Annotated in this window: 58 protein-coding genes, 1 tRNA gene, 2 pseudogenes, 1 CRISPR repeat array and 1 riboswitch (1 of these 63 only partly in view); of the genes and pseudogenes, 26 read left to right on the top strand and 35 right to left on the bottom strand. The window is 67.2% G+C overall.

Features of this window, described 5'->3' with window-relative positions; translation table 11 throughout:
* The 3 genes in view from N0A24_09980 to N0A24_09970 are tightly spaced (at most 34 nt apart) and all read right to left on the bottom strand, a layout consistent with a single transcriptional unit that may run on beyond the window.
* Positions 1–156: the beginning of a 50S ribosomal protein L25 gene (locus tag N0A24_09980; protein ID MCS7173679.1), read on the bottom strand. It extends 483 nt beyond the left edge of the window; only the first 156 of its 639 coding nucleotides appear in the window; its start codon is at positions 154–156; its stop codon lies beyond the left edge, outside the window.
* A 34-nt stretch (positions 157–190) separates the two neighbouring features.
* Entirely contained in the window at positions 191–862 is a 672-nt protein-coding gene (gene phoU / locus N0A24_09975; protein ID MCS7173678.1) for a phosphate signaling complex protein PhoU, read from the bottom strand.
* A gap of 24 nt (positions 863–886) precedes the next feature.
* Complete coding sequence (locus tag N0A24_09970) at positions 887–1,102, bottom strand: zinc ribbon domain-containing protein (protein MCS7173677.1); 216 nt, start codon at positions 1,100–1,102, stop codon at positions 887–889.
* A gap of 73 nt (positions 1,103–1,175) precedes the next feature.
* On the opposite strand from N0A24_09970, the gene N0A24_09965 reads away from it, so the two are divergent.
* Together N0A24_09965 and N0A24_09960 are read left to right on the top strand one after the other, a co-directional pair.
* Positions 1,176–1,361: a hypothetical protein gene (locus tag N0A24_09965; GenBank protein MCS7173676.1), complete on the top strand. Its 186-nt coding sequence runs from the start codon at positions 1,176–1,178 to the stop codon at positions 1,359–1,361.
* The gene (locus N0A24_09960; protein MCS7173675.1) at positions 1,273–1,857 is read left to right on the top strand and encodes a class I SAM-dependent methyltransferase; all 585 of its coding nucleotides are present in this window, start codon (positions 1,273–1,275) and stop codon (positions 1,855–1,857) included. The genes N0A24_09965 and N0A24_09960 overlap by 89 nt, the downstream gene beginning before the upstream one ends.
* Before the next feature lie 277 nt (positions 1,858–2,134).
* Here the strand turns inward: N0A24_09960 and N0A24_09955 are convergent.
* A pseudogene (locus tag N0A24_09955) lies at positions 2,135–2,239 on the bottom strand (chitin-binding protein).
* On the opposite strand from N0A24_09955, the gene N0A24_09950 reads away from it, so the two are divergent.
* The 3 genes from N0A24_09950 (at position 2,236) to N0A24_09940 (ending at position 4,858) form a co-directional block, all read left to right on the top strand.
* A complete protein-coding gene (locus N0A24_09950; GenBank protein MCS7173674.1) occupies positions 2,236–3,585 on the top strand; it encodes an FAD-dependent oxidoreductase in 1,350 nt (449 codons plus the stop codon). The pseudogene N0A24_09955 and the gene N0A24_09950 sit on opposite strands and share 4 nt — an antisense overlap.
* 6 nt (positions 3,586–3,591) lie before the next feature.
* A complete protein-coding gene (locus N0A24_09945; GenBank protein MCS7173673.1) occupies positions 3,592–4,230 on the top strand; it encodes a hypothetical protein in 639 nt (212 codons plus the stop codon).
* 109 nt (positions 4,231–4,339) lie between these two features.
* On the top strand, positions 4,340–4,858 hold the full coding sequence (locus tag N0A24_09940; protein MCS7173672.1) for a hypothetical protein: 519 nt from the start codon (positions 4,340–4,342) through the stop codon (positions 4,856–4,858).
* On the opposite strand, the gene N0A24_09935 is transcribed toward N0A24_09940, so the two are convergent.
* The 3 genes and pseudogenes from N0A24_09935 to N0A24_09925 all read right to left on the bottom strand — a co-directional run bounded on the left by N0A24_09935 (position 4,859) and on the right by N0A24_09925 (position 8,863).
* A complete protein-coding gene (locus tag N0A24_09935) occupies positions 4,859–6,703 on the bottom strand; it encodes a hypothetical protein (protein ID MCS7173671.1) in 1,845 nt (614 codons plus the stop codon).
* Positions 6,700–7,338 (bottom strand): hypothetical protein, encoded by a 639-nt coding sequence (locus tag N0A24_09930; GenBank protein ID MCS7173670.1) that lies wholly within the window; start codon positions 7,336–7,338, stop codon positions 6,700–6,702. Before N0A24_09930 ends, N0A24_09935 begins: the two co-directional genes overlap by 4 nt.
* A gap of 1,390 nt (positions 7,339–8,728) precedes the next feature.
* A pseudogene (locus N0A24_09925) lies at positions 8,729–8,863 on the bottom strand (response regulator).
* A 1,055-nt stretch (positions 8,864–9,918) separates the two neighbouring features.
* On the opposite strand from N0A24_09925, the gene N0A24_09920 reads away from it, so the two are divergent.
* From N0A24_09920 to N0A24_09880, 9 genes are all read left to right on the top strand, one after another.
* Entirely contained in the window at positions 9,919–10,410 is a 492-nt protein-coding gene (locus tag N0A24_09920; protein ID MCS7173669.1) for a bacterial transcriptional activator domain-containing protein, read from the top strand.
* 26 nt (positions 10,411–10,436) lie between these two features.
* Positions 10,437–10,865, top strand: coding sequence for a hypothetical protein (locus N0A24_09915; GenBank protein MCS7173668.1), 429 nt, complete (start codon positions 10,437–10,439; stop codon positions 10,863–10,865).
* 58 nt (positions 10,866–10,923) lie between these two features.
* A complete protein-coding gene (locus tag N0A24_09910) occupies positions 10,924–11,871 on the top strand; it encodes a PrsW family intramembrane metalloprotease (protein ID MCS7173667.1) in 948 nt (315 codons plus the stop codon).
* Between the two features lie 347 nt (positions 11,872–12,218).
* Positions 12,219–12,500: a hypothetical protein gene (locus N0A24_09905; protein ID MCS7173666.1), complete on the top strand. Its 282-nt coding sequence runs from the start codon at positions 12,219–12,221 to the stop codon at positions 12,498–12,500.
* Positions 12,501–12,511: 11 nt separating this feature from the next.
* Positions 12,512–13,672, top strand: coding sequence for a PrsW family intramembrane metalloprotease (locus N0A24_09900; protein MCS7173665.1), 1,161 nt, complete (start codon positions 12,512–12,514; stop codon positions 13,670–13,672).
* An 812-nt stretch (positions 13,673–14,484) separates the two neighbouring features.
* Positions 14,485–15,618, top strand: coding sequence for a PrsW family intramembrane metalloprotease (locus tag N0A24_09895; GenBank protein ID MCS7173664.1), 1,134 nt, complete (start codon positions 14,485–14,487; stop codon positions 15,616–15,618).
* Between the two features lie 962 nt (positions 15,619–16,580).
* Positions 16,581–17,570 carry a hypothetical protein gene (locus N0A24_09890; protein MCS7173663.1) on the top strand — a complete coding sequence of 330 codons (990 nt, stop codon included), beginning with the start codon at positions 16,581–16,583 and terminating at the stop codon, positions 17,568–17,570.
* Positions 17,552–18,394 (top strand): hypothetical protein, encoded by an 843-nt coding sequence (locus tag N0A24_09885; protein MCS7173662.1) that lies wholly within the window; start codon positions 17,552–17,554, stop codon positions 18,392–18,394. The genes N0A24_09890 and N0A24_09885 overlap by 19 nt, the downstream gene beginning before the upstream one ends.
* 581 nt (positions 18,395–18,975) lie before the next feature.
* Positions 18,976–20,250, top strand: coding sequence for a hypothetical protein (locus N0A24_09880; protein ID MCS7173661.1), 1,275 nt, complete (start codon positions 18,976–18,978; stop codon positions 20,248–20,250).
* A 6-nt stretch (positions 20,251–20,256) separates the two neighbouring features.
* On the opposite strand, the gene N0A24_09875 is transcribed toward N0A24_09880, so the two are convergent.
* Complete coding sequence (locus N0A24_09875; protein ID MCS7173660.1) at positions 20,257–20,826, bottom strand: hypothetical protein; 570 nt, start codon at positions 20,824–20,826, stop codon at positions 20,257–20,259.
* 68 nt (positions 20,827–20,894) lie between these two features.
* Here N0A24_09875 and N0A24_09870 point away from each other — a divergent pair, with 68 nt between their 5' ends.
* A complete protein-coding gene (locus N0A24_09870) occupies positions 20,895–21,560 on the top strand; it encodes a dienelactone hydrolase family protein (protein ID MCS7173659.1) in 666 nt (221 codons plus the stop codon).
* Here N0A24_09870 and N0A24_09865 read toward each other — a convergent pair.
* From N0A24_09865 to N0A24_09850, 4 genes are read right to left on the bottom strand one after another with little or no spacing between them, the layout of a single operon-like run.
* Positions 21,557–21,928, bottom strand: coding sequence for a DUF3054 domain-containing protein (locus N0A24_09865; GenBank protein ID MCS7173658.1), 372 nt, complete (start codon positions 21,926–21,928; stop codon positions 21,557–21,559). The two genes, N0A24_09870 and N0A24_09865, sit on opposite strands and share 4 nt — an antisense overlap.
* Positions 21,925–22,626, bottom strand: a complete 702-nt coding sequence (locus N0A24_09860; protein ID MCS7173657.1) for a gamma-glutamyl-gamma-aminobutyrate hydrolase family protein — start codon at positions 22,624–22,626, stop codon at positions 21,925–21,927. Before N0A24_09860 ends, N0A24_09865 begins: the two co-directional genes overlap by 4 nt.
* 2 nt (positions 22,627–22,628) lie before the next feature.
* Positions 22,629–23,528 carry an amidohydrolase family protein gene (locus N0A24_09855; protein MCS7173656.1) on the bottom strand — a complete coding sequence of 300 codons (900 nt, stop codon included), beginning with the start codon at positions 23,526–23,528 and terminating at the stop codon, positions 22,629–22,631.
* A gap of 22 nt (positions 23,529–23,550) precedes the next feature.
* Positions 23,551–24,036, bottom strand: coding sequence for an adenosine-specific kinase (locus N0A24_09850; GenBank protein MCS7173655.1), 486 nt, complete (start codon positions 24,034–24,036; stop codon positions 23,551–23,553).
* Between the two features lie 181 nt (positions 24,037–24,217).
* On the opposite strand from N0A24_09850, the gene N0A24_09845 reads away from it, so the two are divergent.
* The 8 genes from N0A24_09845 to N0A24_09810 all read left to right on the top strand — a co-directional run bounded on the left by N0A24_09845 (position 24,218) and on the right by N0A24_09810 (position 31,145).
* The gene (locus tag N0A24_09845) at positions 24,218–24,619 is read left to right on the top strand and encodes a hypothetical protein (protein MCS7173654.1); all 402 of its coding nucleotides are present in this window, start codon (positions 24,218–24,220) and stop codon (positions 24,617–24,619) included.
* Positions 24,616–25,059 carry a hypothetical protein gene (locus N0A24_09840; protein ID MCS7173653.1) on the top strand — a complete coding sequence of 148 codons (444 nt, stop codon included), beginning with the start codon at positions 24,616–24,618 and terminating at the stop codon, positions 25,057–25,059. The genes N0A24_09845 and N0A24_09840 overlap by 4 nt, the downstream gene beginning before the upstream one ends.
* Positions 25,056–26,240, top strand: coding sequence for an MFS transporter (locus N0A24_09835; protein MCS7173652.1), 1,185 nt, complete (start codon positions 25,056–25,058; stop codon positions 26,238–26,240). Before N0A24_09840 ends, N0A24_09835 begins: the two co-directional genes overlap by 4 nt.
* 25 nt (positions 26,241–26,265) lie before the next feature.
* A riboswitch (Fluoride riboswitch) is annotated at positions 26,266–26,330 on the top strand.
* A 197-nt stretch (positions 26,331–26,527) separates the two neighbouring features.
* Positions 26,528–27,961 (top strand): DNA mismatch repair protein MutS, encoded by a 1,434-nt coding sequence (locus N0A24_09830; GenBank protein ID MCS7173651.1) that lies wholly within the window; start codon positions 26,528–26,530, stop codon positions 27,959–27,961.
* Positions 27,958–29,127, top strand: a complete 1,170-nt coding sequence (locus N0A24_09825) for a hypothetical protein (GenBank protein MCS7173650.1) — start codon at positions 27,958–27,960, stop codon at positions 29,125–29,127. Before N0A24_09830 ends, N0A24_09825 begins: the two co-directional genes overlap by 4 nt.
* Before the next feature lie 6 nt (positions 29,128–29,133).
* Positions 29,134–29,568, top strand: coding sequence for a hypothetical protein (locus tag N0A24_09820; protein MCS7173649.1), 435 nt, complete (start codon positions 29,134–29,136; stop codon positions 29,566–29,568).
* Positions 29,569–29,694: 126 nt separating this feature from the next.
* Positions 29,695–30,348, top strand: coding sequence for an MBL fold metallo-hydrolase (locus N0A24_09815; protein ID MCS7173648.1), 654 nt, complete (start codon positions 29,695–29,697; stop codon positions 30,346–30,348).
* A 41-nt stretch (positions 30,349–30,389) separates the two neighbouring features.
* On the top strand, positions 30,390–31,145 hold the full coding sequence (locus N0A24_09810) for an MBL fold metallo-hydrolase (protein ID MCS7173647.1): 756 nt from the start codon (positions 30,390–30,392) through the stop codon (positions 31,143–31,145).
* A gap of 31 nt (positions 31,146–31,176) precedes the next feature.
* On the opposite strand, the gene N0A24_09805 is transcribed toward N0A24_09810, so the two are convergent.
* A complete protein-coding gene (locus N0A24_09805; protein MCS7173646.1) occupies positions 31,177–32,523 on the bottom strand; it encodes an aspartate aminotransferase family protein in 1,347 nt (448 codons plus the stop codon).
* A 2-nt stretch (positions 32,524–32,525) separates the two neighbouring features.
* Positions 32,526–32,729: a hypothetical protein gene (locus tag N0A24_09800; GenBank protein ID MCS7173645.1), complete on the bottom strand. Its 204-nt coding sequence runs from the start codon at positions 32,727–32,729 to the stop codon at positions 32,526–32,528.
* 110 nt (positions 32,730–32,839) lie between these two features.
* Here N0A24_09800 and N0A24_09795 point away from each other — a divergent pair, with 110 nt between their 5' ends.
* Positions 32,840–34,075, top strand: coding sequence for a damage-control phosphatase ARMT1 family protein (locus tag N0A24_09795; protein ID MCS7173644.1), 1,236 nt, complete (start codon positions 32,840–32,842; stop codon positions 34,073–34,075).
* 186 nt (positions 34,076–34,261) lie between these two features.
* Here the strand turns inward: N0A24_09795 and N0A24_09790 are convergent.
* The 12 genes from N0A24_09790 to N0A24_09735 all read right to left on the bottom strand — a co-directional run bounded on the left by N0A24_09790 (position 34,262) and on the right by N0A24_09735 (position 42,928).
* Positions 34,262–34,338 (bottom strand) — tRNA-Met (locus N0A24_09790).
* 222 nt (positions 34,339–34,560) lie between these two features.
* Positions 34,561–35,769, bottom strand: coding sequence for an ABC transporter permease (locus tag N0A24_09785; GenBank protein ID MCS7173643.1), 1,209 nt, complete (start codon positions 35,767–35,769; stop codon positions 34,561–34,563).
* Positions 35,770–35,775: 6 nt separating this feature from the next.
* Complete coding sequence (locus N0A24_09780) at positions 35,776–36,483, bottom strand: ABC transporter ATP-binding protein (GenBank protein ID MCS7173642.1); 708 nt, start codon at positions 36,481–36,483, stop codon at positions 35,776–35,778.
* 5 nt (positions 36,484–36,488) lie between these two features.
* Positions 36,489–38,054: an efflux RND transporter periplasmic adaptor subunit gene (locus N0A24_09775; protein MCS7173641.1), complete on the bottom strand. Its 1,566-nt coding sequence runs from the start codon at positions 38,052–38,054 to the stop codon at positions 36,489–36,491.
* Between the two features lie 10 nt (positions 38,055–38,064).
* A complete protein-coding gene (locus tag N0A24_09770) occupies positions 38,065–38,961 on the bottom strand; it encodes a Ppx/GppA family phosphatase (GenBank protein MCS7173640.1) in 897 nt (298 codons plus the stop codon).
* A gap of 37 nt (positions 38,962–38,998) precedes the next feature.
* Positions 38,999–39,250 (bottom strand): mycothiol system anti-sigma-R factor, encoded by a 252-nt coding sequence (gene rsrA, locus N0A24_09765; protein MCS7173639.1) that lies wholly within the window; start codon positions 39,248–39,250, stop codon positions 38,999–39,001.
* Positions 39,250–39,801 carry a sigma-70 family RNA polymerase sigma factor gene (locus tag N0A24_09760; GenBank protein ID MCS7173638.1) on the bottom strand — a complete coding sequence of 184 codons (552 nt, stop codon included), beginning with the start codon at positions 39,799–39,801 and terminating at the stop codon, positions 39,250–39,252. Before N0A24_09760 ends, rsrA begins: the two co-directional genes overlap by 1 nt.
* Positions 39,802–39,992: 191 nt before the next feature.
* Positions 39,993–40,451 (bottom strand): Rrf2 family transcriptional regulator, encoded by a 459-nt coding sequence (locus tag N0A24_09755; protein ID MCS7173637.1) that lies wholly within the window; start codon positions 40,449–40,451, stop codon positions 39,993–39,995.
* Positions 40,448–40,843 carry a M67 family metallopeptidase gene (locus tag N0A24_09750; GenBank protein ID MCS7173636.1) on the bottom strand — a complete coding sequence of 132 codons (396 nt, stop codon included), beginning with the start codon at positions 40,841–40,843 and terminating at the stop codon, positions 40,448–40,450. The genes N0A24_09755 and N0A24_09750 overlap by 4 nt, the downstream gene beginning before the upstream one ends.
* A gap of 15 nt (positions 40,844–40,858) precedes the next feature.
* On the bottom strand, positions 40,859–41,797 hold the full coding sequence (locus tag N0A24_09745; GenBank protein MCS7173635.1) for a cysteine synthase: 939 nt from the start codon (positions 41,795–41,797) through the stop codon (positions 40,859–40,861).
* Between the two features lie 4 nt (positions 41,798–41,801).
* Positions 41,802–42,653 (bottom strand): hypothetical protein, encoded by an 852-nt coding sequence (locus tag N0A24_09740; protein MCS7173634.1) that lies wholly within the window; start codon positions 42,651–42,653, stop codon positions 41,802–41,804.
* Positions 42,650–42,928, bottom strand: a complete 279-nt coding sequence (locus N0A24_09735; protein MCS7173633.1) for a MoaD/ThiS family protein — start codon at positions 42,926–42,928, stop codon at positions 42,650–42,652. Before N0A24_09735 ends, N0A24_09740 begins: the two co-directional genes overlap by 4 nt.
* A 297-nt stretch (positions 42,929–43,225) precedes the next feature.
* Here N0A24_09735 and N0A24_09730 point away from each other — a divergent pair, with 297 nt between their 5' ends.
* Positions 43,226–43,372 (top strand): hypothetical protein, encoded by a 147-nt coding sequence (locus N0A24_09730; protein MCS7173632.1) that lies wholly within the window; start codon positions 43,226–43,228, stop codon positions 43,370–43,372.
* Positions 43,373–43,751: 379 nt separating this feature from the next.
* On the opposite strand, the gene lipB is transcribed toward N0A24_09730, so the two are convergent.
* The 9 genes from lipB to N0A24_09685 form a co-directional block, all read right to left on the bottom strand.
* Positions 43,752–44,483 (bottom strand): lipoyl(octanoyl) transferase LipB, encoded by a 732-nt coding sequence (gene lipB / locus N0A24_09725; GenBank protein MCS7173631.1) that lies wholly within the window; start codon positions 44,481–44,483, stop codon positions 43,752–43,754.
* 66 nt (positions 44,484–44,549) lie between these two features.
* The gene (locus N0A24_09720) at positions 44,550–45,581 is read right to left on the bottom strand and encodes an ABC transporter ATP-binding protein (GenBank protein MCS7173630.1); all 1,032 of its coding nucleotides are present in this window, start codon (positions 45,579–45,581) and stop codon (positions 44,550–44,552) included.
* Between the two features lie 92 nt (positions 45,582–45,673).
* On the bottom strand, positions 45,674–47,245 hold the full coding sequence (locus tag N0A24_09715; GenBank protein MCS7173629.1) for an iron ABC transporter permease: 1,572 nt from the start codon (positions 47,243–47,245) through the stop codon (positions 45,674–45,676).
* 6 nt (positions 47,246–47,251) lie between these two features.
* Complete coding sequence (locus N0A24_09710) at positions 47,252–48,223, bottom strand: iron ABC transporter substrate-binding protein (protein ID MCS7173628.1); 972 nt, start codon at positions 48,221–48,223, stop codon at positions 47,252–47,254.
* A gap of 125 nt (positions 48,224–48,348) precedes the next feature.
* On the bottom strand, positions 48,349–49,017 hold the full coding sequence (locus tag N0A24_09705; GenBank protein MCS7173627.1) for a metal-dependent transcriptional regulator: 669 nt from the start codon (positions 49,015–49,017) through the stop codon (positions 48,349–48,351).
* A 52-nt stretch (positions 49,018–49,069) separates the two neighbouring features.
* The gene (locus tag N0A24_09700) at positions 49,070–50,431 is read right to left on the bottom strand and encodes a TrpB-like pyridoxal phosphate-dependent enzyme (GenBank protein MCS7173626.1); all 1,362 of its coding nucleotides are present in this window, start codon (positions 50,429–50,431) and stop codon (positions 49,070–49,072) included.
* On the bottom strand, positions 50,428–51,066 hold the full coding sequence (locus tag N0A24_09695; protein MCS7173625.1) for a CYTH domain-containing protein: 639 nt from the start codon (positions 51,064–51,066) through the stop codon (positions 50,428–50,430). Before N0A24_09695 ends, N0A24_09700 begins: the two co-directional genes overlap by 4 nt.
* Before the next feature lie 10 nt (positions 51,067–51,076).
* Positions 51,077–52,405, bottom strand: coding sequence for a S41 family peptidase (locus N0A24_09690; GenBank protein MCS7173624.1), 1,329 nt, complete (start codon positions 52,403–52,405; stop codon positions 51,077–51,079).
* Positions 52,406–52,421: 16 nt separating this feature from the next.
* Complete coding sequence (locus N0A24_09685) at positions 52,422–53,279, bottom strand: SAM-dependent chlorinase/fluorinase (protein MCS7173623.1); 858 nt, start codon at positions 53,277–53,279, stop codon at positions 52,422–52,424.
* Positions 53,280–53,451: 172 nt separating this feature from the next.
* On the opposite strand from N0A24_09685, the gene N0A24_09680 reads away from it, so the two are divergent.
* Entirely contained in the window at positions 53,452–54,987 is a 1,536-nt protein-coding gene (locus tag N0A24_09680) for an ABC transporter substrate-binding protein (GenBank protein MCS7173622.1), read from the top strand.
* 200 nt (positions 54,988–55,187) lie between these two features.
* A CRISPR array of direct repeats spans positions 55,188–56,154; the repeat unit is 30 nt; unit sequence GTTTCAATCCCTCATAGGTAGGCTCTGAAC.
* Positions 56,155–56,193 lie beyond the last annotated feature (39 nt).

The raw sequence follows: 56,193 nt of genomic DNA, 5'->3' as shown, positions 1-56,193 counted from the left end.
AACCGCCTCCAGGGCCTTCGCATCCACGGCCAGGGGGATCGGTTCAATCCCCCGGCCATAGAGGATGGCGGGTACCTTGCCCGCAGCCCGTAGCTTGCGGGCCGCCTCCTTTCCGAGCTTGCGACGGACCTCCGCCACAAGGTGAACCCGCTCCATCCGTTTCCCTCCCGCTTGACCGGACTCGGCTTGCTTAGACGTTCAGCTCCCGGAGCTCGCCCGTGACCATGTAGATGACCCGCTCCGCGATGTTCGTGACGTGGTCCGCAGCCCGCTCCAGATGCTGGGCCACCAGCAGGAGATCCAGAGCCCGGGAGATGGTACGGGGATCCTCCATCATGTAGGTGATGAGCTCCCGGAACACCTGGCTACGCAGATCGTCCACCTGATCGTCCTTCGCCGCCAGGGCCTCCGCCCGCTCTGGGTCCCGCTGCGCGAAGGCCTGTAGGGCTTCCTGCAACATCTCCTGCACCAGCTGCTCCATGCGGGGGATGTCCACAAGTGGCTTCACCGGAGGCTGGTCGGCCAAGCGCCGAACCGCCTTTGCGATCCCCTCCGCGTGATCCGCCAAGCGCTCCAGATCGATGGAGATGGCCAGGGCCGAGGTGAGCACCCGCAGATCCCCGGCCATGGGCTGCTGGGTGGCCAGCAGCTTGACCACCCGGTCCTCGATCTGGAGATGCAGGCGATCCACCACATCGTCCTCCGCGATGACCGCCTCCGCGGCCTGTGCGTCCTGACGGCGCAGGGCCTCCACGGACCGGTGGATGAGATCCCCCGCGAGGCTGCCCATCCGCAAGATGTCCTCCTCCAGGGACTGGAGCGCTTCGTCAAACGCCTCCCGGATGTGCCGCATGGTCCCCATGGCCCCACCCCCGACCCCCTGGGCTCACGCCTCCGGCGCGGCCCGCAGCCGGCAGCAGTCCGGCCCGCAGGGGACCAGACCGCCGTTCCCTTCCGCCCGCCCCACGGCGAACACGGAGAGCACACGCCGAACATCCCCAGATCCGCAGCTGGCGCAGACCACGTCCTCCGGACCGCCCCCGAGGACGAGCTCCTCAAACCGCTCCCCGCACGCCCTGCACACATACTCGTAGATGGGCATAGCCGCACACCTCCGCCAGGATCTTACCACAGGAGGTCGGAAGCGGCCGTGGTCGGTGTCCGAACCCGGTAAAATGGGAGCACGGCATGGGCAGGGTACCGTTCTGGGAACGGACCGAGGTGGTGGAGCGGTTCGCCGCCCGCCCGCCGGACGACCGTATGGTGGCCCTGCTGTCCTCCCTGCCCCGCACCACCCGGGTTTTGGACCTGGGGTGCGCCGCGGGCCGGAACACGGAGTGGTTGGCCCGGGAGGGGTTTGACGTGTACGCGTGCGACGCCTCCCATGCCATGGTGGCCTATACCCGGAACCGGCTCCGCCCTTATCTGCCGGGTGAGGAGGTGGAGCGACGGGTGATCCGGTGCCGCATGGACGACCTCTCCGCCTTTCCCGACGCCTTCTTCGACGTGGTGGTGGCCCTGGGCATCTACCAGCAGGCGGAGAGTGCGGAGGAATGGCACCGGGCCGTGGAGGAGACCACCCGGGTCCTCCGACCGGGAGGGCACCTCCTTGTGCAGCACTTCGCGGTGGGGTCCCGGCCCTGGAGGGAGCCTCTCCGGGAGGTGGCGCCCTTCGTATTTGAGACCGAGGGCCCGGACGGAGAGGTCCGCCGGTTCGTGCTGCTGGACGAGGCGACCCTCAACGCCTGGATGGGCCAGCACCGCCTGTACCCGGAAACCCCCGTGCGCCTGGCCACCCGACCCACGGAGGAGGGGGGGTGGTGGCACAACCTCCACGGACACTTCCGGAAGCGCTAGGCACGTTAAGCGCATTTTAATCAGGCGCAGGCAAGGTTTCCCGAGGAGACGCTCTCCCCGGAGGTACGGGACGCCATCCGGTCCGGCTCCGCACCTTCCGGGGGCGAAAGACCCCAGGTCCTGTGAGGAGGGGGCGCCGTGGGGCAGACGGGAAGCGGTCGGACCATTACCTTCTCGTGGATCCGTCGGTGGATGCGACTGGCGGACCTCGCCAACCAGCCCGGAGCTCCGCCCGTGGAGGAGCTGGTGGACATGCGCTGGGAGCGGCGCCAAAGCCGCCGGGAGTTCCTGCGGACGGCGGGGTCCGCGGCCCTGGCCGCCGCGGCCGGGCAGCTCCTCCGACCCCTTGAGGTTCTGGCGGGGCCCCAGGCTCCGAGGGTGGTCATCGTGGGAGCCGGGCTGGCGGGGCTGACCGCCGGGTACTACCTGCGGCAGGCGGGGATTCGCCCCCTGATCTACGAGGCCAGCACCCGCACCGGAGGCCGGATGCTGTCCGTGCGGGACGCGGTGGTCCCGGGGCTCGTCACGGAGTTCGGCGGGGAGTTCATCGACACCGGGCACGAGGACATGCACCGGCTCGTGCGTCTGTTCGGACTGCAGCTCCTTGACCTCCAGGCAGGTCCAGAGGCACACCGGCGGCCCACCTTCTACTTCCAGGGCCGTCATCTACGAGAGGCGGAGGTGGTCCGGGCGTTCCGGCCGATCGCGAGCCGCATCCGGCAGGACCAGGCCGCCGTGGGTGACACCGTCACCTACCGCCGGCACACCCCGCGGGCCCGGGAGCTGGACCGCATGTCCATCTCCGAGTACCTGGACCGTGTCGGCGCCTCCGGCTGGGTGAAGGAGCTGCTGGAGGTGGCGTACGTGGGGGAGTACGGGCTGGACGCGGGGGAGCAGTCCGCCCTCAACCTGGTCCTCCTGATCGGCACGGAGCCCGCGTCCAGCTTCGAGGTCTACGGGGAGAGCGACGAGCGCTACAGCGTCCGGGGCGGGAACCAGCAGATCACCGCCCACCTCGCCCGGCTCCTGGAGCCCTCCCTGCAGCTGGACCACCGCCTGGTGGCGGTGCGGCAGCAAGGAAGCGGTTACCGCCTCACCTTCGAACGCCGGGGGGCGGGCACCGCGGAAGTACGCGCGGACTTCGTGATCCTCACCGTCCCGTTCACCCTCCTTCGGGAGGTGGAGCTCCAGGTGGATCTGCCTGCGGTGAAGCGAAAGGCGATCCGGGAGCTGGGGTACGGGACCAACAGCAAGCTTATCCTGGGCTTCCGGGAGCGGGTGTGGCGCAAGGGGGGTGGGTCGGGCGAGCTGTTCACCGATCTCCCGATCCAGAGCGGGTGGGACAGCAGCCGTGGCCGGCCCGGCCGAGCCGGTACCTACACCATCTTCCTCGGCGGCAAAGCCGGGGTGGACGTGGGGCAGGGGCTCGCCCGGGACCAGGCAGACAGGGCTCTGCCCGACCTCGAACGCGTCTTTCCCGGAGCCCGCGACGCCTACACAGGCCGGGTGGCGCGGTGGCACTGGCCCTCGGATCCCTCCGTGCGGGCGAGCTACGCCTGCTGGAAGGTGGGGCAGTACACCACCATCGCCGGTGCGGAGTTCGAACCCGTGGGGCGGCTGCTGTTCGCGGGCGAGCACACCAGCCTCGACTACCAGGGCTACATGAACGGGGCTGCAGAGACGGGCCGGCGGGCGGCCCGGATGATCCGGGCCCTGGTGCGTCGGTAACGGGCGATGGGATCGGCCGAGCTCGAGCGGGAAGTGAAGGCTGCGGACGACCTGCTCTTCCGCACGGACAGCTCCGGCCGCCGGCTGTTCTTCCCCCACGGGACAGACCGCCCCGGGCGGGTGGTCCCCGACGAGGCCGCGGAGCGAGACGTCCGCGGCCTGCTGGATCGGCGAAGGAGGGTCCTCGTTGCCATCGCCACGAGCGTCACCCTCCCGTCGGTTTTCCTGCTGCTGGCGCTGAAGCGGTTCCTGGAAAGGGAGGTCGGGGAGTGGGCGTCCCTGGCCATCACGGGGGTGGTCGCCCTGGCCCTCGTGGTGTTCCTCTCGGCCGTGATCGTAGCTGTGGGCCTCAGCTATCAGGGACAGCTGTCCAGGATGGTCGCCAGCTGGCCAGAGGTCCCACCCCTGCATTCCTGGCAACAGGCCGCGTTCGAACGCTTCCGCGCAGGCGCCGGCACGACACCCGTCTGGAAGCTCACCCTGTACCTTTTGGGCAGCGGGCTCTTCACCCTCGGAGGCCTCGCCATGCTCCTCCTCGCGGACAGCCCCACAGACAGACTCGTGGGTGCCCTGCTGGCCGTGTTTTGCGGGATCGGAGTCGCGGTGTTCGGAGGGCAGTTGGCAGTCCGGCTCCTCCGGAGGTAGCGCGGGATGCTTCTAGGCCGGACGTACCCTGTGTGGTATCCTAAATGGAAACCTTAGCCCAGTCCGCGCGGGCCTCAGACCCGGGCCCTGGGCAGAGGGGGTTCTCTCGATGAGAAGGGGTGTGGTTTTCCTGATCCTGTTCTGCCTGGGGCTCGGAGTGCCCCTGTGGAGTCAGCCCGTTCCCACCGCCATCGTCCCCGGGGAGGCTATCGGCCCCATCCGCATCGGGATGTCCATGGACGCCGCCGCCCAGTTGGTGCAGTCCCTGGGAGCCAGCCGGGACGAGAACAACGAGGACGGCCGGCGGGTGTGCAACACCGAAGCCAAGGTGGGGTTCTGCATCTTCGACTACTACCAGTACGGGGAGGAGACGGAGGCGGTGAAGACGCCGGGGCAGGTCCTGGCCGTGGCCACGGACGATCCCCGGTTCAAGTTCTCCAACGGAGCGGGCGTGGGAAGTCCGCTGATGGACCTGCTGCGGATGGTGGACGCGAACCCTGAGTTCCTGTTCACGGGACCCGGGGAGGTGTTGTTCGAGTGGCCCTCCCGGGGACTGCTCGTAGGCGTCCGACAGGGCCAGAACGGCGCGGAGGTGAGCTTCATCCTCGTGTTCCGGCCCAGGCGGTAGTCACCGGAGGAGCAGCAGGTTCCAGCCCGCCCACAGGACGGCGGCAGCTACCCACGTCGCCCTCCTGCCACCGAGACCGAAGGTCACCCCGCTCAGGGCGGCTCCTGTCCACGCCACGAGCTGGGTCCAGTCCAACATCTCCGTAGCCCGCACCTCCCCGAGTCGCTGGAGGACCGCCTGCGTCCACGGGACGAAGGGAACGGGGAGGAACAGGGGCTCGTAGTAGAACGCCAGGGTACCGCTCGCCAACAGGAGTCCCGCCGCCACCTGCCCTCCGGACGCGGGAGGCAGCCGCAGACGGGCCGCCCGCAGCGCCCACGGCCACAGGAGCACCGCGAGGGCCGGAGAGCCCGTCCGCAGATGCGGCAGCAGGAGGGCGGCGGGCAGGGCGGTGAGGTACCCCGTGAGGAAGAAGGCGGTGGATCGGATCTCCGCCTGCCATCCTGCTCCAAGCCGGGCCACGAGGTGCGGAAGTCCCCAGAGCACCATGCCCAGAAAGGGATACAGGGTGGTGGTCCGGAGAGCTGCCGGAGGTTCCTGGGCAAACCGGAAGGCGGTGGCAGCGATCCCCAGAAGTGCCACCCCGCCTGTCAGGAGAGCCGCGGAGCTTTCCCGCACGCCCTTGGAGGTCTGCTTCAGCTCCTCCACCACCACCGGCACCGAAGCGAGCAAAAGCGGCCACCAACCCTCCGGCGCCTGCACCTCCGACAGCGCGGACCACGCCTGGCGGGCCCCGAGGTACACCAGCCCTACCACAACCGCGGAGGCCACCGCGTCGGAGGCCGCGGACACGGGATCCTCCCTCCTCCAGGCCCTCCACAGGGTTACCGCGCCTGTCGCGGCCAGCAGGAGGCCGCACAGAAGGGTGCCCTCGTGCCACTGATCCCGGAGCAGGACCATGAGGGGGACGGCCGCAGCCTGCGGGACGGCGTCCAGCACCGCCGCGGGCATCACGGTGACTAGGATCCCCATCCCTCCGATCCCCAGCAAGCCGCACGCAATCCCGCACACTACGGCCCGGTGCTGGAACGCGCCCCGCAATCGGCGCACCGCCCGTTCCGCTACCTCGGAGGCGTCGTCCACCAGGTCTGCGGCGAGCCACATCCAGAAGAGCCCGAGGAACATGAACAGGGCGTCGTAGCCCATCCGCAGGGCCTCTCCGAACCGGGCAGGGCTTTGCACAATGCCCCAGGCGTAGACCGCCGCCATGCTCCAGAAGAGCACCGCCCGCGGCGCGGGAAGATCGGAGCGGGCTACCCGGAAGAGCACCAGCCCGAGGAACCCGTACACCATAGCCCACGCGGCCACCGAAGCCCACAGGGGCTCCACCAACACGGGGCTGAGGCGTCCCAGGAGCAGAACCCAGGGAACAAGCCAGAGAGGACTCCTGCGGTCGGCCGCAAGACGGCCGACTTCGATGGCGTACAGGGTCCAGGCGGGCAACAGCGCACCCCACCGCGGTAGCGCGAGCACGGGCGGGAGCAGCAGGTACCAGAGGGCATACATCCCGCCTGCGAACCGCAGGACGGGATGCAGTCCGCGGATCTCGGAGAGGAAAAGCGCGAAGGCAAAGGCGACGATGGCGCCCAGCATGACGAGCGCGAGCGAGGTTCCCAGCAGGCGCGATCGCTCCGGGGTAGACACGGAGAGCACAGCCGCGAACCCGCCCAAGGTACCTGTCAGGAGGGCGAACGCCAGGATTCCCCAGGGACCCAGCCGGAGCAGCCCGAAGAGCCCTCCCGCGCTCTCCTGCAGGTCCTTCCACCGCACGGGGAGCCCCAGGTACTGAGCCCCGGCGTCCAGCCCGCGGATCGCCCACCCGAGGGCCCGGCGGAGGAACCTCACCGTCCGCGCCGCAGTTCCATCACCCGTTTCCGCCAGACCTCCACCTCCTCCGCCCGTCCTACCCCCCGCACCACCCGCCGCTTCGCAAAAGCCAGGCGCACGAGGGCGGATCGCACCGGCCCTGGCATGCCCCGTCCGTCCGCCGCCAGGGCGTGGTACTCCTCCTCCCGGACCACGCCCGCGGCCACCTCCTCCCAAAGGCACCACCTGAGGAGCTCCCGCTGCCGCCGCGCACTCCACACCCTCCCGGCGGCAAGCAACCCCACCCCGCTCCACTCGAAGGCCAGCAGCCCCGCGGCCACCAGCGGCTGGAGGGGCCCTCCCTGGCGGAATGCTTCCACGAGCGCCAGATACGCGGTGTGCGCGCCCCCCGCCGCCACAAGGCCTGCCACCGTCGCCGCACCATGCACCAGCAGGCCGGGTTGCCGCGCCCGGGCCCACCCTACCGTGGCTCCCAGGATCGCGAGCAACGCTCCCTGCGCCAGGCCGCCGCCCAGCAGGTGCAGCAGGGATCCCGGATTCCTGGAAGGCCAGGATCCTCCGAGGAGACCCCAGAAGCCCGAAAGCGCGTACCCAAGCCCCACGAAGAGCCCCCGAAGGAACCCGTCGAAGGGATCCGCATGCCCTCGGGCCAACCCCGGGAAACCCCCAGCAGCATCGCGGCTTTGGCCAGCTCCTCGACCATTCCCCGCCAGGCGGGCGGAGGTGCCGTGCTCCAGACCACAACGAACGCCGGCCAGCGTCCCTCGAAAGGGGGCAGGACAGCCCCCAGCACCCATAGGATCCCAGGTACCCCTACCGCTCCCGCCGCTACGGCCAGGAGGGCATAGCGCAGGTCCTGCTCGTACCGCACGCCCCGCCACGCAATCCAGAGGCACCCGAAAACGGAGAGCGGAAGCAGGATCCCTTCGGCAACCATCCTGTTCATTCTCCCGAATGAACCGGCTTAAAATTCCGTTAAAACCGGGCGTGTATGCGGAGAACGGATGGACGGCGCGCGGTGGATTCCCCGGGCTCGGCTTCTGGACCGCCTCCCGCAGCAGGGTGGGTACGTGGCCTGGCTGCAGGCGCCGTACGGCTATGGGAAGACCGTGCTGCTGCGGCAGTGGGCGGAGCGGCTGCAGGCGAACGGGTGGCGGGTGGTGTGGGGCAGCGCCGCGGCAGGCCCCCTTCTCGAGCAGCTCGGCCGTGCTCTGGGGATCGGGAAGAACCCTTCCTGGAGGTTTCTCCAGACCCTCCTGAGCGATCGGCCCACGCTTCTCGTGCTGGACGACCTCGTGTCGGACGACGTCCCGAATCTCCGAGCGCCTTTGGATACCCTGATCCTGGGCCTTGCCAGCCGCACGGAGCTCCCTTGGCCCGAGCTCCCGCGGATCCGAGCTTGGGGCCGTCTGGTGCACCTGACCGCGGAGGACCTCCGGTTCTCTCTTCTTGAGGTCCGCCAGCTGGTGGCCGATGACCGCAGGGCCTATGAGATCTGGGAGAGCTCCGGGGGATGGCCCATTGCGGTGCACATCGCAGCCCTCACGGGAACCCTGGATTTCCGGAACGCCCTGGTACGGGGGGTCCGGGAATCCCTGGGACAGGAGGCGTGGGAGCTCCTGCTGCTCCTCTCTGCCCTCCCTGCGCTTCCGGATTCCCCGGGGGACTATGCCCTGCAGCAGCTCGTCAGCAGCGGGTTCGTCCAACGCACCGCCCAAGGCCTCCGCCTGCACGCCTTGCTCACGGAGGCCCTGCACGATTCCCTACGGCCCGCGGTTCAGGAGGCGGTCCGTCTGCGAGCCCCTGAGCTTCCCCCGGAGCTACGGGCGGAAGCTTACTTCCGGGCGGGACTGTGGATGGAACTGGGGGATCTACTCGACTCCCCCACAGCCCTCGACCTCGCTTCAACTGTCCCCTCCTCCCTGATCCGGTGGTGTCGGGCGCTGCCGGGGATGGGTGGCCCCTGGCGGAGGCTTGCGTACGGCATGGCTCTGTGTCTGGTGGGCCGACTCCGGGAGGCACTTCCCCGTCTGGAGGCCCTCGCCCGGGACACGGGGGATTCACACCCGGAGGTGGCGATCCGGGCCTGGGGACTCGTGGCATACAACGCCCCGGAGGTGGACCTCCCGCTCGCCCTGCGGGCGGTGGAGGAAGGATCGCGGCTGGTGGCACGGGGGGATCCACGCGCCGCCGCCCGGTTCTGGAACTGGACGTGCTGGCCCTTGTGGAAGGCTCGACAGCTGGACCGGTTCGAGGCGGTCCTGGAAGAGGCACGTAGACTCCTCCCACCCGACGACCCCTACGTCTTCCACCCCATCGGCTACAACATGGCATTCCTTCGGTGGCAGCGGGACGGAGACCTCGACCACTACCTCGCCTATAACCGCCGCACCGCGGAAGTCCAGGAACGCGAGCGTTCCCACAACCTGCCCCTCACCCTCCTGCAGACCGGCCGCCTCCTGCTGCTCGCGGGCCAGCGGGAGGAGGCGCTCGCATGTTTCCGCAGGGCACAGGCCTGCCCGGGGTGGAACTTCTGGGCCGAGGCCCTGGCGGGCGCCTGGCAGGCGGCCCTGGAGCGGGATCCCGCTCCCTTCGAGCGCTTGGTGGTTCTCGCGGAGACCGCGGAGAACCCGGAGCTGGAAGATACAGTCCGGGGGTTGTGGATCCGCACCCTGCGGGAACGGGGCCTTCTTGAGGAATCCCTCCGGGTGGCGCAGCCGGTGCGCGGGTTCTGGACCCGGCTGGAATCCGCCCTCAGCCTGTGGATGCTGGGGCGCCACGAGGAAGCTGCATCCCGTCTCCCCCCACCGCCACACGATCGGGAGGAGCAGGCGTATTTCCACGCGGCCCGCTTCCGGATCCTCCGGCGGGAAGAGGATCTGGAGGCGTTGCTGAAGCTCACCTCCCTGGGCCCTGCGGTCCTATCGGCACTGTTGCCCCTCTCCGAACTCCCCAGGCACCGCCCCGAGCTCGCGGACGTCTACCCCATCGAAGAAGTGCTTCGGGCCGGGTGGAAGGAGGCCATCGAGCGCCGGAGGGAGATGGTCCCACCTCTAGAGGTGGAGGTCCTGGGGAGTTTCCGCGTGGCGCGGCTGGGGGAGGAGGTTTTGCTCTCACCCACCGCCCGTGCCCTCCTTGTGCTTCTGGTCCTGCGGCGGGATCCGGAGTCCATCGCGGACCAGCTCTGGCCGGAGGCGCATCCCGAGCAGGCCCGCAACAACCTCCACGTCCAGATGCACCACCTGCGCAGGGCCCTCCAGCCGTGGCGGGTTCCCACCTACCTGACCGCGGGGAGACTCCACAACGCCCGGGTGGATCTCTGGAACCTGGAGGAGGCCCTGAACCGGGGAGACGCGGAGGCCGTGCTGGACCTGTATCGGGAGCCGGTGGCACCGGGGGTAGACCTACGCGGGGTGGACGACTTCCGGTATGCCCTCCGACGGCGGGTGGTGGACTGCCTCTACCACGCGGGCTGCCACGCGGCTCCGGAACCGGGGATTCGATTCCTGGAACGAGTCCTGGACCTGGATCCCCTCCATGAACCGGCCGTCCAGGCCCTCCTCCGCCATCTGCTCTCCCTGGGCCACCGGCAGGCTGCCCTGCGGATCTACCAGAACTTCGAAGCGCGTCTGCAGGATGAGATCGGGGTGGACCCTATACCGGAGACCCGTGCCCTCCTCCAGGGCCTCTCGGATCGTTCACCGCGTTACGGACGCAGGCGTTAAGCAAGTTTTAAGGCCCTCCGGATAGTGTGGGGGAGCCCGCGGCCGCGGGTCTGAACGCCATACGGGAGTGGGGCATGCAAACCGGATCTCAACCTCTCGTGGAGCTCACCCCGATACAACGGATCGTGGCCATCGGTGGGTGGTGGCTGTGGTGGATCGCCATCGGGAACTTCTTCCTCAAGTCCCCGCATCCCCTTGTCCGCCGTCACGCGCTCTGGGCCTTGGGCTGGGGAGTTTTGCTGTCGGTGCTGTTCGGGTTCCTGCCGTTGGTGTTCCTACTGATTGCGGGGGCCACCGGCAACCGAACCGTCGCGGGAATCGTGACCCTGGGGGGGATCGGGTGGAACTTACTGGGATTCCTCCTCTGGCTTGCAGCAGCCGCAGTGAACACATACGCCTTCCTGCAGGGTAAAGGGCCATGGCTCCGCGACGAGAAAGACAATCCGACTTCCTGAAAGCTTCCTGAAAGACTGCATGAAAAACCCTAGAAGCTCACGGAGTTAGGAGACGACCATGGTATTGAGTGCGGCCCTGATCGTTCTGATCCTCACCGTCCTGTACGTAGTCATCCTGTACTGGGCGGACCGCCACGAGAAGGAACCCGGAAGCGTGCTGGGTGCAGCCCTGTTCGGTGGCGCCATCGCAGCTCCCGTGCTGACCATAATCGTGGAGCGCTTGGCGGGAATCCGCATGTCCGTCTATCCAGCCGCCTTCCACGCCCTGAACGCGGCATTCTTCGGGCCCAATCCCGCGGGAGCGGTCGTGGAGGAGGGGATGAAAGCCCTGGTGATGCTGGTTCTATTCCGGCTGCTCCCCCGGGAGTTTGACGGGACTCTGGACGGAGTTGTGTACGGCGGAATCGTGGGGGCGGGGTTCGCCTTGGCGGAGTCTGTGGTGTATCTTTGGGACCTCTCGAGAGCCGGGTTTGGAGGAGGCATCGGCGCAGGGGAGGCGTTCGGTATTCTCCTGACCGGTCTCACCCACAGCGCCTTTGGCGCTCTCTTCGGGGCATCCCTGGGAGCGGTGCGCGAGTTCGGGCTTACTGGCTCCGCTGCGTGGTGGCTGCCGGTCGGTGGGTTCGCAGTGACTGCCCTGTACCACGCGGCGTATGATGCCCTCGCGGCTCTGATCGTCTCGAGAACAGGACCTTCCGCATTCCTGGTCTTCGCCCGGAACGTCGCGGACTGGGCAGGAGTCATGGCCCTGGGGGGGATTGTGGTTTGGGCTCTGCGTCATGAGCGGAACGTGATTCACCGCTACCTTCCAGTGGAGGCTCGAGAAGGACATATTCCGCAAGAGTATGTAGAGGCAGTGCTACGGAATCGGTGGTCGGACGTGCCTAAGGCGATCCGGCAACCCCTCGCCGAGCTCGCCTTCGCCCGACGGCGTCTAGAACGAGGACTCGCGAGTGAGGCGGAACTGCAGCTCTACCGGAACCGGATCCGGGAGGCGGAACGATGAACCGGAACTTGCTCATCGGCGGCGGGCTTGGCTGTGGCTGCCTGACCTTCCTCGCTGTAGTGGCCGTGGTGGCAGCGTTTGTGTTCCCCTGGCCGAGGCCGCCTGCACCAACCCCGGCCCCCGTCCCTCCCCAGCCCGCACCTCAACCTACCGGGCTGGGGCCACAACCCTCGCCCGTAGTCCCCACACCTCCTCCACCCCCTGGCCCTGAAGAGAGGGGACAGACCGAACCATGTCCGCAGACACCGCTTCAAGGGCCAGAAGCCCTCGGGAAAGGTGTGTGCCCTCAACAGGTACCGGGGGTAGAGGTGGAGGGTGGAAGAACGGTGCGACTAGGGCCGGATGGTATGCCCACCGAGCCCGCGGGGGTGTTCCGCGTGGGGGAGAAGGTGGGAGTGGACTATCGCGTGACACGCATGGATACACAGGTCGTCCGGCTGTTTGTCCGCATCGAGTCCCAGGAACGGGTGATCCCGGTGGTGAACCCCGAACCCCTGGAAGGCCCAGGCCGGCATTTGTATAGCCTCGATACGAGCCAGGGCTCTCCGGGCCTGTACGCGTTCGTGCTCGCCGTCCCTCAGGGCGGTCAGCCGGCGGTGGTCCTGCTCGTGCCGTTTGCCCTGCAGTAGGGAGCTAGGCTGTGGAGGTCACGGGAGCCCGCCTCACTCTGGGGCCCGACACCTTCGTAAAAGCCCTGGGGCTCGTCGGGAGCGGACTCATCCTGTTTGTGCTCGCCTTCCTGCAGATGGCGTTGTTCTATCAGGCCGCAGGAGGGTTCGCTCGATTCCTCATGGCCTCCTTCGCAGCGCTGTCGGTAGTCCCGTTCTATGCGGGGCTGATCCTGCTGTTAGACCGGCACGAGAAAGAGCCTGGATGGCTACTTCTGGGAGCCCTTCTGTGGGGAGGGGTGGTAGCTACTTTCTTCAGCCTAGTATTCAACACCGTGGGGAGTGTGTTCTTGCAGCTCCTGTTCGGTCCCCAGCTGGGTCGGCAGCTCAGCGCCCCTTTCCTGGCCCCGCTGACGGAGGAGACGAGCAAAGGGTTTGCGGTTCTGCTGATCTTTTTCCTCTGGCGCCGGGAATTCACGAATACCGTGGACGGTCTGGTCTACGGCGCCTTAGCAGGACTCGGTTTCGCCGCCACGGAGAACATCCTGTACTTCGCTAAGGCGATACGCGAAGGCGGATTGACCGGTCTCACCCTCGGGTTCGTACTCCGGGCCGTGGTGGGAGGTCTGGGCCACTCGGTCTACACCGCCTGTACGGGTGCCGGGCTCGGGTACGCTCGAGAGACAATGGGCCCTGCGCGTTACGTCGCCCCAGTCGCCGGCTATTTCTGCGCCGTGTTCCTACACTTCCTGTGGAACCTCCTTGCCAGTTTCGCCCTGCCCGCCGCCGTCCGCTCTGTCGGAGACGCCGGCCTCCTCCTTGTTCCTCTGATGGCCTTCGTCATCGAAGGTATCCCGCTGCTTTTCCTGGTGGTCCTTGCATACTTCGCATGGAGACGGGAGGTTGCTGCTATCCAGGAAGGCCTCCGAGAAGAGATAGAAGCGGGACGCATGGCGGCCGAGCATGTGGCGCTGCTGACGCGGCCACGGGAGCGCGGACGTCGCCTGTGGTCGGCTTTGACGACACGAGGACCCGGAGCCTGGAACCTCTTGCGGCAGCTGTACGATGCCGAGGTAGACTTGGCCTTTGCTCTGTGGCGGCAGGAGCGTGGAGAAGGAGGGCGGGACGTTCAGGCGTTGCGGGAGCGAGTGCACGCCCTGCGTGAACGAGTTGAGGCCCTGGGGCTGGTGTGACATGAACCGGATTCTGAGGGGGCAAGATGGCCTGAGTCCATGGGCTGTAGTAGCAGTTTTGGCGGTCCTCGTAGTGGGGTTCTTCATGCTGTTGGGGATCGGCGGAGTGGTGTGGTATCTGTTCCTCCCTCGCCCCACTCCTGCTCCCCCCTGGTCCCCCTCCCAGCCCTCACCTCCAAGACCATCTGAGTCCTCACCAGTACCCTTCCCACCAACCGGACCCGTTCGTTACGCTCGCTACATCGACCCGGACGCAGAATTCGCAGTGGACTACCCGGAGACCTGGAGGGTCTCTCCGCATCGTCAGGGTGTGCTCTTCTACCCGCCCGGTGAAGATCCACGTCACGGTACTCAGGCTTTCTTCAGTAGGGCCCTGGGAGCCGGAACCGGAAGGCTTCTTCCCGGCTCACAGCTTCTGGACCATGTCGTCCGAGGAGAGCAGACTCGGTACCCCGACTACCAGGTTGTGCAGCAATGGGTGCGACCCGGTCCGTCCCCGGGGACGGAGGAAGCGTATTTGGAGGCCGTGTGGACGAATACCAGGGGAGAGCGGATGCGGGGTGCCGTGCACTTCACGATCCTGCACTCCTTCACGGTGCAGACCTCCATGTGGTACATGAGGGCCTACAGGAGTCAGGAGGCCGTATGGCCAAGCCTCTTCCCGGTATTCCAGCACATGCTGCAGAGCTACCAGCTGATGGGTGCTGCACCAGGGCCATGGTCAACTCCAAGCCCCACTCCCACACCGTGATCGAGGACGTGAGGATGCCGAACCAGTGGATAGGAGGTGAGTTGTGCAGCCCCCTCAAGTGGTGAGGCGCTCAGCGAATCCCTACCTGTTCCTGCAGCTAACCCTTGCAGGGCTGTTCTCCCTCGTGGGCCTGCTGGTCCTGTTCCTTCTTCTCGCGGAAACCCGTGGCGTCGTTCCATTCCTCGTGGGAGCCCTGACCTCGGTGCTCCCCGTGCCCCTTTACGCAGGCCTCATCCTCTGGATTGACCGCCACGAGAAGGAGCCAGGATGGCTGCTGCTGGCGGCCTTCTTCTGGGGATCCACCGTCTCCATCCTCCTCGCGCTGGTTTTCAACGAGCTCTGGCGGGCCATCCTCCAGGCGGTCTTGGGTCCCCTCTGGGCCCTCCGGATCACCGTCGGACTTGTGGCGCCTTTGGTGGAGGAAACTGCGAAAGGCGTGGCACTGCTCGGGATGGCGGCTTTCCTCCGCCAGGAGTTCGACAATCTGACTGACGGCCTCGTCTACGGTGCCCTGGTCGGGCTCGGGTTCGGTGTTGCGGAAAACGTCTTGTACCTGGGCCGTGCATTTGCAGCCGGCGGGTTTGCAGGGCTCACGGTCCTCTTCCTGTTACGGGTGATCCTCCTCGGACTCATGCACTCGGTCTGGACCGGGTGCACGGGCGCGGCCCTGGGGTATGCGCGGGAACGAGGAGGGATTGCGCAGTTCATCGTCCCTCCCACCGGCTATCTGGCCGCGGTCCTCTTCCACGCCCTGTGGAACTCCAGCGCATTGGCTACGGAGGCCACGGTCGGAAGCGGAGCCTCTCTGCTCCTGGCCCCTGTTCTCTTTGGCATCCTCCTGCTCCCTGCCGTTCTGATCCTGGGTGTGCTCGCCTTTCTAGCCGAAAAGAGAGAGCGACAGCTGGTCCGCACCTACTTGGTGGATTTCGTCTCCTCAGGGGTCCTGTCAGAAGACGAGCTGCGGGCGGTGGCCACCCCCGGGATCAAGTCCCGGCGTCTATGGGACGCCTTCACCCGGAAGGGACCGGGAGGCTGGATGGCGTTGCGACAGTTCTACGACACGGTAGCCGAACTCGCCTTCGCCCGGTGGCGGATATCCCGGGGTCGACCGCCGGGTGCCCCGGAGGAAGTCCTCCAGGAACGGATCGTCTACCTCCGATCGCAACTGGACTCCTTGGAGATCTCGCGGACATGATGGTCGCGTGGGCGGTGAGTTCTCTCCTCTGGCTGGCGGCATCTTCCTAATGACATACCACCCCTCATCCCCTATCGCGACCCCGGCGGACACTTTCGGATCCTGCACCCGGCTTCCTAGCGGGTACATTGGGCACAAGACATAGGCCTAGTGATCTTCCACCGGGAAGGCCCATTCCAGACTCCGCGGTTCCTCGTCCTGCCTGATCTCGCCATCCGGGGAAACCTAAGCCCGCAGCGGGCCGCTCAGGAAATCCTGCAGGATCTCCTCGGCCTCCGCCGAGTGCCGGGCCTGCAGTGGCGTCTGACTGGGCACCGCGGGTCTATCACGGAAGGTGAGGCGCGTTGGGGGAGCTCAGGTTCCCAAACCTGGATGGTGTTCTGGGTCTGAATCCTCCACCCTGAGGCTCAGGCCATGCGTGTGGCGTTCCTCGCGGGCGAAGTGCCGGCCCCGGAGTTTCCGGATCTTGTACTGCTGTTCCGGAGAATGCGAACCTCCTATGTATCCTGCTCCCCGTAACCTGAGAGAAGCCTGAGGGAAGAGTGTAGACGCAGTGGAGGTGTCTGACTCCTTTAACCCTGGCCCCAACCCCCGAAGGCGGACTGAATCCCCTTCCAGATCCGCAAGGTTAAGCGACAGTTAAGCCCGGGAGCCTATGCTCTTAACCTGAATAAGGGATGCTGGCCCACTACGAGGTGCGGTCTTTCCGGCGAGCAGGTGTCGCTTGGCGGGATGCAGACCGGCACTTCCGCGAGTATTCAGGGTCGGGCCCACTCCAGGAGACCATCTGTGTACCGGATCTGCATGTGCGGCTCTGGAGCCGACTGCGAAGACAGCGGGTACCCGTCGGTGACCCCATGCGCCGACTTCGGATCCCCCAGGGATCGCGCGACCTCGGTGTAGCCATCTTCCCACTACCCCGGTTGAGACCATGTCCCGGGGCTTTATGGAAGGCCCAGGAGGTGTTCTGCCTGTCCCTCTCGCTTAGCTTCCTGAGTGAGGACGGTCAGAGATATGGTGAACTCGGGAAGAATTCTACAGACTCTGGATCGGGAGGTCCCCGCGCGGACAGAGGAACTCCGACAGCGGCTCAACCAGGGTTCTCCTCCCTGGAGGCAGACCGGCAGAGGCTGAGCTTCCCTGTGTGGGTCGTTACGGCTCCTCTCATCGCTGGCGTCTTGGTGGCTGGGCTCGCAGCCGGATTGCTGATCGTCGGGCTCGTACTGTCTCTCCTCAGCCCGGCGATCGGAAGGACGTTCGCAGCCCTCGGAGGTACCCTCCTCGCAGCCGTGCTCACAGGTGGTCCCCTGCTGCCCGCCTACGCGCTATTCCTCCTCATCGGCTGGATTCTATACTTCTCCGTAGGGGGCCGGCCACCGAACGTGCGGCTGGCTCTGGAGGCTCGGATCGAGGGATGCCGGATGGTCCTGGCGAAGGCCGACGTTCTGCCGAGGATTCCGAAACGTCGCGGGCTTGGCCAGCCAGGGCCTCCCGGTCGGAGTGAGAGACAGTTCTACGGTCTGGTGGGAGTGGGACAGGGAACCGTCTACGGCTCTGAGGTGGCTGTGGCCCCCGTGTCCAGCTTGCTCGGCCGCTTCGACGAGTGGGAACCCGGGCTCCGGACGGATCTCAAACGGATGCTTCAGGTCCCCATCGGAGACTCGGAGTTCGACCGCCATTTCCAGGTGTTCATCCGCGAAAGCACCCAGGTACAGCGTATCCTCCATCCGAAGATCCGCGAGGGCTACACCTACGCCTTGCTTCCCTGGGCAGGGTTTCTGGAACCCAGCCCCCTGCGGCGCATCGACGGCCGCTGGGCCCTAGAAAAGTGCACCCGAGACCTCCGGGCTCTCCTCAGAGTGGTCTACTTGGCCGGCCTGACGGCAGGGTTGCCCGCTGAGCGATTGCTGGACTTCGTCCGAGGGAGGGCGAATTGGCGTTCCACCATCTGAGCGAGGACCTCGAGGCATTGTCCCGAGACCTCCGGACGCGAGTCGAACCCATTCTTTCTGCCCTCAGCCCGCTTTTGGAGCAGCTGGAGCTGGAACGACTCCGGATCGCACCCACCGCGCGCGTCGCGTCCCTCCTCGGGATGCTAGCCACCTCGGCCGTGCTCATGGGTATCGTCGCAGGCCTCCTCGCCTTCCTGGTCGGCTTCCTCTACCCCCGGTGGGAAGACCTGCTCTTCACCGCCGCGGGCGCCTTGGCGATTCTCGGGATCCCGATGTTCCTCTTGGTGTGGATTCTCGAAGCCATCCTCCATCGGACATCCTTCTACGTCCGATACCGCCGGGAACTCCTCCCCAGGATCCTAGAGGGCTTGGGCCTGGAGTACCAGGAGCTCACAAAAGACTACTCCCCCGACCTTTTCGGATCCGCCGCGGATTTCCTGAGCCTCGTCCGTGCGCGTTTCCCTGCAAACCACGTCGTGTGGCAAGTCCTACTGACCCCGCGCAAGGCGCGATCCTCCCTTGCTATCGCCCAGATGCAGCTTCTGTACCGTACTCGGGGGGCCCGCAGCACGGTCTTCCAGGGCCTTGTCGCAGTGACCCGTATCCCCCGCATGGATCCGGCCATCGAGGAAATCTTGCCCTCTCCCGGGATGGATGGCCCTCTGGTCATCCGTAGGGCTGACTGCGTGTACGCGTTTGTGCCGTGCGAAGTCGACCTCCTCCATCCTGACGCAGCTGAGTCCCTGCCCCAGAAAGGGCTTGACAATCTTCGTAGATGGCTCTGGGCTGCAGCGGAGGCCCTGGAGCAGTTAAGTCGACGTTAAGCCGGATGCCGGATTCTTTCTGTGATGTAATTGTAGTTAGAGAAAGCTAGAGAGAAAGGGATATCGAGTCCGTATCCCGAAAGGGACGGCGAAGGGAGGTGCCGGAGGTGGCCGGGGAGCGGTCAATGGCTGAGCGGGGATGTGTATGGGGTAAGCGCGTCATGAGGTCTGTACTGCTCCGCGTCAGATGGCCTGGAATGGGTAAACGGACCGAAAGGAGCGAGGGGATTCGCGAGAAGGCTTGGAATCAACGAATTCCGAGACGTGCTCTTGGCAAGCGCGGTGGATGGCTTTTCGTTCTACTTGTGAGTTTGGCCCTGGCTGGCAGTCTTCCGGTGAATGCTGCAGAGCGGGCTACGAACCGGCTACATGGATTTGCCGCTACCCTCCCGGACGGCTGGCACGTCCGCATCCGGCCTTACGGACTTTTATTCAGCGACTTCGAGGCGTTCCTCCTTGTCCGAGGTGCTCCAAAGACGTCCCCCATCCGGGTGGTAGCGCCTTTCGCCGAAGAGACCCGGCGGCTCTCCAAGACAGGGGCTCCTCTGCATTTCAAGGAGATTCCAGGAGGGCTCCTCCTCGTGGCCCAGGGACTCCGCTACCCCTGGGAACTTGCTGGACAGATTGGGGAATACAACTTCGTTCTCTCCTCCGCACGGGCCCGTGCCCGACTCGCAAAGCTCTCCTATGAAGCAGCCCACCTGCTCATCCCTGGGCAAAGCGCAGTGCTCGCGGTGAGCGTCTACCTTCCCCGGGACGCCCATGCGAATACGCGAGCGAGAGCTCTGAGTGTGCTTCGGTCGCTGACCTTTCTCCCCCCGGGGCAGCGGGTCGCGTACCGCATGCAGCCTGTCTACGACACGCTCTTGGGCATGGTTGCAGGGTACGTCCCGGTACCGGATGGGTATGCGTTTCAGGGAGGGGTGGTCCCCCAGGCAGGCCTTCGCTGGCCCGCCTTCGCCCTCATCAGAAGCCCGAGCGTGATGCGTTTTGACGTGATCTACGTGAACTCCGAAGGAGTTCAGACGCGGTTTGCGGCAAACGCCCAAACCCGCCTCACGTGGAACGGGAGCCCAGCCACCCGGGCCGGCGGCCTTTGTCTCACCCAGCAGAGCCAGACCCCTCAGTTCCTGCTGCAGCTGTGGGGGATGGAAACGGGCGCTTCCTGGACGCTCCGGGAGGCTCGCCCAATCGCGGAGCGGAGCCGAGTCAGCCAGTTCCTGAACCAACTAAAGCGCGCCATGGGCCCCAGATTGACCGCTCTCCCCCAACAGCCAGGCACGCAGGCTTTTGACTTTTCCGCCCGCTTCTTCGTCTCCGCCTCCTCAGGCGGACTGCTGCGGAAGGCCTACGTAGAGATCCGGAGTCTTGGCTCGCGGACGCAGAGTTTCGCGGCGGCACACTTCAGCTGTCACGCCTACTTGCAAGCCACGGTGATGCAGGCACGGGCAAACACCTTCGACCATGACATGGGGATCTTTGCAGGAGTCTTGCTCGGGACGCAGGGTAACCCGGAGTGGGCGCTGCGGGAAGCTGAACGATCCCGAGCCATGAGTCGAGAGCAGACCCGGATGGTTCTGGAGATGACGCGTCAAAGCCAGGAGTTCAACACCTGGATGTCCCGCTCCTGGACCAACCTTCTAAGCGACCAGACCTATGTTCGGGATCCGGCCACCGGAGAGGTCTTCCGGACCTACAAGCAGTCCTTCGACACGGGGACGTTCTGGCGGGATCCCGTGTTCGGTGGCATCGTCGGTGGGGTAGAGCGTGGTGGACGGCTGGAAGAGATGCTCCAAACACAGGGATGGCGAAGGTTGGAGGAATCGTTGAGCGGCTTACCCGGGACGTGGCGGTAGCACCCCCTAAGGCAAGGTCTGGACCTGGTACCGCCGGAGGGTCTGCAGGACCCGGACCTTCTGGGGATCGCCCAGGCGGGTGAAATCGAACTTGAGCATCCGCGTGTGAGGGCTGTAGGCCACCACGACGATGGTGGTCTCGGTCACTATCATGTAGCCTCGCTCGTTGGTGACCCCATCCCCGTCCAGGTCCACGTCCACCGTCCCTCGCCGGAGCGGGAGTACGGCTTTCGGGTCGTCCCGCCGCAGAGGAACCCGCAGCAGAGGCTTGTCAGGATCCACCGGACATAGCCCCGCGTCGAATCCCGTGGGCTTTCCGCGGGCATCCAGCACCTCGCAACGCTCGTTTAAGAGCAGGCCTTCCCTCGGGTTCCGGTAACGTCCCTCTGGAGTACGGGCCAGGCGGAAGAACACGGGCTTTGGCGGTGCCGTCCTCACAACGGCTCCCGCCCGCAGCTCCCGCTCCCACCCGCCCACGGTCCGGATCTCGTAGGCCCGGGCCACCAGCCTTGGGGGGAGGGCTGTCAGCAGGATCACGAGGAGCGCACCGCGCATGGCCCGTCTTTGATCGGACACGCTCCGTCCTTAAGACCCGCTTAACGTCCGGGCAAAAAAGGGGCAGACTGGGGGGAGGGGAACTCATGATGGACCCTACGGAAGTCCCAGAGACCCCTGTTCGGGCTCCTACCGGAGGCGTGGTCCTCAATGGCGACCTCTCGATTCCCTCGGGTGCCCGTGGAATCGTGCTCTTCGCTCACGGGAGTGGCAGCAGCCGCCTGAGCTCCCGCAACCGGTTCGTGGCTCGGGAACTGCAGCGAAACGGACTCGCCACCCTTCTCATCGATCTCCTCACTCCAGAGGAAGAAGCCGCAGACCTGCGAACCGCCCAGTATCGGTTTGACATCGGGCTGCTGGGCCGGCGGCTCGTGGGGCTCGTGGACTGGCTTGCGGAGAACCCGCAGACGAAGGCGCTCCGCATCGGGCTCTTTGGTGCCAGCACGGGGGCCGCGGGGGCCTTGATCGCGGCCGCGGAGCGGCCGGAGGCCGTCCGCGCGGTGGTCTCCAGGGGCGGGAGGCCCGATCTCGCCGCGCATGTGTTGGACCGGGTACGGGCTCCTACCCTCCTCATCGTAGGGAGCGCAGACCTCCCCGTACTCCGGCTGAACGAGGAGGCCCTGCAGCGTCTCCGATGCGAGAAGCGGCTTGCGGTGGTCCCGGGGGCAGGACACCTCTTCGAGGAGCCCGGTGCCCTCGCGGAAGTAGCGCGGCTCGCGGCCGAGTGGTTCAAAAGGTACCTGGTTGCCTCCTAGCGGACTGCCTGCCGGGCTTCCCAGGTCGCCGCCACGGACCGCCACGCGAACAGCAGCACGCCCGTCACCACCAGGCTCACGAGGGCGAAGGTGGCAGTACTGGAGCTCCAAAGGGGCCGCCCCAGGAGGGCCTGCCGGGCCAGCACCCCCAGCAGGATCCCCAGAGGCCACGCCCCAAGCCATCCCGCGCGCACCGGGCGCCGGTAGGTACCCAGCACCCCGCTCGTCGCGGCCCAGGAAAGCAAAAAGGGGAGTGCGGTGCGCAGGAGGGCATCCAGGTCCGGGATCCCGCCGTGGGCCCGCACGCCGAGAAGGGTGAAGACCACCAACACGAGCCCGTCCCCGAGCGCCAGTGTCCAACGGCTCATGCCAGGTGCTCTGCCCACCGCCCGAACACCCGCAACCCCAGGTCCCGCAGCGCGGGCGCATACCGCTCTGCTTCGGAACTCACCGCCTCCGGATCTATCCCGGCCCGCTCCAGATCCTGAGGGAAGGCCCGCACCATGGCCCGCACCATGGCTTCGGTGACCTCCAGGTGGAACAGGAGCCCATACGCGCCCTCTCCGTACCGAAACGCCTGGTAGAGGGTCCGTTCGCTGCGGGCAAGCCAGATGGCCCCGTCCGGGAGGTCGAAGACGTCCCCGTGCCAGTGGAAGGCCCAGAAGGACCGCGGAAGCCCGGCGAACAGAGGATCTTCGGCCGCCGCCGCCTCCAGCCTGACCGGGTGCCATCCCAGTTCCAACCCCGGGCCCGGTCGCACCTGCGCCCCCAGCGCCGCCGCCAGGAGCTGGCTTCCCAGGCACACCCCGAGGACGGGCTTCCCCTGACTTACGGCATCCTCGAGCAGTTGCAGCTCCGCCCGCAGGAACGGGTAGCGGTCCTGCTCGTACACCCCCATGGGACCGCCCAGGAGCACGAGTCCCGCGGCCATTAGAGGCGGCTTGGGGATCGGATCCCCCCGGTACGGATGGAGCACGCGCAGGCCGTGGCCACGCGCTCGGAGGACCTCCCCAAGGAGCCCCGGGGCTTCCACCTCCGCGTGCTGGACCACGAGGACCTCTGCCACCCTTACCGTCCTGTGGGCGCGGGCGACTCCATCTGGAACAGCCTCCGGGCGTTTCCGCCCATGACCGCGGCCCGCTCCTCCTCCGATAGCCCCAGGCGTTCCAGGATCTCGAGTTGCTCCCGCAAAACCTGCCCCCGGTACGGACCTGTGGCGGTGTCGGTCCCGAACACCACCCGGTGTGGGCCGAAGGCCCGAAGCGTATCCGCGAACACGGACTCCAGGGAGGGATTGCCAGGGTGGTACAGCCGCCAGTTGTTGGTGCCGGAAGTGTCCACGAACACGTTCTCCGTGTGGTAGGCCAGAAACAGGGTTTCCCGCAGAAATCCTGCCCCGAAGTGCGCGATCCCGAAGGTTACCTCTGGGAACTGTTTGAGGACCGCGGAGAGGTTCAGGGGATTCGCGTAGGTAAGGTCGTAAAGGGGAGCCACCGTGATCCCGAAGTGGAACAGCACGGGGATCCCCAGTTCCGCGGCCTTCTCGTAGACGGGGAACACCGCTCGATCACCCGCGTGGAACCGCTGGGTGGGAGGATACAGCTTGAGGCCCCGCAGTCTCCACTCCTTAAACCGCTCCACGATGCGTGGAGCGTCCGGGTGCAGGGGGTCCGGGAGGCTCCCCCAACCGTAGAAGCGCCGGGGGTTGAGGGCGCAGAACTCCGCCAGCTCCTCGTTGGCCTCCCCCACCGCGATGAAGAAGGCAGCCGCCACCCCGTGGGCATCAAGCTGCCGCTCCCACCACGCGGCGATCTCCTCCAGGGTCTGTCCGGGAAGCTCCCGCATCCGGCGCTGCCGGGCTTGGACCGCGGCCTCCAGGGCCCGGGCCCGGACCCCCGCGGTCCACCGGGTGGCGCGTTCCACCATCCGGGGCGTGACCAGGTGCACGTGCGCGTCAATGATCTCCATCTCGACCTCTTCCGAGAATTCTCTACAACTTGTACCCGAACCGCCGCAGGAGGTCCTTGCGCCAGGCCACTTCCGCCTCGTCCTCCACCCCGAGGGGGCTGAACCCGTCCATCACACCCAGAATCCCCCGCCGTTCCCCCTCCTCCGCCACCACCACGAGGAGGGGGTTGGCGGTGGCGGCAAAGATGCGGACCACCTCCGGGCACGCCCTCACCGCGGGCAGCACGTTGATAGGATAGTAGCCCTCTCCCAGTACGATGAGGAAGGTGTGCCCTGCGCCGATGGCGAGCACGTTGCGCACCGCCAGCTCCACCAGCTCCGGGTCCGTCCCGCTTCGGCGCACCAGACGCTTGCCGGAGGCCTCGGAGAAGGCGAGGCCGAATCTGATCCCCGGCACCGCGGTCACCAGGGCCTCGTGCAGGTCCTCCACGGTCTTGATGAAGTGGGCCTGCCCGAGGATAACGTTCAGCGGATCCGGCTTCTCAACGGGAACCAGTTTGAGCTCCATGCTTTTATTGTATGTATCGAAGGAGCGAAGGCCGCAAGTGCGGTTGACGGAGTCCACGCGGCGTTGTATGCTGCTGGAGCAAACCGAACACCGGGCGATGGAGCTCGCCCTAGAGACCCGGCAGCTGCCGGGGTGATGGCTCCTGCGGAGGATCCGATGGGAGCCGTTTTTTGTTTCGACCATGGACCGGATCCTGACGCTCACCCTGGCCGGAGAGGACCTGAGCCGCCTGGCCGAAGGCCTGACCCGACGGGGCTACTGGCCGGTGGAAGCGGGACTCGCATGGCTCCTCGCGGAGGGAGCGCGACACTACGTCCTTGACCAACGACGCTTCGAACGCATGGCGGCACCGGCGACCCCTCATCTTCCCGAGCGGCTGGAACTCCAGCGGCGGGAGGCCGCCGCGCACCTCCTCTCCATGCGCGCCCGCGTGCTCCGAACCGAACTGGAACGGGACACGCTGCGGGCGCAGGTGGCTGCCCTGGAGGAGGAATACCGTGTGCTTCGGGAACGCCTCTTGGCCCTGCAGCGGGAGCGCCAGGTACTGCGGGAGGCGTTGCGGGAACGGGAAAGCACGCCATGACGGACGTGCTGGCCACCGTGCACGTGACCCTGGACGAGGAGACCTGGACCCGGCTGGAGGCAGTGCTCCGAGCAGAGGGATGGGGGGAGGAGGAGGGGCTGCGGATCCTGTTGGGCTACGGCGCTGCCGTATACCTGGATGCGTCCCCCGAGGATCCCCTTCGGGCCTGGGGGGCTGCCCGCGCGGAGCTGGCGACCCTCCGGCGCCGGGCCTACCTCGCGGACGAGGCCGTGCGGGGACTGCGGATGAACCTCACGGGCCTCCTGGCCGCCGTCCGTCAGGCCCGGCAATCGTTGGAGCGGCTCGAGCAGGAGCTTCGCACGCTGCGGGAGCGCGCTCGAGAGAAGGGAGTCTCCGTGCCGAAGCCCTCTCCTCCCCCGGGCCCTGACGAGCTGCGCAATAAGCTGCGGGCACTCTTCGGACGTCCCGAAGTGCCATGACGGCCAGGATCCCCACAGTCCAGCAGCTCGCCTTCCGGTTCGTGCTCCTCATGGGAGCCGTGAGCCTCTTTGCGGACGCCACCTATGAGGGCGCCCGCGGGATCACGGGGCCGTACCTCGCCGTCCTGGGCGCCTCCGCAGCGGCGGTGGGATTCGTGGCTGGGTTGGGGGAGCTTGTGGGCTACGCGTTGCGCTTAGCAAGCGGCGCACTCGCGGACCGCACCCGTCAGTATTGGCTCCTCACCTTCCTCGGTTATGCGGTAAACCTGGGCGCAGTGCCCGCCCTGGCCCTCGCGGGCGGGTGGGAGGCGGCCGCAGTGCTCGTCGTAGCCGAGCGGATCGGGAAGGCCCTCCGCACCCCGCCCCGTGATGCCATGCTCTCCCACGCCACCTCGCAGGTGGGCCACGGATGGGGGTTCGGGGTCCACGAGGCCCTGGATCAGGCTGGCGCGGTGGCGGGCCCGCTGCTGGTGGCGGGGATGCTGGCGGCGGGCAGCGGGTATCGGACCGCCTTGGCGGCCCTTCTAGTACCTGCGTTGGTCTCTCTCGCCTTCCTTGTGACCGCCCGCGCCGCTTTCCCCCAACCCCGGATCTTCGAGGCCGCGCTTCAGGCTCCCTCGGCCGCTCCCCTTCCCCGGGAGCTCCGGTGGTATATGGTCGGCGTAGGTCTTCTTGCCGCGGGATACGCGGATTTTCCGCTCCTGAGTTACCACCTTGTGCGGGCGGAGACCGTCGCTCCCGCCGCCATCGCCGCTCTGTATGCGCTGGCACAGGCCTCGGATGCCCTGGCAGCACTCCTCGGGGGCCGCTGGTTTGACCGAGCAGGCGTGCGGGTTCTTCTAGTGCTCGCGCTGCTCGCCGTCCCCGCCCCACCCTTGGGATTCCTCGGCGGACGGGAAGCGGCGGCGGTGGCAAGCATCCTGTGGGGCGTGGGGATCGGGGTGCAGGAGTCCCTGCTGCGGGCCGCGGTGGCCGGGTTGGTGTCGCCGGCTCGCAGGGCCTCCGCCTTCGGGCTGTTCCACGCGGTCTTCGGCACTTGCTGGTTTGCGGGAAGCGCCCTCATGGGGATGCTCTACGGGTGGAACCCCGTCGCGCTCGTGGCCTTTTCCGTAACCTGCCAGCTGGCCGCGCTCCCGTTCTTTGCGGCCGCGGGCCAGGCCCTAGCTCCCCGCCGCGGTTGACAGCAGGTCCAGAATTCCCCAGAATGATGTGGAGGGCGATGGAGCCCGCCCAAACCGCCTCGGGAAGAGGCTGATGGCTCCTACCCAGCTGGTGGGTAGGGGCTTTTTCTGTTTGGCCCCTGCCCGGAGGAGAGGGAGTGTCCGTGGCTATGGCAGGTTTGTGGAGCCCTTCTCCAGGCTCGGCTGTCGCGGGCCCCGTCAGCCTCCTCTTCCCTCCTGATGGGACCCCGCCTACCTTACGGTCCGCTCCTCCTCCCTTTTTCTCTGACCTCCTCCTGGACCGGATCGTGGAAGCCATCACCGCAGGCCGGGATACGTACGACCTCAACCCGTTCTTCTACACCCCGCTTCAGAGCGTTCCCGCGGTGGTGTACCGTCAGCGGGTCATGCAGGATCTGCAGGATCCCGGGCTGTACACCCGGGTCAGTGCCTTCGCCGAAGCCATGCGCACCGTCCGGGAATCCCTCGCGCATGCGGAGACGACGTACTACACGCGGCAACAGGAACGTTGGTTCTTAGACGCCGTCTTTAAGTACTGCGAGGCCGTCCTGCGACTCGCGGAGGACCTTGCCGGAGCAGAGATCCGGTCCGCGGGCCTGACCTCCTTCCGCGACCACTTACTCCACTACACCGCCTCGGTGCCATTCCGACGTCTCCAAGCGGAATCCGAGCGGCTCCTCCAGGAACTCTCGGCCATCCGGTACACCGTTCTCATCCAGGGGCTACGGGTGGAAGTCCACCCCTATGCCGGGGGGGAGGACTACAGCGCGGAGATCGTGCGCACGTTCGAGCGCTTCCGGCAGCTGGACGCCCCTGGCTACACCTTTACCTTCCGGGACTCCCTGGAGATGAACCACGTGGAGGCTCAGATCCTGGACGGTGTGGCTTCTCTCTATCCCGAGGTGTTCTCGCGCCTTACAGCCTTCCGCCACGACCACAGAACCTTCCTCGACCCCACGATTGCCTCCTTCGACCGGGAGGTACAGTTCTACTTAGCCTACCTCGAGCACATCGCTCCCCTGAAGCGGGTGGGCCTCCCGTTCTGTTACCCTCAGGTCGCTGAGACCCCTAGGCGGGTCTACGCGCGCCGTTGTTTCGATCTGGCCCTCGCTCACAGGCTCGTCCGGGAGGGTAACCTTCCGGTTTGCAACGACCTCGAGCTCACCGCCCCCGAGCGCCTGGTGGTGGTCACCGGCCCCAATCAGGGTGGGAAAACCACCTTCGCCCGGAGCCTGGGGCAGCTCCACTATCTCGCGTCCCTGGGATGCCCGGTTCCCGGCACGGAGGCCCGATTGCTCCTTCCCGATGCGATCTTTACCCACTTCGAGCAAGGGGAGGACCCAGAAGGACTCGTGGGCAAGCTGGAACACGATCTCCTCCGAATCCGCGAGATCCTGCACCAGGCCACCTCCCGCAGCTTCCTCATCCTCAACGAGGTCTTCTCCAGTACCTCCCTGCACGACGCCCTGTTTCTGAGCAGGCAGATCGCCGAGGCCGTCCTGGAGCGGGACGCCTTCTGCGTGTGGGTTACCTTCGTAGACGAGCTCGGTTCCCTCAACGAGCGGACGGTGAGCATGGTGGCCGAAGTGGATCCCCAAAACCCGGAAGCCCGTACCTACCGCATCGAGCGGAGGCCCGCGGACGGCCTTGCCTACGCCCTGGCCCTGGCCCGGAAGCATCGCCTGACCTACGAACAGGTCCGGGAACGCCTCCGGCCATGAAAGCCCGATTGCTTTTCCCTCACGCAGACTTCGACTGGGCGTGGGCCCAGCGGGCAGCGGCGGAGCGTGCCGCTCGGCGCACCGGATACCGCTCTCCCCGGTTTCCGGAGTTCGACCCCTGTGCCGGCCTCCCCCTGAACGCGGAGGCGTTGGAGCGAGATCTGGACCTCAAGCCCCTCTTTGCCGCCATGGCGCAGAACGACGATTGGATCCACGAGGTGAGCCGACGGGTTGTCCTGGAGAGCATGCGAGGAGATCTCACGGTCCTACGCTACCGTCAGGGCATCTTACGCGACTGCCTGCTCTTCCCCCAGGTGGTGCGCCGGCTCTATTCGCTTGCCACAGAAGGCGTGGAGCGAACCAAAGGATATTCCCTCGGGGTGCTTTCCCGCTACCCCGACTGGGTCCTCCGTGAGGCTGCGGAAACCCTGGAACGGTTTCTTCCCCTGCTGCGCGAGCTGCGGGAGACGGCGGAAGAGTACGGGCCTCGATTCCGAGCAGAGGGATGGACTCAGCTCTTTGCCACCCTCAGGGAGAACCTGAGCGAGGAGTACCTGAACGCGGTGGGAGATCACCTCCGCCAGCTTCGATTTCCGCACGGCGTGCGCCTGAGTGCGGAGCTGGGAGCGGCCAATAAGGGCGTCCGCTACCGCCTCCACCGCCTTGGAGACGAGCGCCGAACCTTGTGGGATCGATGGAGGATCTTCTTCCGCAAGGAGCCGGCCGTCTATCGGTTCGAGCTCTCCCCTCGGGATGAGGCCGGAGCGCGGGCCCTGGGAGAGCTTCGGAGTATGGCCATCGCCCCTGTCGCGGATGCCTTGGGTCGGGCCGCAGACCACGTGCGGGGTTTCTTCTGCATGCTGCGGGCGGAGCTCGCCTTCTACGTGGGTTGCCTGAACTCCCACGAAGCCCTCACCGGCCGGGGCTACGCCCTCTGCTTTCCTCAGCCCGTCCCCGAGGCGGAGGCACGGCTGTCCTTGCGGGGCCTATACGACGTGGGACTTGCGCTGACCCTGGACCGCCCCGTCGTCCCCAACGACCTGGAGGCAGACGGTAAGCGCCTCGTGTTCATCACGGGACCCAATTCCGGTGGAAAGTCCACCTTCCTCCGCGCCCTCGGAATCGCGCTGCTTTTGATGCAGTCCGGGATGTTCGTCCCTGCCTAGTCCTTTGTGGCAAGTCTGTGCACCGGGCTCTTCACGCACTTCAAGCGGGAGGAGGACAAAGCCCTCGAACTGGGGAAGCTCGACGAGGAGCTCGCCCGCATGAGTGCCCTCGTGGACCAGATGCAGCCCGGTGCGGTACTCCTCTGCAACGAGTCTTTCTCCGCCACCAACGAACGGGAAGGCTCCGAGATCGCCCCCCAGGTGATCCAGGCGCTCACAGAGGCTGGGGTCCGCGTATACTTCGTCACCCACTTCTACGACCTCACCCGCTCCTTTCTCGATCAGCGGCCCAAGTCCGTGCTCTTCCTGCGCGCGGAGCGCCTTGCGGACGGACGGCGGACCTACCGGATTCTCCCGGCAGAACCACTTCCCACCAGTCACGGGGAGGATGTCTACCGCCGGATCTTCGGTCCGTCCAGTGTGCCGGCGGTGCGCTCGTAGCCCCACGTCTCTGTATTCCCCACGCGGAAGGTGTGGAGCTTGTGCCCGTGGTATACTACCCCCAGCATGCGAATCGCGGAGGGTGTCGAGGTCCTCTCGGTGGACGGGGTGTGGCGTGGGAATTCCATGCGCGTCCACCCAGTGCTCCTCCGGGAAGGCGACCAAGTTCTCCTGGTAGATACCGCATTCCCCGGGCAGGCGGAATCCCTACGGCAAGCCCTCCGCACGTGCGGGGTGGAGTTCGCCCAGATCCGAGCGGTCCTCCTGACCCACCAGGACCTGGACCACATCGGGAACGCGCCCACGGTCGTGCAGGAGAGCGGGGCTGAGGTGTGGGCCCACGTGGAGGAGGTACCCTACATCGAGGGTGCCCGGACGTTGCTCAAGTTCAACCCCGAGCACCTCCCGCCTGAGCAGCGCCAGGCCCTCGAATCCGTGTTGCGGGATCGCCCCAAGGTCCGGGTGACCCGTCCCCTCCTGGACGGCGAGCGCCTGCCCCTGTGCGGCGGCATCCAGGTGGTGCACACCCCCGGTCACACGCCGGGGCACCTGAGCCTGTATCTGGAGGCCCACCGCATCCTCCTTTCCGGGGACGCCCTGGTGGTCATGGACGGCCAGCTGCGGGGGCCTATTCCGGAGTTCACCCCGGATCTTGCTACCGCCATGGCCTCCGTGCGCAAATTGGCGGACTTGGAGCCGGATGTGGTGGTGTGCTACCACGGCGGGGTCTTCGGTCCCGGCGCGGCCCGGCGCCTGCGGGAGATCGCGGCGACCGGCTAACGATCCTCCTCTTGTGGCACAGTCGGATGGGAGGTGAGAGGATGCGATGGCTGGTCGCCGCGGTGATCCTTGCGGTCACGGGTACCGCCCTGGGGGCGCAAGATCCCTCCCGCGCCGGGGGTGTGGCGATCCGCTACTACGGTCATGCCTTCTTCGTGGTCACCGCGCCGGACGGGATCCGGTTCGCCATCGATCCCTACGGCGAGATCGGCTATCCTATGCCCCAGGTCAACGCGGAGATCGTGCTCGTCACGCATGAACACCGGGACCACAACAACGTGGGGCTCGTGCGGGGCGCGCGCCGCATCCTCCGAGGCCTCACCCCCGACGGCCGGGGCTGGAACCGAATCCGCGAACGGGTGGGCCTGACCACGGTGAGCGCGATTCCCTCCTTCCACGACGGCCAGGGAGGCACAAGCCCTCGGGGTCTGAACACCATCTTCCTGCTGGAGGTGGGAGACCTGCGGCTCGCGCACCTGGGGGACCTGGGCCAGAGCACCCTGACGGAGGGGCAGCTGCGGGCGCTGGGCCGGCTGGACGTCCTCATGATCCCCGTGGGCAATGGACCCTTCACCATCGGCGCCGCCGAGGCCACCTGGATCACCGAGCAGCTCCGGCCCGCGGTGGTCATCCCCATGCACTACAGGACCACCGCGCGGCCGGACTGGCCGGGTACAGACGAGGGGCCGTTCGTCGTGGGCAAGCGGGACGTGGTGCGCGTGGGAGGGAGTTACGAGATCCGCAGGGACCGGTTGCCGCCGCCTACCCGGGTGGCGGTCATGGACTGGCGGCCGTGATGCGCGTATCCTGAGCACCGGGAAGAGCAGTTTACTCGGTCACCCGTCCCATGGCCGCGCGGATGGCGTCCCGGAGGATCTCCACCGCCCGGTCCACCTGCTCCTGGGTGATCACAAAGGGCGGCGCGAGGCAGATCACATCCCCGATGGGGTGTTCTCCCCGCTGGCCCACCCGCAGCCGGGCCAGTAGCCCGCGCTGCCTGGCCTCCCGCAGCACCCGTGCGCCGATGCCCACCGAGGGCTCCTTGGTCTTGGGATCCTCCACGAACTCCACCCCGCCCATCAGGCCCAATCCCCGTACGTCCCCCACCACCGGGAGGTCACGCAGGGTCTGGAGCCCCTCCAGCAGGCGTTCGCCCATGGACGCCGCCCGCTCCACGAGGTTCTCCCGTTCCAGGATGTCCAGGTTCGCGCACGCCACCGCGCAACAGGTGGCGTGCGCGGAGTAGGTGGCCGCGTGCATGAACCGCTGCTCCAGGGGAGCTTCCAGGATGGTCTCGTGGATCTTTTGGGAGACCATAACCCCACCCAGGGGCAGGTAGGCGCTGGTGACCCCTTTGGCAAACGTCACCATGTCCGGGAGCACGCCCCAGTGTTCCAGGGCGAACCACTTCCCCGTGCGCCCGAATCCCGTGATCACCTCGTCCGCGATGAACAGCACCTCGTACTTGTCGCAGATGGTCCGGATCTTAGGGAAGTAATCCGGGGTGGGCGGGATCAGGCCACCCGCTCCGATCACGGGCTCCGCGATGAAGGCGGCCACGTTCTCGGGCCCCTCCCGCAGGATGGCTTCCTCCAGGGCCTCCGCCATGGAGCCCGGGTACCGGTACGGGTAGGAGGGGAGAATGTGCACGAATCCGGGGACGAGCGGCTCGAACATCCTCTGGTAGGCGGGGATCCCCGTGGCACTCATGGCGCCCAGGGTGACCCCGTGGTAGGCATGCACCCGGGTGATGATCTTGGTCTTGGTGGGAATCCCTCGCCGTTTCCAGTAATAGCGGGCGATCTTGAAGGCGGTCTCGTTGGACTCCGCGCCGGAGGTGGTGAAGTAGACCCCGGAGAGGTTGGGATACGCGAGTCGGAGCAGCCGGTCCACCAGCCGGATGGCGGGCTCGTTGGTGAAGCCCACGTACGCGCTGGTGTAGGCCAACCGCTGCATCTGGACGGACGCGGCTTCCGCGAGCTCTGTCCGTCCGTGCCCCACGTTCACGTTCCAGAGGGATGCAAGACCGTCAATGTACTCCCTTCCCGCCGCGTCCCGCAGGATCGCGCCCTGCCCTTCCACGAAGAGAATGGGCTCGTCGTGTTCCACGGGATGGTGCAGGGGATGGATGAAGTGCTCGCGGTCCACCCGCAAGAGATTCTCCGGAGTCTCCACGGCTACCCCCTCGACCGGATGAGTTCCTCGACAGGCCGCCCGAGCAGCAGACGGCCGAGCTTGCGGTGGCCGATCTTGAGGTAATGCCGCTTCCAGACCGCGATCACGTCCTCCTTGGTCCGGGCGGCATCCAGTTCCTCCTTCACCTGCTGCAGGTACGCCCGCTCCTCCTCTGGGCTGGCAAAGGTCGGCTCCCGTTCCGCCATCGTCCCCTCCGCTCTCTAGAGTTGCCCTCTCGCGGAATTCGCGCAACAGGCCGCTCCTTCCTCTCGCGGAGATCGAGGACCTCCGCCGGCTTCCGTCAAAGTAGTAAATTATGAAAGTCGGTCCCTTCCATCTCCCGCGACCCCGCGTCGACCTCCGATCCCTTCCGCCTCCCCTGCGGACCTCGGATCCGGGCTCCCTAGCCCAGCGCACCTTCCGGGTCCGGATTCCCCGGATCGTGGAGGAGGTAGTCACCCGGAACCCGTTCCCCCCGGAGATCCAGGCGGAGCTCGCGCGCCTCCGAGAGGAGATCCTGCACGTGGCCATCCGGCCGCTCGCGGAACCCGCCCCGGACCGGCCGCTGTGGGATGTGCTGTCCGCCCCTCATCTGGGCCGCAGTTGGCAGGACGTGCCGTGGTACTGGGCGGAGGCCTTCTTCTACCGACGACTCCTGGAGGCCACCCGGTACTTCCAGATCGGCCCGTGGTACGGTGTGGATCCGTTCTGGGAGATGAAACGGGCCGAGCTGGCGGCGGGCGTGAGGGAGGTTGCGGCACTCCTGCAATCGCTCCCTGGAGATCCCGCGGGCCGCTTCCGGACCCTTCTGTCCGCGAGCCTGTGGGGCAACCGCTTCGACCTGAGCTTGCCAGAGGCGGTGGAGGAGGCCCGGTCTGCCCCCGATCTGTGCGGGCGGTTGCTCGCGGACGACACGGACTCCGTGTGGGCGCTTTTGGCCCGTTCCCGAGATCTTCGCATCGCGGTGGTCCTGGACAACGCGGGATCCGAGCTCCTCGCGGACCTCGCCCTGGTGGACTTCCTGCTCGAGCTGGGGATCGCGCAGGAGGTGGTCCTGCACGTGAAGTGGCACCCCTTTTTCGTCTCGGACGCCACTCCCCACGACGTGCTCGCCACCCTGACGGCCCTGGCCGGGGGTCGAGGGAGGGTGAGGACCTTGGGGGAGCGGCTGCGGGGGTTTCTCCGGAGCGGGCGGGTGCGGCTCGCGGCCCACTGGTTCTTCGTCACGAGCCTGGTGTACTACGAGATGCCCCCCGAGCTGGAAGCTGACCTTGCCGCCTGCCAGCTGGTGATCCTGAAGGGAGACGCCAACTACCGGCGCCTCGTGGGGGACGTGTGGTGGTCCCCGACCACCCCTCTCGGGTTTGCCGCCGCGTACTTCCCGGCCCCCTTCGTGGCCCTCCGGACCCTCAAGTCCGAGGTGGTGGTGGGGCTGGAAGCAGCGGTGGTAGAGCGGGCCCGTCAACTGGATCCGAAATGGCAGGTGGGAGGACGATGGGGCCTGATCCAGGCTCGACTTGCGCCTCCCCTGGCGCCCCGGGCGGATTCGTGAGAGGATGGAGGAAATCCTTCCTCAGGAGTCGAGATGGGTAGACCCCGGTACAGTGCGCTGAAGCGGCAGCGGGAGCTGCGCAAACAGATGAAGCGGGAGCAGAAAGCCGCCCGCAGACAGGCCCGCCGGGAGGCTAAGCGCACCCGAAACCAAACTCCCGGTCTCCCACCGGCTGGGTAAAAAAGCTGGTAGCGGGGGCAGGATTTGAACCTGCGACCTCCGGGTTATGAGCCCGGCGAGCTACCAGACTGCTCCACCCCGCGTCGCCGTCCTTAGTATACCACGCCCTCCAACTCCAGCAACGTGGAAGTCCGGCTCCCCCAGACCCTATCCGAGCTCCTCCAAAATGTTCAGAGGATTCCGCGGAAGGAGTTCCCATCTCTGACGGGATACAATAATCATGCCGGCGGGCACGCGGCACCGAGGTGACAGGGAGGCGCCCCCCAAGGGCGATGGCTCAGTCCCGGGAGCGGCCCGCCGGCCTCTCATTCATACCGGAGCGCCTGGATGGGATCGAGACGTGCGGCCCGCCAGGCCGGATATACCCCAAACCCCAGCCCCACCAGGATGGAGAAGCTCGTGGCCAGCACCACGGTGGGGATCAGGGTGGCCGCGGTGGGCGGGCTACTGAACAGGCGGTTCGTGACACCCCAGGAGATGCCGATCCCCAGGGCCATGCCCGCGAGACCTCCCAGAAGGCTGATGGCCATGGCCTCCACCAGGAACTGCAGGAGGATGTCCGCGAAGCGGGCACCCACCGCTTTCCGGATGCCGATCTCCCGGGTGCGCTCGGTGACGGAGACCAGCATGATGTTCATGATTCCGATGCCGCCCACCACCAGGGAGATGGCCGCGATGGCCCCCAGCGCCAGGGTCAGGATCCGCAGGATGGCGTCCAGGGAACTGAGGAGCTGACTCTGGGTGAGGACTGTGAAGTCCTTCACCCGGTGTCGCCGGAGGAGGATGCGCTCCACCTCGTGGCGGGCCCGGGCGACGGAGGTGGTGTCATGGGCCCGCACGAACAGCCACGAGGCGTGCTCCACCCGGAAGAGCTGCTGGGCGGTGGAGAAGGGGATGTAGGCACGGTCGTCTAGGTTCACACCCAACAGCTGTCCTTCCGGCCGTAGGACGCCGATCACCTCGAAGGCCCGGCCCAGGAGGATGAAGCGGCGGCCCACCGCCGCCTGCGGCGTCCGGTACAGTTCCCGCGCGAGGGCGTCTCCCAGGACCACCGTCCGGCGGCGCCGGGCGAAGTCAGAGGGGGAGAGGAACCGTCCGTACGCCAGCTGGAGGTTGCGGATGCGCAGGAGGTTGGGGGTGGTGCCGATAACGGTGGTGGTCGTGGTGCGGCTCCCCCCGGAGACGTCCGCGGTGGTCTGGAGGATGGGGGCCGCTTCCCGGGCCGCGGTTCCCTCCTCCTGAATGGCCAGAGCATCCTCGTAGGTGAGAGTGAGGCGTCCCTCCTCCGTGGGAGCCTGCTGCCCTTCCTTGGCCTTTCCCGGAAGCACCCACAGAAGGTCCGGTCCCAGGTTCGCGAGTTCCCCCACCACGCTCGAGCGGGCCTGTTGTCCGATGGTCACCAGGGCAATGACCGCGGTGACCCCGATGGCCACCCCCAAGGTGGTGAGGAGGGAGCGGAGCCGGTGGGTGCGGAGGGCCTCCAGGGCGAGACCGACGGCTTCCCACAGATCCACGTCCGCTCACCTCGCCTCCGGGAGGACCCGGCCGGGGTGAGGCACGGGCTCGTCCCGCACGATCTGTCCGTCCTGCAGCACGACCACGCGGCGGGCGTGCCGGGCCACATCTGGCTCGTGGGTGACCAGTACGATGGTGACCCCGGATGCGTTCAGGAGCCGGAACAGGGCGAGGACCTCCTCGCCGGATCGGGTGTCGAGATTGCCGGTAGGTTCATCCGCCAGCACCAGGCTCGGGCGGTTCACCACAGCCCGGGCGATGGCCACCCGCTGCTGCTCTCCGCCCGAGAGCTCCTGGGGAGTGTGGTGGACCCGATCCAGCAGACCTACCCGCTCCAGAGCTTCCAGGGCGCGGCGGCGACGTTCGGACCTGGGGATGCCCGCATACACCATGGGAAGCTCCACGTTCCGCAGGGCGGACAGGCGGGGCAGGAGGTTGAAGGTCTGGAACACGAACCCCACCCGCCGGTTCCGGATGTACGCCAGGGCATCGTCCGTGAGCCCACGTACATCCACTCCCTCGAGGAACACCTCACCGGAGGTAGGACGATCCAGGCACCCCATGAGGTGCATGAGCGTGGACTTTCCTGATCCAGAGCGACCCATGATGGCCACGAACTCTCCCGAAAGGACATCCAGGCTGACGCCACGGAGGGCATGAACCGTCACCTTCCCCGTGCGGTACACCTTGTGCACGTCCCGGAGGGAGACCACGGGCGTCATAGAACCGTGCGAACCCGGACTCGGAGTCCCTCCCGCAGCACCTGGGGATCGGCCAGGGCCACGAGCTCCCCCTCCCGGAGTCCCTGCCGGACCACCGCCTGGGCCTCGTTGCGTTGCCCCAGGACCACGGGCCTCCTGCGCAATACCCCGTCCTCCACCAAGTAGACGTGTGCGCTCCCATCCCCCGCTTCCACCACGGCCTCTGCGGGGACCAGCAGGGCCTGGGGGACACGGTCCAGCACGAACTCCACATCCACCGCGGTGCCTACCCGCATCCGCACCGGATCCGTCACTTCCACGCGCACGCGCACGATCCGGTCCTGCAGTCGTGTCTCCACGGAGGGCGCGATCCAGGCCACCCGCCCCCGGTAGAGCCGTCCGGGGTACGCATCCGCACGGATCCGCACGGGTTGTCCGAGGCGGATCCGACCGATGTCCGCCTCGTCCACCTCCGCGGTGATCCAGCCCCCCCGCGCCGCGAGGCGGAGCACGGGTACCCCCGGACTCACCGCGGCTCCCGGGTTCAGCAGCACCCTGATGACGGTGCCGGCGAAGGGCGCCCGCAGACGGGATCTCTCCAGCCGTACGCGGGCCGCCCGGGCCGCGGCGAGGGCCTGCTCCGCCCGGGAGCGGGCGGCCTGCAGCCCGGAGTGCGCCTGGGCCGCGTTCGCCCGGCTTGCCCGCTCGCCCGCCTCCGCCTGGGTCAAGGTCGCCCGGGCTGTGGCCCGGGCGATCTCCGCCTGCTTCAACGCCTCCAGGGTGGCTCGCCACGCGGCCTGGGCCTGCCGCACCTGTTGCTCTGCGGCCGCCACTGCCTCCCGGCGGGTCCCCGCCCGCACGAGATCCCGCTGCGCCTCAGCCTGCCGGAGCTGGGCGATGGCTGCCTTGTACTGGGCCCAGGCTGCCTCCAGTTGGATCTTCGCCACCGCGCCCTCCCGATACAGCTGCTCCTGAACCTCGACCTGTCGCCGGGCCTGCTCCACGCTGACCCGGGCCACCTCCACCGCGGCCTCCGCCTGCCGCAGCTCCTCGGGCCGCGCTCCCGCGCGGAGCTGGGCGAGGTGGACCTGGGCCGCCCGGTACGTCGCAAGGGCCTGCTGTGCCTGAGCACGGGCAGCCCCCACCGCTGCGTCCGCCCGCTTCACCTCCTCCCGGGCGATGCGCACCGCCACGGTTGCCCTGTGGACCTCCTCCACCGCCGCCCGCCAGATCCCTTCGGCCCGCTCCGCCTCGTGTAGGGCGGAGCGGGCCGCGAAGGCGGCCTCCACCGCAGAGGCCTGCAGCTCCGCCTCCTCCAGCACCGCCAGGAGTGCTCCCTGTTGGACAGATGAGCCCTCGTGGACGAGGACGTGGTGGAGTCGGCCCGGGACTTCAAACGAGAGGTCAACCGTAGGAGCCTCGAACACCCCCTCCGCGGGGAGCGTCACCTCTAAGGTGCCGCGCCGCACCCGCGCCGCATCCACCTCCTGGGCAGTTGGGCGAAACCCCACCCCCGTGGACCACAAGATCCCTGCCGTGGCCGCGGCCACCAACAGAACGAGGAATCCGATCCGGTACCTCATAGGACCTTGCTTACCGCAGCCGGAGGAGGGCCCCCCACAACAGGTCGCTCTCGCTCACCAGGAGCTCCGGGATCTCCAGTTCCCGGAGCAGGGTAGCCAAGAGGACCGCGCCCGCGCAGATGACGTCCGCCCGCTGCGGCTGGAGTCCCGGAAGCCGTCGGCGCAGGGCGAGGGGCATGGCGCACAGGCCCCGCGCCATGGAGCTCACCTTCTGCTGCGTCAGCCGGGTTCCGTGCACCCGCGCGGGGTCGTAGGGCTCGAGGGCCTGGTCCACGGCCACAAGGGTAGTAGCCGTTCCGCCCACGCCCACGGCCACGTCCGGGCGCAAGAAGGTCCTGCGGTACGGGCTCAGGAGGCTGGCGGCGGTGCGGCTTAAGGCCTCCAGCTCCACCTCTGCCGCGGGATCGCTGCGGATGAACCGCTCCGTCATGCGGACGGCCCCAAGCGGCAGGCTCACCCGACTCTCGATCCGCTCCCGGGTTCCCACGGTGAGCTCCGTGCTCCCCCCACCCACGTCCAGGACGAGGATGCGTCCCCGCAGGTCGGGGAGCCCGACCAGGGCACCGAAGAACGAGAGCTCCGCCTCCTGCTCCCCCGTGAGGATCCGGACCCGCAGGGGTTTGAGGTCCCGCTCCAGGGTGGCGCGATTGTGGGCCTCCCGGAGGGCGCTGGTGCCGAACACCACCAGGGATTCAGCGCCCAGGGCCCGTGCCATCTCCGCGAACTCCCGTACTGCCCGGACGGTACGGCCAATAGCCTGAGGGGCCAGCACGGGGCTATGAGCGAGGCCTTCTCCGAGCCGGGTGATCTCCATGCGCTGTGTGAGCGGGGTGATGCGGCCGTTCTCCACCTCCGCCACCAGCAGGCGGACGGAGTTGGTCCCGATGTCGATCGCGGCCCGCCGCACGGCGGGATTGTAACACCGCCCCCAGAACGGCGTGCACCTACCCTTCGCGTGCAGTGAGCCGGGCGATGAAGCGGATCACGCGGCGGCGGACGATCTCCGGAGCGGGTTCCTGGCAGCATCGGCGGACGAAGGCGCGCAGCTTCCCCTCAAACCGGTAGTGCTCCCAGCACTCCACGCAGTTCTCCAGGTGCGCCCGCAGCTCGCGACAGATTCCATCATCGAGTTCTCCGTCCAGAAACGTCCAGAGCCGCTGCGCGAACTCCCGGCAGTCCAAGGCGCTCGCCCCCACTACCCCTTCGCCGTGCCTGCCTCCGAGATGCGATGGTGCGTCCGCACGTAGTCCCAGAGCCTCTTCTGCAGCAACCTCCGGCCCCGGAAGAGGCGGGACATAACGGTTCCCACGGGGATTCCCAGGATGTCTGCGATTTCCTTATACGAGAACCCCTGCAGGTCCGCGAGGATCACCACGCTGCGGAAGTGCTCGGGAAGGCTCTCCAGGGCCTCCCGTACCTCGTGCTCCATGATGCGCTCCAACAGCCTCTCCGGATCCCCAATGCCCCGCAGCTGCTCGGATTCCTGCACCTTGGTGTACAGGTAGAACTCCCCCACATCCTCCACATCGCTCAGTTCTGGTTCCCGGGTGGCCTTGCGGTACCGGTCGATGTGGGCGTTCATCAGGATGCGGAACAGCCACGCCCGGGCGTTGGTGCCCTCCTCGAAGGTGTGATAGGACCGCCACGCCTTCAGCAGGGTCTCCTGCAGCAAATCCTCCGCGTCCTGGCGGTTCCGTGTGAGCCGGAGGGCTGCCGCGTAGAGGGCGTCCAGGTGCTGGGACACCATTTCCTCGAACCGCTTACGCCGGAGGGCCGCATCTCCGGGTTCCGGTGTGCCTGCACCCTGCGAAGCCGTCCAGCACCCCTGCTCTGGTTTCGTCAACGGCTTCCCCATGCTCCGTATTCCATGCCCCTTCAGTATCATTATACCCCACGCATCCTCCGGGGACATGGACCAGCTCCGGCTCCGCCCGGAGGTCAGGCGCGGGTGGAGTGCCGGTTTCTATCTCGGCTTGGTCCGACCGGGAAGGCTGGACGTGGTAGGAGGTCGGCGAGAGTGGTGGTACGGAGGACGTGCTCCGTGGCCTCCTTGATCCGCTGCCAGAGGGGCCGCAGACCGCAGCCGAGCGCAAAGGCGCAGTTGGCCTCCGAGGTGTCCACGCACTCCCAGGGTGAAGGAGTCCCCTCCAGGGCTAGGAAGACGTCCGCCAGGTAGATCTCCTCGGGTGGCCGGCTCAGCAGGTGCCCCCCGCCCGGTCCCCGCTTGCTCACCACGAGCCCCGCCCGGCGCAGGGCGCTGAGGATCTGGTTGAGGTAGGGTTCCGGGAGCCCCTGGCGGCGGGCGATGTCGTGGGTCTGCACCGGACCCAGGGCCTCGAACATCGCGAGGTCGATCAGGGCCCGGATGCCGTACTCCGCCCGTGTGGAAACCCTCATTCTACCCTCACATCCTCCTCCGTAACCCGGCCATCCTGGATCCGGAACGCCCGCACCACCGGAGGATCCTCCTGGAGGGAGACGATGACGTACACCGCCTCCGGATAGTATGCCCGGGCCACGTCCGTCTTGGAGGGGTAGGCGGGAGATGCGGGATGCGAGTGGTAGATTCCCACCAGCTCCAGGCCCGCGGCCTCCATCTCCCGGAAGGCCCGTAGCATCTCCGTGGGGTCCATCTGGTAGGAAAAGGGGCTCCGGTGCACGTTCGTCCCCCGCCAAATCCGCTCCACCCGTCCATCCCGGCCCAGAAGCAGTCCCACGCACTCGTTCGGTGCCTCCGACCGGGCGTGGGCCACCATCTCCTCCAGGTGCTCGGCTCGGATCCTCAGCATCACTTTACTCCCCTCTCACAGATCCCGCCAGAGCGGGGTGGTGAGGTACCGGTCTCCCCCGTCCGGGGCCAGGACCACCATCACCGCCTCCTCCAGCTCCCGGGCCACCCGCAGCGCCGCGGCCATGGCCGCCCCCGTGGAGGGCCCCACGAACAGGGCCTCCTCCCGGGCCAGCCGTCGGGCCATCTCGTACGCGGCCTCCGTGCTCACCCCGATCTTCCGATGGTGGACCGTGGGGTCGTAGATGCCGGGCCGGATGGAACTCTCGATGTGCTTGAGCCCCTCGATGGCGTGGAGAGGGCTATCGGGCTCCACGGCAATGATCTCCACGTCCAGGGAGAACTCCCGCAGCCGCCGGCCCACCCCGGTAACGGTCCCCGTGGTCCCCAGGGTGCCCACGAAGTGGGTGATGCGCCCCTCTGTCTGCGCGATGATCTCCGGGCCCGTAGTGTCGTAGTGGGCCCGCCAGTTGGCGGGGTTGTTGTACTGGTCTGGCTTGTAGTACCGGTCGGGATCCCGGGCGTAGATCTCCCGGGCCAGCAGGATGGCGCCGTCCGAGCCTTCGAGCGGGTCCGAAAAGACGATCTCCGCACCGTACGCCCGGATGCGGCGCTTGCGCTCCTCGCTGGCATTGGCGGGCATCACCAGCTTGACCCGGTAGCCTTTCACGGCCCCGATCATGGCATAGGCGATGCCCGCGTTGCCACTGGTGGAGTCCAGGATGATCTTCTCGGGGGTGAGCAGCCCCGCCCGCTCCGCCTCCTCGATCATGCGGAGCACGGGCCGGTCCTTTACGGATCCCCCGGGATTGAACCATTCCGCCTTGATGTAGATCTCCACACCCGGGGGAAGATCCCGGGGGATCCGGCGCAGGCGCAGCAGCGGCGTATTGCCAATACGGCTCAGCAGATCCTCACCGATCTGGGGCTTCGCGGAGGCAAACCGGTACGCCATGGCCTCACTCGTCAAACAGGAATGTGGGTTCCGCGTAGTACCGCACCTCGTGGTTGCGCAGCTTTTCCCGCATCCAGGCCTGCAGCCACGCCTGGAGGACCTGCGAGGACTCCTCCCGCAGCATCCGCTCGAGAGGCATGTTCACCCGCAGGGCCCGTCCCGGGATCACGTGTCGCGTGATTCCCGTGGGCAGCTTCAGGCCGTTATACGCCATCTCCAGGATCTCCCGCTTGGTAAACGTGGGGAAGACCACCAGCATGCCCGCTTCCCCGTACTCGCCGGCCAGTTGCTCCGGGTCCTCGCCCAGGACCCGGTGGATCCGGCCAGCACCCCTGTAGGCGGCCACCAGCTCCCGCAGCCGCGCCACGTCCTCCAGGAGGTTCGCCCCGCGCGGCACCACCAGGGTGCCCTCGGATCGCCGCACATACGCGAGGATCCGCCCCTCCTGGAGGGCCTGCACCGCCTCCCGGTGTCCCATCTCCTCCACCGGGAGGAGCTCCCCGATGCGGCGCCCGAGATCCGGGGGAGCATCCGTCACCAGGTGCCGCCAGGTTTGGAGTTCCACCCCAGGATCCTCGTAGTTCACCCGCTGCAGGAGGACGGTGTGGGCTCCGAGGGCCCGCAGTGCCTCCGTCCGGTTGGCACCATCCAGGACCACCGCCCGGGGGCCAAGCCGGGCGGCCACGGGCGGATTCTTAAGGACCCCCTCCTGCCGCAGACGTTGGCGCAGGCGGGCAACACGTTCCGGGTCGCACTCCTCGTGGAGCAGGACGTCCTCCGCGGATACGAAGGCGAGGTCCGGCAGGGCTTGGTGGAGTGCGGGAAGCAGCCCCGCGGCACTCCCCTCGTCCTTCACCGCCAGCCTCCCGCCATGGCGGGGATGATGGACACCTCGTCCTCCGGGCCCACCGGGGTCTTACGGCCCTCAAGCGCCCGGATCTCGGTGCCGTTCACGAACACGTTGATGAAGGCCTTCACCTCTCCCTGCTCGTCGCAGATCTGGGCCCGCAGCCCGGGGAACTGGGCGTCCAGGGCGTCGAGAACCTCCTCCACGGTGCCGGGCGGCACCTGCACCCGGGCCTGCCCGTTCGTGAGCCGGCGCAGGGGCGTGGGAAGGTAGACGGTCGGCATCTCTTCACCTCCGGTTCCAACGCTCCGGAAGCAGTCTACCACGGACCCCCGATTTCCGTGCGGGGCGGCAGGAGTCAGCTCCCCTCCCTCCTTGGAGGAGGCATCCATCCTGATGCTCCGCACCGCGCACCCCCCAGGCCGTCCGAGCTCTACCCTGGGTGAACTCGGATCTGTGACGCAGTTCACATCGTGCGAGTGAAAACAAGGATGGCACGAGGAGATCTGAGCTCTACCCTGGGTGAACGGGGATCCTCCGGATCCCTGCAAACGGAAACGAGGGGTGAAGGGGATGCATCGATGGAACCGTGTTCTCGCGGGAGCCGCCGTAGCGGCCCTGGTGCTCGTGGCCCGGCCGCGGGCGGGATGACGCAGGACGGCGGCGTGTGGTCCAACTTCTTCCACCCGCGAGTGGTGGACATCACGGTGGGCGACGTGGTGGAGTGACGGTTTGCGGGCTTCCACAACGTGGCCTTCGCGGGCGGGGGGAAGCTTCCCCCTGATCGTGACGGAGGGCAAGGCCGCGTACATGAACCCGCAGGTGGCCTTTCCCGCGGGCCCCGCGGAGTACGAGGGGCAGAGCTACCGGAACTCCGGTGTCCCCCCGGGAGGACCGAATCGTGCACGGTCCGGCCACGTCGGGCGTGGTGCGGGTCCACCCCCAGAGCACAAGACTCCCCCGGGATCCGGCGGGAGTACTCCGCCAAGCCCGGGAGGAGCAACGGGCCACCCTCGAGGCCGGGAAACGGGCGCTCGCGCGGCTGCGCCCTGAGGCGGGCGAGAACGGCCAGGTCTGCGTATCCCCGGTCGGCGACGGGCAGCGCGGCTACTCCCTGATGTGGCCGCGCCCACCCCGCAGAAGGAGTATACGGGAGGCGGTCAGGTAAGCCTGGAGCCGGTCCCCGGGGACCGGCTCCAGGCTTACCCTGAAGACCTCTTCGAAGCTCCGGGCATACACGTCCCGCACCTCATCCAGAGGCACGGCCCGTCCCAGGACCTTCTCCATGGAGGTGGGGACGTAGCCGATGCCGCAAGGGTTGATGACCCGGAAGCGATCGAGGTCCGTGTTCACGTTCAAGGCAAACCCGTGCATCGTCACCCGCCGCTTCACCGCCACCCCCACGGCCGCGATCTTCTCCTCTCCTACCCACACGCCGGGAAACCCTGGACGCCGTGCCGCCTGGATCCCGAAGCCCTGGAGGGCGCGGATCACAGACTCCTCCAACATGCGCACGTAGCCCACCACGTTCTCCCCGTAGGTCCGCAGGTCCACAATCGGATAGCCCACCAGCTGGCCGGGCCCGTGGTAGGTAACGCTCCCGCCTCGCTCCACCTCAAACACGCGGAACCCCATGCGCTCGAGCGTCTTCCGAGGAGTCAGTAGGTGCTCTGGCCTGGTGGCCCGACCGCAGGTGATGACGGGCAGGTGCTCGAGGAGCAGGAGCACGTCCGGGATCTCTCCCTGCTGACGGAGGCGTACGAGTTCCCGTTGGAGCGCCCAGGTGAAGGCATAATCCGCGATCCCGGGGAGATCTATCCGCCAGACCACGCGGAACATTCCGGAATCAGGTCCTCCACCGGAATCCGGAGGCCCGGTAGGGCGTCTTCGGTGTGCACCACGGCCTCATTCTACCGGGAAGACCACGGCCCGGTGGGAGACGGGCTCGAGTCGTACCCGGGTGCCGGACGCAAGCACTCGGGGCTCCCCCAGACTCGCGCGCACGAGGGTACCGGAGGGCAACCGCACGTCGTAGAGGCTGTCGGACCCGCGGAAGTGCCGATCCACCACCACGCCGGGACCCTCCGGGTCCGGTACCAGGCGCAGGTCCGTGGGCCGGAGCATCAGCTCCACCCGGGTGCCTTCCGGAAGACCATTGCCGGGGAACTGGCCCAGCTCCGTGAGGACGGCGTGGGCCTCCACCCGGCCCGGAAGGAACGTGGCCTCCCCGATGAAGTCCGCAACGAATCGACACGCGGGCGCGTGGTAGATCTCCTCCGGAATTCCCACCTGCCACAGGCGACCCCGACTCAGCACTCCGATGCGGTCCGCGAGGGCGAAGGCTTCCTGCTGGTCGTGGGTGACGAAGAGGGCGGTGATCTGTGACTCCTTCACGATGCGCCGCAACTCCGCCCGCATGCGCTTGCGGAGCTCCGCATCCAGGTTGCTCAGGGGTTCGTCCAGGAGCAACAGCCTTGGCCGGGGCGCCAGCGCCCGGGCCAGGGCCACCCGCTGCTGTTCGCCGCCTGAGAGCTCGTGCGGATACCGGTCCGCACATTCCGACAGACCCACGAGTTCCAGGACCTCCGCCACCCGCTCGGTGGCCTGCCGTCGCCTCCAACCCCGCAGCCCGAACGCCACATTTTCCGCCACCCGGAGGTGCGGGAAGAGGGCGTAGTCCTGGAAGACCAGTCCGATCCCCCGCCCCTCGGGCGGCACCCACCGGGACCCCGACACCACCTGCCCGAACAGTTCGATCTCTCCCGCATCCGGCCGCTCGAGCCCCGCGATGAGCCGCAGGGTAGTGGTCTTCCCGCACCCGCTGGGCCCCAGCAGGACGAAGAGCTCTCCCTCATAGACCTCCAGGGTGAGGTTCCGGACAGCCTCCACCAAACCGTAGCGCTTCGTCACATCCTGCAGCCGGACCCCAACGGCCACCACAGCCTCCCTCAGCCCCCTCTAGGAGGGCAAATTTAGGGTAGTCTAATACTCCTCGGCCGTCAATCCTATTCGCACCCTACGGGAGCTCCTTATCTCCACCGATCGGTTCGGATCAGGATCCCTACCGCCGCGACCCCCAACCCGACTATGGCGAGACCATGGGGCGCGGCTCGCTCGAACATCGCGTCGCTCGCATATCCCCACACCCGCACCGCTAGGGTGGTGTACCCGGGAGGGGAGAGGAGGGTGGTAAGGGCCAGGTCCTTAGCGACCGAGAGGAACACCAAGGCGAAGCCTGCCAGGAGCCCGGCGCGGAGGAGGGGGAAAGTGACCCGGAGGAACGCGGAGACCGGGCCGTAGCCCAGGGACCGGGCGGCCTCTTCCAGTTGAGGAGGGGCTTGGTACAGTCCGGTCCGGATAGGACCGATGGCTTCGCTGAGGAAGTGAAGGCTCGCGGCCCCGACGAGGAGGAGCAAGGTCTGGTACACCCCGGGCGCAGTTCGGAGGGTGAAGAAGATCAACGCGAGGGCAAAGGCGAGGGGAGGCGTGGCGTACCCGAAGTATGTGACCCGCTCCGCGGCGGCGCTTACGGGAGAAGGGTACCGGACGCTCCAGTAGGCGATGGGAAGCGCCAGGACCACCGCCACCAGGGCCGCGGGGGCTGCGAGCTGCAATGTGCCCGCGAGCGCTCTCAACACCCCCGCTTCTCCCTCGGGATTCCGCAGCATCCAGTGGGCGAGCACCACAACCGGCACTCCGGTGCTGGCCAGGCCCAGGACCAGCACGTACCCGTACGCGGCCCACCACCAGGGACCGAGGGATGCCCTAGGGAGCGTTCGTTGGGTTCCGGCGCCCGTGCGCGCCACCCGCAGCCCCCGCACCACCCGGGCCTCTGCCCACAGCATGCTCGCCACGAGTCCGATGAGCAGGAGGGCAAGCCAGGCCGCGACCGTGCGGTCGAAGGCCGCGCTGTACTGCAGGTAAATCGCGTAACTGAAGGTCTCGTACCGCAGCAGCCCTACGGTGGCGAAGTCCGCCAGCACGTGGATCGTCACCAACAGCCCTCCCGCGGAGAGCGCGGGCTTCAGCTGAGGCCCCACTGACCGGGCAAACGCCGCCCACGGCCCGTATCCCAGGCTCCGGGCGGATTCCTCGAGGTTGGGATCCACCCCGCGGAGGGCGGTGCGCAGGTTCAGGAACGCGTAGGGGTACAGGAAGAGGGAGAGGATGCACACCGCCCCCCAGTACCCGCTCGGCCTCGGCACCCGGATGCCCAGCAGCGTCTCCAGGGTTCCCCCAGGGCCCGTGGCCGCCAGGAACGCGTACGCCCCCACGTACTCGGGGATGGCCAGCGGAAGGGTTCCCACTAGCGCGGTGAGAAGCGGAGGGAGACCCGAACGGACGTCGAGGAGCGCGAGAGGGAGGGCTAGGAGGAGGGTGCCGATCACGGCCCCCGCGGCCAGGAGGAGGGTGTTGCGCAGGAGGAGGGCGCTACGTGGGGAGAGCACCACCTCCCGTAGGGCAGAAGGATCCGCCTCCAGGGCCCGGAGGAGCAGGTAGACGAGGGGAATCAAAATCCCCGCCCCGACCAAGATGGCCGGGGCTGGCAACAGCCAGGGAAGAGGCTTGCGGGCGGAGACCTCCCGCGCCGCGACCTGCATCCGCGCCTACAGCACTCCCGCTTCCCGCAGCAACCGCAGGGTCCCTTCCAGGTCCCGCAGGGCCTCGAAGTCCAGGCGGGGACTGCGGCGGATGGCCTGGTCAAAGGGCAGAAGTGCGGGTGAGAGGATGACGCCGCGCACCACGGGGTACTCCAGGTGCTCGCTGGCCCAGAACTGCTGGATCTTCTGCCCGAGGAGGTACTCGAGAAACCGCACGGCGGCCGCGGGGTTCCGGCTGGTCCGCAGGACCCCAGCCCCGGTTACGAGCGCGAGACTCCCCACATCCCCAGACGCGAAGTGATGCGTGGCCACCGGATACCCCAGGCGCACGAAGCGCGCCACGTAGTAGTGGTTGGTGAGGGCCAGGTCGATCTCCCCAGCCCGGATGGCCTCGATCATGGGCGGGTTAGAGGTGTACGCTCTCGGCTCCAGGGCCTTCACGGCCTCCAGCCACGCCCGGGTCCGCGCTTCCCCATGCACCACCCGCATGGCGGTGATGAAGTCCTGGAAACTGGAGTAGGGAGGGGTCCAGCCGATCCGGTCCCGCCACCGGGGATTGTGCGGGAGCTGCATCACGCTTGCGGGAAGATCCTCCGGCTTCACCCGGGCCGGGCTGTAGGCTAAGACCCGGAGCCGCACCGTGAGGGGGACCCAACGACGGTGCCGGGGAACGAACGCCACGGGTCTACGGCTCAAGGCCTCGGGCAGGGGAGCCAGCAGCCCCGCCTGGACCGCGGCTCCTAGAGCCCCAGACGTATTCGCCCAGTAGATATCCGCGGGGCTCCGGGCACCCTCCTCTTGAAGGGCTGCCAGCAGCTCCGCGTCCCGGCCAAACCGGACCTGCACCCGGATACCGGTGTCCCCCTCGAACTCCCGGACTGCAGGTTCCACGAACGCCTGCCCCCTCCCCGTGTACACCGTGAGGGTCGGGGGCTGCCCCCAACCCCCTGCCCCGAGGAGGAGGACGGCAAACGCCACGAGAACTGCCCGCCGCACGGTACACCTCCGCAGAGAAAGTTGAGCAATTCACTCAGGAACATTTTTAGGCTAGCCTTACTTATATAGATTGTCAATCCTTTTGGGAGCCTATTGGGGATCAGAACTCAGAGCGGGCGCACCCGGACCCTGGAGGCGGCTAGGGGACCGATGGCCCTCCGGACCCCATTTACCTCGAAGAAGATGGGGCCGCTGTAGGGGGCGATCTCATTCACGAGGATCTGCTTCCCGGGCACCAGTTCCAGGGAGGCCAGGTATCCCACCAGCTGCGCGTCCTCCTCCGGAATCGCCGCCACCTCGGCCCGGTCCCCGGGGCGCAGGTCCCCGAGGGTGGTGGTCGGCATCTCCTCTAGGGTGCCGTCGGGCTGGGGGATGGGCTGGCCGTGAGGGCAGTGGGTGGGGTGGCGAAGCACCTGTTCCAGTCGGGCTTCCACCTCGGGGCTGATGACGTGCTCCATCTTGCAGGCCTCCTCGTAGACCCGGGGGAGTTCCAGGCCCAGGATGTCCGTAAGCAGCCGCTCCGCGAGCCGCAGACGCCGCACCACCCGGACCGCTACCTCCCGCCCCTCCGGGGTGAGCACGACCCCGTCCTCCGTACCCCGCACGTACCCCTGTTGCTCCAGCCGCTTGAGCATCTCGCTGGCGGAGGGCACCGAGACCCCCATGAACTCCGCCACCTTGGAGACCGTTGCGGGCGGAGCGGTCTGCTGGATGGAGAACACCGCCTTCAGGTACATCTCCATCCGCTCGGTCTTCGCGATGTCGTGCGTGGTCACGGCTCCCCCTCACCGCAACAATAGCACGGGCTGCGGTGGGACGAGGGCGTTGCTACGGCTGGAGCGGGGCGAGCTCCGCGATGGCCCGCTGGACCTCCTCCTCCGGATACTCGAAGTCCGGGAGCTTGCCCGCCAGGTACTGCTCGTACGCCGCGAGGTCGAAGTGTCCGTGGCCGCTGAGGTTGAAGAGGATCACCTTGGACTCCCCCGCCTCCCGGCACCGGATGGCCTCCTCGATGACGTGCCGGACGGCGTGCGCGGGTTCCGGTCCCGGAACGATCCCCTCGGTCCGCGCGAACAGCACCGCGGCCTCGAACACCGGATTCTGCGGGTAGGCGTACGCCTCGATGAAGCCCCGGTCGTACAGCAGGCAAACGAGCGGCGCGTCTCCATGGTACCGAAGCCCGCCCGCGTGGATAGGCGCGGGGATGAAGGTGTGCCCCAGGGTGTACATCTTCAACAGCGGCGTGGTGCGGGCCGTGTCCCCAAAGTCATAGAGGTACCTCCCCTTGGTCAGGGTGGGGCAGGCGGTGGGCTCCACCGCCACGATGCGCACCTCCCGGCCCCGCAGCTTGTCCGCCATAAAAGGGAACGACAGCCCCGCGAAGTTGCTCCCGCCCCCGATGCATCCCACCACCACGTCCGGGTACTCATCCAGGAACTCCAGCTGCCGCTTCGCCTCCAGCCCGATTACCGTCTGGTGCATGAGCACGTGGTTCAGCACGCTTCCCAGGGAGTACTTTGCATCGTCGTGCGTAGCCGCGTCCTCCACCGCCTCGCTGATGGCGATGCCGAGGCTGCCGGGGGAATTCGGGTCCCGCTCCAGGATCGCCCGGCCCGCTTGGGTTCGGCGGCTGGGGCTGGGGAGCACCTCCGCACCCCAGGTCTCCATGAGCACCCGACGGTACGGCTTCTGCTCGTAGCTCACCCGCACCATGTACACCGTGCACTCGAGATCGAACATCCGGCACGCCCACGCCAGGGCCGAGCCCCACTGCCCCGCGCCCGTCTCCGTAGTGAGGCGACGTACACCGCTTTGCTTCGCGTAGTAAGCCTGGGCGATGGCGGTGTTGGGCTTGTGGCTCCCCGGCGGGCTCACGCCCTCGTACTTGTAGTAGATGCGGGCCGGCGTCCTCAGCGCCTGCTCCAGCCGGCGGGCCCGATAGAGCGGGGTGGGTCGGTACAGGGCGTAGATCTCCCGCACGGGCTGCGGGATCTCCACCCACCGCTCCGTGCTCACCTCCTGGAGGATGATATCCTGGGGGAAGATAGGCTCCAGGTCCGCGGGGCCCACGGGCTGCTTGGTGGCGGGGTGCAGCACGGGTGGAGGAGGCTCGGGGAGATCCGGGATGATGTTGTACCACGCCTGCGGGATCTCACTCGGCGGAAGTACCACCCGCGTCGCGTCCTTCATGGCCCACCTCCGGAGTTTGAGGGGGGATTCGACAGCAGGGGACTGGATTCCTCGTAGGGCGGAAGCAATCCCCGCGTCCGGGCCACGAGGACCGGCAGGGGAAGCGGCGTGACGGATTCCCGGGAGATCTCCAGTTGATCCAGAATTCCATACATCCGCCCGATGGCCTCGTCCACCGTGCCTTCCACCTCCAGCTCACCCATCCACCCCAGGCCCTCCACATGCTCCAGGGCTAGCGTCGTGGCGCCTGCCAGGGCCCACCTGGTGCCCTGGGTTTTCACCACCGGGAACCACGGCACGAACCCCAGTCCCTCCAGTAGCTGCTCACACGCCTCCCGGCCCCCCGCATACAGGCGCACCTTGCCCCCTGGAAACACCGAGCGTTTGAGCCCGAAGATACCCCTGTACACCACCTCCACGCGGCTGAACAGCACCTCCCACGCCACTTCAGGCCTGTGGTGCGCCCGCAACCGCAGGGTGTGGGTCGACAGATCCCACGGGCCGATCCGGGGGCGGTAGATCTGATCGGTGAAGGCGTAGCGGCCGGCCACCACCGCGCCCAGCCGCCCGGCCCGCCGGGCGAACGGACGGGGATCCGGAACCGGGAACCGGACCTCCAGCTCGAACCGGTCCACGGGTCTCGACCTACTGCACAGGGCCCGTAGCGAGCCGCCGGAGCAGCTCCAGTTGGGCACGCACGAGCTGCGCATCCACCCCGCGGTCTAGGTCCTCCAAGGTGAGGTCCACGGCTACGTCTGGCTGCAGCCCATTCTTCTCCAGGACGACCCCGCGGGGGGTGTACAGCCGCGCGATGGCCACCGTGACTCCCGCGCCCCCTGGGAGGGGTACCGTGATGCTGATGAGCACCGCTCCGGAGGTGCGGGTGCCCACGAGAAGCCCTCGTCCGTGCTCTTGGATGGCCGCGCTCAGCAGCTCCGCGGCGGAGGCCGTATCCTCGTCCACCAGTACCACGAGCGGCAGGTCCGCGGGAAGAACCCGAGGCCCGCGGGTAAACTGGGTAGTGCGACCCTCCGCCCGGGACTCCGTGGTGTAGAGGGGAAGCCCCGGCCCCAACAGGTAGTCCGCCACCCGGTTGAGCTCCGCCACAAACCCCCCTGGATTACCGCGGAGATCCAGCGCCAGGCCCCGGATCCCTTCCCGCAGGAGTTCCTGGAGCGCCTGCCGCAGCTGGAAGCTGCTTCCCTGTGTGAACTGGCTGAACCGGAGGTAGCCCACCTGCCCTGGAAGCACCCGGGTCTCCACCGTGGGCACCACAATGGGGGCCCGCACCACGGGGAGGGTGAGGTGCGTGGGATGCCCGGGACGCTGCACGGTGAGGGTTACCATCGTGCCTCCGGGGCCTCGGATGCGCCCCGAGACGTCCTCGGTTGTCATCCCCTCCGTGGACTGCCCGTCAATGGCCAGAATGCGGTCGAACTCCCGGAGCCCTGCGCGCTCCGCGGGACTCCCCGGGAAGACCCGCCGGATGTAGAACCGCCCGGATTTCGAGAGAAGGAGGATCCCGATGCCCGTGTACCCCGCCTCGTTCAGCTGCTGGCGTCTGCGCTCCTCCATTTCGTGCGGAGCGAGGAAGCCCGTATGGGAGTCGCCGAGGCTGGAGGCCATGGCCCGGGCCGCGGCGTACTGCAGCTCCTCCTCCGAAATCCGGCCGCTGGCCCGGGCCGCGGCCTCGTCGAACCGCTGCTGGAACTCCTGCCGGGCCAGAAGGAAGTCCGTGGCCCTGAGGTCCGGAATCTCCGCGGAGATTCCGGCCTTCCGCAGGGCCTCCCGTACTCCCTCCAGGGCCGCGCGCAGCAACTGTACGGGATCGGGTTCGCCCACATGGCGCTGCACCAGCGCGTTGAGCGTGGCGAAAACCAGTGAGGCATCCGCGGCCCGGGCCGGCGTGTGGGCCGAAGCCCATGCCAGGACCACCATCACCGCAAGCCCCAGCCCCATCCATCTGACCCGCATCCCCCAGCCTCGCATCTCAGCCTTCCTCCCTCCCGTGTCCCTGCTTCCCCGAAAGCACTCCATCGTCACGATCTCGTGGATGATCCTCCGCCGGGCGAAGGACCACGGGATCTCCCGGTTGCGCTCCCAACTGTTCCAGGGCGCTTCCCTCCCGCACCGCGAGTTCTACGAACCCGTCGCTCCCCACGAGCACCACCAGCTCCCCCCGCTCCGCCTCCCCGTACGTCCGCACCTGCCTCGCCGGAGACCTCCGGCCGGCCACCACCACCTCTACCCTTTCCGGAAGGTCCACCAACCAGGTGCCGGGCAGGTTTGTGGCGAGGTTGCCGAACGGGTCTGAGACAAGCACCTCCCCCCGGAGAACCCCTTCCCCCCGGTCTGGGGGGCCCAGGGGAAGTTCGACGGGGTCTTCCACCCTGGGGCCCACCGCCTCAAACGGAAACCCCAGGGCCAGCCATCGGGCCGCGGGTGCGAACAGATCCCGGCCGTGGAAGGTGGGGGAAACGTGCAGCCGACGGAGGTCTGGGTGCAGAAGCTGCCGGATCTCCGGTGATCCCACGGCCCGGGCCGCGGGCAACAGCAGGCCGTTATCCGGTCCCACAAACACCATTCCCCCAGACCGGATGGCGAGGGCCCGGCGTCCGGTCCCCACCCCCGGATCCACCACCGCCACGTGCACGGTGCCCTCCGGGAAGGTTGTACAGGCGGCCCGGAGGAGGTAGGCTCCCTGGCGCACGTCGTGGCGGCGGATGCGGTGCGTGATATCCACCACCCGGATGGGTGGGCCAAAGGTGGGAGCACACAGTACCGCCCGCACCTCCGCGGGATAGGGACTGTCGTCCCCGAAGTCCGTGAGGAGAGTTACAAGCGGCATCCCGCCATTCCTCAGCCTCTTTCCATGGTATCCATCCCGGAGGCCGGGTGGTCCACCTGGGGCCCTCTGGGGATTTACAGGGCGACAGGTGGAGAGCATACCTTGACAGGACGACGTCGGCCAAGTTTACTTGAGCTGCTTTCGATCATGCAGCGTGGGGGGGGGGAGCGGCATGGATCGGTACACGAGAGGGTTCCTGGGGGTCCTCCTTGTCCTGGCCCTGAGCCTAGCCGGTTTTGCGGGCCCCGTGGCGCAGAAACCCCGGGGAGGAGTGATCCGGGTGGCGGAGCTCGCCCCCGGAGGCCCCATCGGCACGCCCTGGAACATGCCTGTCTTCGGGGTCCTCGCCTCTATTCCGATCTACGAGACGCTGGTGTGGGTAGATGCCTGGAACCGGGTGCATCCCAGGCTGGCGGAGCGATGGGAGCTTAGCCCGGATCGGAAGAGTCTGGTCCTGCGGCTGCGGAGGGGAGTGCGGTTCCACGACGGGACGCTCATGGACGCGGCGGCGGTCAAGTTCAGCCTGGAGGAGGGCCTCCGGGCCCGCCGCTTACCTACCTACATCGAATCCGTAGACGCCCTGGATTCCCACACTGTGCGCCTAAACCTTTCCCGGTGGGACAACGGGATCTACCTGGCCCTCTCGGGAAGTGGGGCCTTCATCGTCTCCCCCACCAACATCCGGCGACTGGGTCCGGAGCGGGCCCAGTGGCAGCCGGTGGGCACGGGCCCTTTCCGGCTCGTCCGCTACGACCCCAGCGCGCATGCGGACTACGTCCGGTTTGCCCAGTACTGGGATCAGCCTAAGCCGTATCTGGACCGCATTGAGCTTCGGTTCTTCCCCACCGAGCAGCCCCTGGTCCTACAGGCGGCACTGCTGGCGGGGCAGTTGGACATCGCCCGGATCCGGGATCGTCAGATCCTCGACCAGCTGCGGCAGACCGGCAGGTTTGAGATCGTCGCCGGACTTCCCTCCCGCTCCGTGCTCATGCTGATCCCCGACAGCGCCAACTCCGATTCCCCCTTTGCGGATCCGCGTGCCCGGGAGGCCGTGGGGTACGCCTTGAACCGGGAGGCCTTGGCACGGGCCCTGGAAGGGGGCGCACCGGAACCCTGGAACCAGATCGCGGTTCCGGGTAGCCCCGCGGTCCTCCAGGACTACCGGGGACCCACGTACAACCCGCAACGGGCAAAGGAGCTGCTGGCCCAAGCCGGCTACCCCAACGGCTTCAGCACCCGGCTCATCCCTGCGTGGTACCTGGACCGGGACGTGGGGGTGGCTCTGCAGCAGGCTCTAGCCCAGGTGGGGATCCGGGCAGAGCTGGAGCTGCCACAGATCGGCCGCTACGTGGAGTATCAGAGGAAGGGGTGGCGGGGGCTTCTGGTGCACCGCTTCGGCTACTTCCCGAACTTCAACAACTACGTGGCGTTCTACCTGGGGGATACCGCGGCGGAGGTATGGGCCAGCGTGAAGCGCCCCGAAGCACTCCAGAAGCTTCTGGAGGAGTCCGCGGGGACTCTCACCCCACAGCGTCATAAGCTCCAGCAACTCCACCGGTTGCTCCTCCAGGACCACACGGTGATCCCTGTCTACACCCACCCTGGAACCCAGGTGGTAATCCGGAGAGGGATCCACGATACCGGACACCTCCAGGGGGCCACCTGGCCGTTCTGGAAGCCCGCGGAGGCATGGATGGAGCGGCGGTAGCTGGGAATCCGGGTCTAGGATCCGCGGGCCATCCCCTCTCGAACGCCTGGGGCAACTGGCATCCCCTCTCACCGTCCCGCGGTTACAAGCCCCGCTGCGGGATCCCGCGTCCAGCTCCGTTCCTCCCACCTCTCCTTAGCATTCCCGGACAAGCCCACCGAACTCCAGCGCCCTGCCTTGATGCCCCCCTACCACGAGCCCTTTCAATCCCTCATAGGTAGGCTCTGAACCGACTGTACAGCCACCGGGCGAGCGCGTTCAAATACGTTTCAATCCCTCATAGGTAGGCTCTGAACTGATTGCGATCGCAGCCCACGTGTGCACCAGCTGACGTTTCAATCCCTCATAGGTAGGCTCTGAACTCCGTGGCAGGACGGTTCATTCCCACCCCTGCTGCGTTTCAATCCCTCATAGGTAGGCTCTGAACGTCCGGGGTACACGTACTCCACCACCGCCACCTGGTGTTTCAATCCCTCATAGGTAGGCTCTGAACGACTCCTCGAAGGGGCTCGCCGACCTCGTCCGAGCTCGTTTCAATCCCTCATAGGTAGGCTCTGAACCTGTCAGATTTTGACCTACTTCCGGGACCCTAGCCGGGTTTCAATCCCTCATAGGTAGGCTCTGAACGCAGGGGTCTGTGGGAGCTGGTCCACGCCCCCTCTGGTGTTTCAATCCCTCATAGGTAGGCTCTGAACTTCTTCTTCTTCTCTGGGTGGACTTGGGTGGACTCCTTGTTTCAATCCCTCATAGGTAGGCTCTGAACTGGGTGCCAGGTGTATGGCATGGGTGCCGTATGGGTAGGGTTTCAATCCCTCATAGGTAGGCTCTGAACCGGTGGGAATATGTTCAACGGGCACACATTCAAGCAAGTTTCAATCCCTCATAGGTAGGCTCTGAACGCCCATGCCGGCTGCGGTCTTTCTTTGTCTGTACCACGTTTCAATCCCTCATAGGTAGGCTCTGAACCTGGGTGGACTCCTTCGGAGCTAGAGTCCCGGAAGTTGTTTCAATCCCTCATAGGTAGGCTCTGAACTTCTGGGGGGCACCCGGTTGCCCCCCTAGTTTTGTTTGTTTCAATCCCTCATAGGTAGGCTCTGAACGCTGACCGGGGGTGCAATGTGAACTGGCTGCTCTTGTGTTTCAATCCCTCATAGGTAGGCTCTGAACCGTAGAGCTCGTTTCCTCTAAAAGTGCCCAGCTTCAGTT

Source organism: Armatimonadota bacterium, assembly GCA_025059775.1.
Lineage (GTDB): Bacteria > Sysuimicrobiota > Sysuimicrobiia > Sysuimicrobiales > Sysuimicrobiaceae > Sysuimicrobium.
This window is presented reverse-complemented; position numbering and strand designations above follow the sequence as displayed.

Coding starts and splice junctions, on each gene's coding strand:
- phoU (MCS7173678.1), bottom strand. CDS start 862: ATGGGGACCATGCGGCACATCCGGGAGGCGTTTGACGAAGCGCTCCAG.
- N0A24_09970 (MCS7173677.1), bottom strand. CDS start 1,102: ATGCCCATCTACGAGTATGTGTGCAGGGCGTGCGGGGAGCGGTTTGAG.
- N0A24_09965 (MCS7173676.1), top strand. CDS start 1,176: ATGGGAGCACGGCATGGGCAGGGTACCGTTCTGGGAACGGACCGAGGT.
- N0A24_09945 (MCS7173673.1), top strand. CDS start 3,592: ATGGGATCGGCCGAGCTCGAGCGGGAAGTGAAGGCTGCGGACGACCTG.
- N0A24_09940 (MCS7173672.1), top strand. CDS start 4,340: ATGAGAAGGGGTGTGGTTTTCCTGATCCTGTTCTGCCTGGGGCTCGGA.
- N0A24_09920 (MCS7173669.1), top strand. CDS start 9,919: ATGCACCACCTGCGCAGGGCCCTCCAGCCGTGGCGGGTTCCCACCTAC.
- N0A24_09910 (MCS7173667.1), top strand. CDS start 10,924: ATGGTATTGAGTGCGGCCCTGATCGTTCTGATCCTCACCGTCCTGTAC.
- N0A24_09905 (MCS7173666.1), top strand. CDS start 12,219: ATGCCCACCGAGCCCGCGGGGGTGTTCCGCGTGGGGGAGAAGGTGGGA.
- N0A24_09870 (MCS7173659.1), top strand. CDS start 20,895: ATGGACCCTACGGAAGTCCCAGAGACCCCTGTTCGGGCTCCTACCGGA.
- N0A24_09865 (MCS7173658.1), bottom strand. CDS start 21,928: ATGAGCCGTTGGACACTGGCGCTCGGGGACGGGCTCGTGTTGGTGGTC.
- N0A24_09855 (MCS7173656.1), bottom strand. CDS start 23,528: ATGGAGATCATTGACGCGCACGTGCACCTGGTCACGCCCCGGATGGTG.
- N0A24_09850 (MCS7173655.1), bottom strand. CDS start 24,036: ATGGAGCTCAAACTGGTTCCCGTTGAGAAGCCGGATCCGCTGAACGTT.
- N0A24_09845 (MCS7173654.1), top strand. CDS start 24,218: ATGGACCGGATCCTGACGCTCACCCTGGCCGGAGAGGACCTGAGCCGC.
- N0A24_09840 (MCS7173653.1), top strand. CDS start 24,616: ATGACGGACGTGCTGGCCACCGTGCACGTGACCCTGGACGAGGAGACC.
- N0A24_09835 (MCS7173652.1), top strand. CDS start 25,056: ATGACGGCCAGGATCCCCACAGTCCAGCAGCTCGCCTTCCGGTTCGTG.
- N0A24_09825 (MCS7173650.1), top strand. CDS start 27,958: ATGAAAGCCCGATTGCTTTTCCCTCACGCAGACTTCGACTGGGCGTGG.
- N0A24_09815 (MCS7173648.1), top strand. CDS start 29,695: ATGCGCGTCCACCCAGTGCTCCTCCGGGAAGGCGACCAAGTTCTCCTG.
- N0A24_09810 (MCS7173647.1), top strand. CDS start 30,390: ATGCGATGGCTGGTCGCCGCGGTGATCCTTGCGGTCACGGGTACCGCC.
- N0A24_09800 (MCS7173645.1), bottom strand. CDS start 32,729: ATGGCGGAACGGGAGCCGACCTTTGCCAGCCCAGAGGAGGAGCGGGCG.
- N0A24_09795 (MCS7173644.1), top strand. CDS start 32,840: ATGAAAGTCGGTCCCTTCCATCTCCCGCGACCCCGCGTCGACCTCCGA.
- N0A24_09775 (MCS7173641.1), bottom strand. CDS start 38,054: ATGAGGTACCGGATCGGATTCCTCGTTCTGTTGGTGGCCGCGGCCACG.
- N0A24_09760 (MCS7173638.1), bottom strand. CDS start 39,801: ATGGTGTCCCAGCACCTGGACGCCCTCTACGCGGCAGCCCTCCGGCTC.
- N0A24_09755 (MCS7173637.1), bottom strand. CDS start 40,451: ATGAGGGTTTCCACACGGGCGGAGTACGGCATCCGGGCCCTGATCGAC.
- N0A24_09750 (MCS7173636.1), bottom strand. CDS start 40,843: ATGCTGAGGATCCGAGCCGAGCACCTGGAGGAGATGGTGGCCCACGCC.
- N0A24_09745 (MCS7173635.1), bottom strand. CDS start 41,797: ATGGCGTACCGGTTTGCCTCCGCGAAGCCCCAGATCGGTGAGGATCTG.
- N0A24_09735 (MCS7173633.1), bottom strand. CDS start 42,928: ATGCCGACCGTCTACCTTCCCACGCCCCTGCGCCGGCTCACGAACGGG.
- N0A24_09730 (MCS7173632.1), top strand. CDS start 43,226: ATGGAACCGTGTTCTCGCGGGAGCCGCCGTAGCGGCCCTGGTGCTCGT.
- lipB (MCS7173631.1), bottom strand. CDS start 44,483: ATGTTCCGCGTGGTCTGGCGGATAGATCTCCCCGGGATCGCGGATTAT.
- N0A24_09715 (MCS7173629.1), bottom strand. CDS start 47,245: ATGCAGGTCGCGGCGCGGGAGGTCTCCGCCCGCAAGCCTCTTCCCTGG.
- N0A24_09700 (MCS7173626.1), bottom strand. CDS start 50,431: ATGAAGGACGCGACGCGGGTGGTACTTCCGCCGAGTGAGATCCCGCAG.
- N0A24_09690 (MCS7173624.1), bottom strand. CDS start 52,405: ATGCGGGTCAGATGGATGGGGCTGGGGCTTGCGGTGATGGTGGTCCTG.
- N0A24_09685 (MCS7173623.1), bottom strand. CDS start 53,279: ATGCCGCTTGTAACTCTCCTCACGGACTTCGGGGACGACAGTCCCTAT.
- N0A24_09680 (MCS7173622.1), top strand. CDS start 53,452: ATGGATCGGTACACGAGAGGGTTCCTGGGGGTCCTCCTTGTCCTGGCC.